This is a genomic window from Flavobacterium sp. 1355 (assembly GCF_017833415.1).
Taxonomy (GTDB): domain Bacteria; phylum Bacteroidota; class Bacteroidia; order Flavobacteriales; family Flavobacteriaceae; genus Flavobacterium.
The window spans coordinates 115,343-173,013 of sequence record NZ_JAFICC010000011.1; the positions used below are offsets into that span (position 1 = coordinate 115,343).

A 57,671-nucleotide genomic window follows, 5' to 3' on the forward strand; every position below is an offset into this window, starting at 1 on the left:
AAGCATCGGGATTAAAATTCCAAATTCCAAAAAATGACAACTATTTGGAATTTGGAATTTAATTTTTACAAACTATAATTTTGGATTTTAAACATTATGGATTTTAAAGATCAACTAAAAAATTTATTTCCGGATCACGTCGAATCAAATGAGCCTGAAGAAGTTCAGGAGCAAGATCATGTGCTTTACGTTCAGAAAGAACCAATGATTTGCAAATTCGAAAAACGAAAAGGAAAAGCAACTACTATAATCGAAGGTTATGAAGGATCTGATGAAGACTTTAAGATTCTTGCCAAAGAAATTAAGACCAAACTGAGCGTTGGCGGCACTTTTAAAGATGATTCTATAATAATTCAGGGTGATTATCGTGATAAAATTATGGCAATTTTAAAAGAAAAAGGCTTTAAAACAAAACGAGTGGGCGGATAATAAAAATTCCCATTTTTATCCCAAAGCTTCGGGACCAAATTCCAATGTTTGACCGTGAAAATTTAACCGCAAAGTTCGCAAGGAATATTTCTAATCTTTGTAAAAGGCAAAGATCGTAAAGCTTTATCTTTTAGCATGATCAATTAGAATTTAGAAAAAAACCTTAGAACCTTAGCCACTCAGAACCTTAGCACCTAAAAAAAAAATGATACAAGCATCAGAATTAATACTTAACCCTGACGGAAGCGTTTATCACTTAAACCTTCGTCCGGAACACATTGCCAACGATATTATTTTTGTTGGAGACCAAAACAGGGTAGAAAAAATCACTCAGTTTTTTGACTCAATTGAATTTTCTACTCAAAAAAGAGAATTTAAAACCCAAACGGGAACTTACAAGGGAAAAAGAATTACTGTAATGTCAACGGGAATTGGCCCCGATAATATTGATATTGTATTAAATGAGTTAGATGCTTTGGTAAATATCGATTTAAAAACCCGTCTGCCCAAAGAAAACCTGACCTCTTTAAATATTATCAGAATTGGTACTTCGGGATCTTTGCATGCAGATATTCCTGTAGATAGTTTTGTAATGTCAAAATTTGGTCTGGGATTAGATAACATGCTTCGCTCCTATTTAATTGATGAAGTTTCGAATGCAGCAATTGAAGATGCATTTGTTACTCATACAAACTGGGATATCAAAAAAGGAAAACCTTACGCTATTGCCTGTTCAGAAAAATTAGAAAAAATAATAGAATCTGATAAAATATTTAAAGGGATTACAGCTACTGCCGGAGGTTTTTACGGACCACAAGGCCGTGTCTTGCGTTTAAATATTCAGGATCAGGAACTAAATAATAAGATGGATAATTTTACTTTTAACGACAATAAAATTACTAATCTTGAAATGGAAACAGCTGCAATTTATGGTCTTTCGGCACTTTTAGGACATAATGCATTATCTTTAAATGCTATTATTGCCAATCGTGCTTCAGGAACTTTTAGTGAAGATCCATATAAAGCTGTTGATCAGCTTATTTCTTATACGTTGAATAAACTGGCTCAAAAATAATTAGATAAGCAGTCAATTTGAAAATTAGATATTTATGCAAGATACTATTCTTAAATTTGAGAGGTTACTGAATGAAAACGCCGGTTATTTTCCAACAATTGATTCTTCTGTTTTAGAAGAAAGAAAGGCAGGAAAATGGTCTAAAAAAGAAGTTATTGGGCATTTGGTTGATTCAGCTATTCATAATTTAGTTCGTTTTACAGAAATCAATTATTTGGAAAAACCGTATCAACACAGGCCTTATAACCAAACTGATTTAGTAAGTTTAAATCAGTATCAGACAAAGGATATTGATGAATTGACACAATTGTGGTTTTCATTAAATCAACAAATCATACGAATTATGAAATCTGTTAGTGAAGAAGCCTTGGATTATAAAATTATTTTAAGTGATAATTCTGTTATTGATTTAAGGTTTATGATGACAGATTACGTAGCACATTTGGAACATCATATTAATCAAATTAGATCATAAAACTATGTTTTTAAGAGTAGCGCGACATACAGATAATCTTGAAAAAATTGAGAATTTTTATGTCAATATTTTGGGTTTTGAGCAGTTGGGCGGTTTTGAGAACCATAATAATTATGATGGCATTTTTATCGGAAAACCTGGCCTGGACTGGCATTTTGAGTTTACTCAATCTCATGAAAAAGCAGAACACCATTTTGATCAGGATGATGTTATAGTACTTTATCCAAAATCGATAGAAGATTATAACAGATTAATAAGTAGTCTCTTAAAGAATAATATATCAAGTATAACTGCAAATAATCCTTTTTGGAATGAGAATGGTAAAATGTTTTTGGACCCTGATGGCTACCGAATCGTTATATCACCTCTAAAAGCAGAAATAAGCGAAATTGATTAAAGAAAAAACAAATAATTATATAAATTTTCAATTAGATAATTTATTAGTAATAATTATAAAAAAGTAATGACAGATACACATACAAAAATCCTGTTCAAGTATTATAGCGATTATCTGGATGAAGTTGTTTCTGAAACGATGTGGGCAGAAATTATTGATGAAGAAAAAGGCCTTTATAAACTGGATAACATTCCATTTTTTGGACCTTTGATCGCTACGGATGATATTTTTTATGCCGAATATGATGAAACAGAACAAAAACTAATGCACAGAAAAACGATACAAAATTCTGGAAATTCTATTGTGCAGGTTGCTGTTTTGGAGAAAGGTTTTGATAAAGAGATAATTCGCGAAAAACTAAAATCTATAAACTGTATATCTGAAGAACTGAATGATACTTTTTTTGCTGCTGAGATTAGTAAGGATGTGGATTATTCTTTGGTAAGGAGTATATTGACTGAATATGACTCTCAGGAGATTATAGAATATGCAGAACCCTGCCTTTCTGAAAAACACAGAACTGATTTATTAAAAAGCTAAAATATATTTAGAATACCGCATGCCAAACTTAACTTAAACTTAAACTATAATGAAAACCGTAAAAATTGTGGGTGTTCCTGAACACTTCAATCTGCCATGGCAATTATGCATTGAAAATGGTGAATTTGAAGCGGAAAATATTGATTTGCAATGGAAAGACATTCCCGAAGGTACAGGTAAAATGTGCCAGATGCTTCGTGATGGAGAAGCTGATATGGCTGTAATCCTGACAGAAGGAATTGTTAAAGATATTGTTGCCGGAAATCCAAGTAAAATTGTTCAGATTTATGTGCAGTCTCCTTTGATCTGGGGAATTCATGTGGCGGCAAAATCAGAGTATCAAACAATAAAAGACCTGCAAAACAAAAAAGTAGCTATTTCAAGAATTGGCTCTGGTTCGCAGCTTATGGCTTATGTAAATGCAAATGAACAGGGCTGGGAAACCGATGATCTGGAGTTTGAAATTATAAATACGATTGATGGCGCTGTTGAAGCCCTGACAGATGGAACTGCAGATTATTTTATGTGGGAACATTTTATGACCAAACCGCTTGTAGACAAAGGGATTTTCAGACGTGTTGGTGACTGCCCTACTCCATGGCCATCTTTTGTTATTACCGTACGCGATGAGTTCTTAAAAAAGAATCCAAAAACGGTAGAAAAGATCCTCGAAATCATAAACAAGACAACTCACGATTTTGCTCAGATTCCTAACATTGATAAAACGCTGGCAGAATTATTTAACCAAAAACCAGAAGATATTCAGGAATGGTTAAAACTGACACAATGGTCTCAAAAACATTTAAGTGAAAAAGCTTTTATTAAAATCCAAAATCAATTATTTGAACTCGGAATTATTGATAAAAAAAGTACTTTTGTAGAAACGGTAAAAGCACTATAGAAACTGCTTTTTATTCTTATGATAAAATTCCCTAAAATCGACTTTCCGCAATTACAATCCAGATTACAGGTCAAATCGCCCTGGGACAGGATTATTATTATGCTGTTGAGTCTTTTAATAACAATTCCGATTTTTATCATACTGCACCAGAACCTTATTGACTTAAAATGGCCATTTAATTTAGACAGGGTTTTTATTTTTATAGCTGTTTTTGCTGGTATTTTCTTTCTGTTAATGTATCTCAGAACCATAATTTTGGTTTGTGTAGCCATTTATTTATTGATTTTGGTTTACGGTTCTGTTATTGGCAACTATGGCTTTACAGAAATATCAGAAGATTACAATTCGATGATTTACACCATGTCCGATAATCCGTATCCACAGGACATTATCGTGGCAAAACTGCTGCCATTTCCGAACAAATCACAAATTATCAGTGCAATAGAATATCAGAACCCAAAAGTGCGAAACTTTGCAATTATGGCTACTACAAAGCATTTTAAAAAGATAAAAGGCTATTCTGATTACAGGACAACGATTCAGTGTTTTGCTGTTTTTAAGGAAATAAACAGCCGTTGGAATTATGTAAATGATCCAAAAGAAGGCGATTATATTGCAACGGCAAGTGAATCTCTGCAATATTTTTCAGGAGATTGTGATGACCATTCTATATTAATGGCAGCAGCCATACGTTCTATTGGAGGAACCCCAAGGCTCATTCATACAAAAGGGCATATTTATCCTGAAATGTTAATTGGATCACTTATCGATCTGGAGAAAGTAAATTATCTGGTCAAAAATGTACTTTTCTTAAAGGAAAGCTACAAACAGAAATTACATTATCATATTGATGAACGTGGTCAGGTATGGCTAAACATGGATTATACGGCCAAATATCCGGGAGGGCCATTCATGTATGAGGAGATTTTAGGAGCATTGACGCTTAACTAACCCGTAAAAACTTGCTGATTTTTTTGTTTTTATTTGAAAACGATGATAATCTTCAAATTTAATAACCTAAAACTTATCTTACATTTGTCTTTGATTAAATAGTTGATTACAAGTAATTTGAATTTCTTTTTTTTGTAAATTAGTTCCTGTATAACTTTTTAATCTAACATCATGAAAAAATCTAAATTATTAATTTTTGGGATTACCCTGCTGGCAGTGGTAATGATTTCTTGTTCTGACCGGAACAAATTAGTAAACTCCTGGAAAATTACTGCCGTTGAAGCTAAAATTCCTCTCTCTGATTCAGCGAAAGCTGTAATTCTTCAAGAAGGAAATTTGACCTTTACAAAAGACGGACATGTTACCGGATATTTACAAAGAGAAATAACAGATGGGACATATGCCTTGACAAAAGGAGGAAAAAGTCTGGTGATTAAAGACGAAACCGGCACACCTTACCCTTGTGTAAGTACTATTACAAATGATGAGCTGATATTAGACAGCAAAGAAATGAAGTTGACACTCAAAAAAATATAAGTTTTAAAAAAAATGCAATACCACAAAGAATAAAAACTTCTTAATTTTTAAGGAGTTTTTTTATGCCTTAAAAGTATGTTAGTTGCTTTTTAATATTTTAAAAACATATTCTTTGTAGCTCGCGCCGATTGGGATTTCTATATTTCCAAATTCGACATCATAAGCTGTAAATGCAGTAATATTTTTTAAATTGATTATAAAAGAACGATGAATCCTCAGGAAACCTTTATCCTGCAATTCTACTTCGATATCGCTGATTTTGTATTTGGCTGTAAATTTTACCCCTTCTTTTTTGTGTACAACTATATAGTCCTTTACGCTCTCAATATATAATATAGATTGGATGTCTATTTTATTAAACTTAGGGCCGTTTTTTATATAAATGAAATCTTCTTGTGCCGGCGTAATTATTTTATCGTTTACAGGACCGCTAATCCTCATGTACCGGTCGACAGCCTTAAAAAAACGATCGAAAGTGATAGGCTTTAAAAGATAATCTATAATATCAAGCTCATAACTTTCTAATGCATATTCACGATAGGCGGTTGTAAAAATAACAGCAGGAGGATTTTTTAATGTTTTTAAAAAATCAATTCCGGTAATCTGTGGCATTTTAATATCCAAAAACAAAAGGTCGACAGCTGTAGTTCTTAGCATTTCTGCGGCCTTTAAGGCATTTGGACAAGTTCCTGCCACTTCAAAATAATCTAATTTACTGATATGATTTTGCATGAGGCTTATGGCCAGAGGCTCATCATCTACTAATAAACATTTAATTTTCATTTTAGGCTAGATTATTTGCAAGATTTATTTTTAGTGAGGCCGTAAAATCCTTCTCTGTTTTAACAACATTAAAAGTATAATTTTCAGGATAAATTTTATCAAGCTGCTGAATAATATTATTCAGTCCTATTTTTCCACTCTCAGCTTCAGAATCAATATTATTAATGGTGTTTTTTACCGTAAATTCAAAGCAATTATTGAGAAGTTTCAGATCTATTTGTATAGTGGGTGCACTTCCTATATCCTCTCCTGCTCCATGTTTAAAAGCATTTTCAACCAGTGAAAGTAAAATTAAAGGAGCTATAGAACCATTTTGATCTAAGGAATGGTTGAAAATAACACTAAGACGTTCATCATAACGCAGTTTTTCCAGCGTGATATAATTGTCCAGCAGCGTTATTTCTTGTGAAATTGGCACATACGTAGTGCTGCATCGGTACAATATACAATCTAAAATTTCTGATAAAACAGCAATTGATTTTGATGTAATAGGTGAATTTACAAGAGAAAGTGAATAAATATTATTGAGCGTATTAAACAGAAAATGCGGGTTTAATTGTGCTTTTAATATTTTTAATTCCGTTTCGGCTTTTTGTTTTTCCAGCAATAATGCCTTTTTGTGAATGATATACTGATCCTTGATTAGTTTTATGAACACAAAAAATATGGATAAAGAAAAAGTATGCAAAAAATAGGATTTAAACAACTTGGGAAGATCTGTTAGAATTTCTAAAACAGGTTCCTGTTCAAATGGCGGTGTGCGGACCAAAGGCTCATAAACGTGAACAACAAAAAGTCTTTCTGCAGCACAAAGAATGTAACATCCGATAAAAAATTCGATCCAGATACTGGTGTATTTTTTTGCAACCATTAATTTGGGCAATATTCTATAAGCAATAAAATAAGCCAGAAGAATAGAAAAAATTTCGTCTAATGCTATTTCCAGCATATCAGACTTTATTTCCATCGGATTTCCGGCAAACACACTTTTGTTCGTAAACATGATATATATACATGTCCAGAAAAAGATGTGCGTAGCCACTCTGTGGGCTGTGGTATAATTGATAAGTTTCTCGAATGCTGTCATACAGGACCAAAGTTACTATTTATTTATAAAGACAAATACTGCGTCGACAAATAGATAAAAAAAAGGCATCAACGAGCAAAAAACGGATACGAATTGGTTTTATAGCAAATTTTCTATTGTTTGTCTTGTATAATGGTCTCTATAGCATGTCCTCAATTTTTGCGGGTAATTAATTTGGAGTTTTGGTAAAAATTATAAAACCAATCAAAAAATGAAGTTAATTACATCAATCATCTTATTCTTCGGAGTGGCCTGTATGGCACAAAAACCAGCCGAATTTATTCTTAAAGGAAAAATAGCAGATTCAAAAACGAAACAGCCAATTGCTTATGCTACAATATTGTTAGTGTCGGCCTCTCAGGAAAAAAAAGCAGTTACATCAGACTCAGACGGGACTTTTATCATTAAAAATACGGCAGGAAATTATCAGTTAAAAATTGAATTCTTATCTTATAAAACAGTTACAATTGATTATCTTCAATTGAATAAAGATATTGTGATGAATGATATTTTACTTGATGAAGACATTAATCAGTTAAATGAAGTAAATGTTGTTTCAGAAAAATCTACCGTAGATCTAAAACTGGACAAAAAAGTATTCAACGTCGGAAAAGACATTCTTTCTAAAGGAGGTTCAGCAAATGATATTCTGAACAATGTTCCTTCTGTAAATGTTGATGTTGCCGGTGTTATAAGTCTTAGGGGAAATAATGCCGTAACAGTTTTGATAAACGGAAAACCATCCATGTTAACAGTAAATAACGGCTTGTCTCAAATCGCCGCTGCCAATATTGAAAAAATCGAGGTAATAACAAATCCCTCTGCAGCGTATGAAGCACAAGGCGGTGGTGGAATAATTAATATCGTTCTTAAAAAGAACAGTATGCAGGGATTTAACGGTTCGCTTCAGGCCGGAATTGCCAATCCTGCCAGAAATACCCTGAATGCCAATGTGAGTTACAAAACAGAAAAAATAAATCTTTTTTCAAATATTGGGTACCGTTATTTTGATATTAATGCATCAAACAAGCAGTTTCAGATAAATAAAAATGATGGAGAAACGACATTTTTAAATCAATACAGTGAAATTAACCGTAATAATAAAACGTATAATATATATGTTGGGGGTGATTATTATATTAACGAAAAAAATACACTGACCGGAAGTTATTACAGAAGTAAAAATACAAACAGCTATAAAACCCCAACTACTTATAATTATACCAATGCAGCGCATGCAACAGACAGCATTATCTCACGATTTGAAAATTATAAAGAACCTCAATATTATAATGCCTTAGAACTGAATTATGTAAAAACCTTTGATAAAAAAGACAAAAAATGGACAACCAGCCTGCAATATGATTTCTGGAATGATGATGAAAATCAATACATCAGCCAACAAAAGACTTACCCTGCCAATACTGGAATTTCAAATTTATATTCCAGAGACATCGAAAGCAGTAACGATATCTTTATCAAATCAGATTATGTAAACCCGATTAACGAAAATTCAAGGATTGAAATGGGTGTCAGAAGTGATTTGCGTGCGCTTAGAAGTGATTACTACACGACTATAGATGATGTTCTGGAGGAACAATATACCAATAAATTGAAATACGATGAGAATTTATACAGTGCCTATTTTCAGTTTGGAAGTAAAATTAAAAAGTTTAATTATTTAATTGGCTTACGATCAGAGTTATCAGATATACAGATTGCCGATACAAAAGGCACTTTTAACAAAAGTAAAAACTATATCAATTTGTTTCCTACGCTGCATTTTGTTTACAATTTAACCAGTAAAACAGATTTACAGCTGAGTTACAGCAAAAGAATTAACAGACCGCGATTTTGGCAGTTAAATCCGTTTTCGGGACTTTCGGATCTAAGAAACCTAACAGTCGGAAATCCTGATTTAAACCCGATGTTTATCAATTCTTATGAGCTTACTCTTTTGGCAAAACCCGGAAAATTCAGCATCAATCCATCTGTTTATTACAAACACACAAAAGACTTTTTTGAATATATCGTAGAACGTACAGATGAAAATTATTTTGTAAATACACCCGTAAATCTGGGCACAGAAGACCGTTTTGGGACAGAAGTTTCTACCACTTATAATCCTGCCCAATGGCTGCGATTGTCATTTGACTTTAACTACTATAAATTCAGACAAAAAGGGGTTTACAAAGATGTGGTTTATAACGTTGAAAATCAGACCTGGTTTGCAAACTTCCGTTCGGTTGTTAAGTTTCCTAAAATCATTTCGGGAGATTTTAGTTTTAGATATAGTGGAAAAAATCAGGGAGTTCAAACACTCACAGAGCCACAATACAGTGCAAATATTGGTGTTAGCAAAGATTTATTAGAAGATAAAATGTCTCTTACACTAAATGTAAACAATTTGTTTAATTCACAAATAACAAGAGAAAAAACGGCGACAGCTTCTTATTATATCGATTCTGAATACAAATCTCAGGGACGTTATATAAACCTGACTGTTACCTATCGTTTTAACCGCAAAAAAAATGAAGCAGACCGTTTACCAGACGGAATGTAATCTCACTTAACAGAAATCGCAACAGTATCGTGCTGTTGCGATTTTATTATTTTTAATCACTTTAAATTATTAAATGTATTTATAAATTTACTGTTGACATACAGTTGTCATGCAACCTGTTTACATTTGTAAAATAAATTTAAAAATAACTATATTTACAATTGATTATCATATAGTTATAATTACAACCAAATCGTAGAAATATGCAGGATATCGAAACTTTTTACCCAAAAAGCAAGCAGGATTGGAGAAAATGGCTAAAAAATAATCATCAAAAAAAACAATCTATTTGGCTTATTTGTTATAAAAAGCAAGCAAACATACCCACTATTACGTGGAGTGAGGCCGTAGACGAAGCACTCTGTTTTGGATGGATTGACAGCACAAGGAAATCTATTGATTCAGAAAAATTCATACAATTCTTTACCAAACGTAAACCACGCAGTGCCTGGTCCAAAATAAATAAAGAAAAAATAGAACGATTGATGAGTGAAAATCTAATGAGCCAGGCAGGTTTGGAAAGCGTTGAAATTGCCAAACAAAATGGTTCATGGACACTTTTGGATCAGGTCGAAGAACTTTATATTCCTGAGGATCTCGAACTGGCTTTTGAAGCCAATCCCGGCTCAAAAGATTATTTTTTAAGTTTAAGCAAATCTGTAAAAAAGATTATTCTGCATTGGGTCACCGTTGCCAAACGCCCGGAAACAAGACAAAGCAGAATCAACGAAACTGCTGTACTGGCTTCTCAAAAACTTAAACCCAAACAATTTAGATAGTTTCAAATATTAATTTCAAAAAATATTTATCTATTAAATAACTTTAGATAAGTTTGATTAAGATGCTATATACTAACTATTTATAATAATTTGTTAACGCATTTTAATTATTTTGCACTATAAAAAAAGCCAAAAAAAATATTGCGCAGTCAAATGACTTCATTATATTTGCAGTCAAATAACTGCACAATGGAAATTAGAAGAGATGTTTTTCAGGCAATTGCCGACCCTACCCGCAGAGCGATCCTTAGCTTGGTTGCGTTGCAGGCAATGACTCCGGGTACGATAGCAGAAAATTTTGATTCGTCAAGACAAACGATCTCAAAACATATTCAGATATTAAATGAATGTGAATTGCTGCATCAGACACAAAACGGAAGGGAAATTTATTATCAATTAAATCCTCAGAAAATGAAAGAAATAGACAACTTCATTGAACCTTTCAGAAAAATGTGGGACGATCGTTTCAACAAGCTTGAAGCCATCATGAAAAATTATAAAAAATAAACAGCATGGAAAGAAAAACGAAACTTAATGCCGAAGAAAATCAACACGATATCTTAATTACAAGAGAATTTGAACTGCCTTTGGAATTGCTTTTTAAAGCTTATGAAGAACCGGAAATCGTTGCACAATGGATGGGCACAAAAGTCCTGAAACTGGAAAATAAAAAGCACGGTGGCTGGCAATTTGAAACCAGTGATCCAAACGGAAACGTGGTATTCCGGGCAAATGGCGTAATTCATGATTTCGTCTCAAACGAAAAAATTACCCGAACTTTTGAAATGGAGAACAGCCCCTTCCCTGCCCAGCTTGAGTTTTTGGAATTTGAAAAAATTACTGAGGACACCAGCAGACTGAAAATGCATATTGTGTATAAATCTGTCGAATTGAGAAATGAGATGTTAAAACTGCCTTTTGCTCAGGGTATTAATATGGCTCACAACAGATTAGAAGAAATTGTAAAAAACTTAAAATAGGAAATAATGACAAAACGAAATAAAATTATCTATTGGATCGCTACTCTGTGGCTGGCACTTGGAATGACAGCTACCGGAATTGTACAGTTACTGCAAATAAAAGAAGAAGTAGATATGATGAGCCATTTGGGTTATCCGCTTTATTTTCTGCCCTTGCTTGGTATCTGGAAACTTTTGGGAGTTATTGCAATACTTATTCCTAAATTTGGTTTACTAAAAGAATGGGCATACGCGGGATTTTTCTTTGCGATGTCAGGAGCCATTATTTCTCACCTGGCTCGTGGAGAATACGGAATAGAATTGTTTGGGCCAGCTCTACTATTGGTTTTAACCATTATTTCCTGGTATTTTAGGCCGGCAGATAGAAAAGTGATTTCTTAGTTAACTTAAATCAATAAGTATGAATCCTAAAGTTGATTTTTATTTTGATGAAGCCAAAAAATGGCAGAAAGAAATGGCGCAATTAAGGTCAATTGCTCTCGATTGCCAATTAACCGAAGAACTAAAATGGGGTGTTCCCTGCTATATGTATGGCGATAGCAATATTGTTTTAATCCATTCCTTTAAGGATTATTGTGCGTTTTTGTTTTTTAAAGGAGTGTTATTAAAAGATACAAACGATATTTTAATCCAACAAACAGAAAATGTTCAGGCCGCTAGACAAATCCGGTTTAGAAGTGTCGACGAGATAGTGGAAATAAAAGCGGTTTTGAAGGCGTATATTTATGAGGCTATAGAAATAGAAAAAGCCGGTTTGCAGGTAAGTTTTAAAAAGACTTCAGATTTTGAAGTTACAGAAGAATTTCAGGCAGAACTGCAAAAGTCTCCAAAACTAAAAACCGCTTTTGAAGCTTTGACTCCCGGCAGACAGAAAGCTTATCTGTTGCATTTCTCTCAGCCCAAACAGGCTAAAACAAGAGAATCAAGAATAGAAAAGGCAATTCCGCAGATTTTAAACGGAAAAGGATTAAATGATTAAAACTAAAAATTAGAATTATAAAAAATAAGATATGGCTAATGCAAAATTATCAGCAGACCAGCAGGATGCATTATTAAAAGTATTACAAATACGTTTTGAAAAAAATATGCAGCGACATGAAGGTCTTGACTGGAATAAAATTCAAAGTAAATTGGAAGCAAATCCCGAAAAACTTTGGTCTCTGGATGAAATGGAGCGTACGGAAGGCGAACCGGACGTAATTGGTTTTGATAAAAAGACTAATGAATATCTTTTTGCGGACTGTTCTGCAGAAAGCCCAAAAGGACGCAGAAGTGTTTGCTACGATCATGAAGCTTTGGAAAAAAGGAAAGAGCACAAACCTCAAAACAGTGCCATAAATATGGCCGAAGAAATGGGAATTGAAATTCTGAACGAAGAACAATATCGTCAATTGCAGCAATTAGGTAAGTTTGATGCCAAAACATCAAGCTGGATCAAAACGCCTTCTGAAATAAGAAAACTGGGCGGAGCTGTTTTTTGTGATTTCCGTTATAATACTGTTTTTCTGTATCATAATGGTGCCGATTCTTATTATGCTGCAAGAGGGTTTAGGGGATTACTGAGATTATAATATAAAACATAAAGACCTGTAAATGTTTAGAGGTCTTTTTTATTTTTGTTTAAATTTTATACGTTCAATATCTTTAATTTAATTTTAATCATTAGTTTGATATCAATTAAATGACTGTCTAAATTCTAATGGAGAAACACTCGATTTAGTTTTAAAAAATTTACTAAATGATTGCGGATGCTCAAAACCAAGCTGATAAGCCACTTCAGAGATTGTTAAACTGGTTGTAGATAATAATTCTTTTGCTTTTTCGATTAGTTTAGTATGAATATGCTGTTGTGCATTTTGGCCCGTAAGCGAACGCAGCATATCACTCAAATAACCCGGTGATAAATTTAAAAGTTCGGCAAGATACTGTACCGTTGGAATTCCGTGAGTTAGTGATTTTTCATTCTTGAAATAATCCTCCAGAATTTCTTCTAACTTTTGCAGTAAGTCATTATTTGCACCTTTGCGTGTTATAAACTGTCTTTTGTAAAAACGGTTGCTGTAATTGAGTAATAACTCGATTTGAGAAACAATTACATCCTGACTAAAATCATCGATTCTGTCTTCTAATTCTTCCTTGATAATTTTAAAAACAGAAACAACGGTTGTCTTTTCTTTATCTGATAAAAAGAGGGCTTCATTGGCAGCATAAGAAAAGAAGCCAAACTGTTTGATATTTTTAGCCAAAGGATAAGTAAGAAATAAATCGGGATGAATGAGCAGTAAAAATCCCGTAGCGCCATTTTCAGGAGGAGTTTCAAAGATCTGATTTGGTGCTGAAAAAACCAGGCCTCCTTCGCCAAAATCATAATAATGCTGTCCATATTTTGCTTTACCGCAAACCGTTGATTTTAGGGCAATTTTATAAAAATCAAGAATAAATGAGCTTCCTAATTCATTTGGGACAATATTGATATCTTTCATATCTATAAAACTTATCATTGGGTGCAAAGGCTTTGGCAGCCCGAACACCCAATGAAAGTCAGATAAAGATTCAAATTTTCGAGGTAAATTCTCTTCCTTTTTCATTTTGTAAAGTTAAATTATTTAGCCGGTTTTACCATGGACATTCACCCGATTCCGGATTATGCTCTTCGCTGATAAATTTTCCTGTTGGCCCTTCCTCTCCTATCAGAACATATTTAGAAATACGTTTGCCTGCTTCCTGAGCCGTTCCTGTCCCGCGATGATTATTAAAATCTGTTGCCACAAAACCGGGACAAACAGCATTAACTTTAAATTTTGTATCACGTAATTCATAAGCCAAATCTATAGTATACATGTTCATAGCCGCTTTAGACGCGGGATAAACCGCTGCTTTGTGTGTGTAATATTTCCATGAAGGATCACTGTGAAGCGTAAGGGAACAGCCGCTCGATGAAACATTTACAATACGTGGCTGTTCTGATTTCTCCAAAAGATCAAAAAAAGCCTGAGTCACTCTTGCAACACCATAGACATTGGTTTCAAAAACCTCTTTAAATTGTTCCATAGTTGCGTTTAAAGCAGATTGTGGCATTCCGCCATTAATTCCCGCATTATTTACAAGCGCATCCAGAACTTCAGTTTTATTACCAATCATAATGCGGGCTTCTTTTACCGATTCAGAATTGCTTACATCTATTTGTATGGCTTCAACATTATTAAATCCTTCACCCTTAAGTTTTGCTGCTGCTGCTTCTCCTTTTTGTAAGTCGCGGCTTCCCAGATACACATAATATCCTTTCTCTAAAAGCAGACGTGCGGTTTCAAAACCAATGCTTTTATTTGCTCCTGTAATGAGTACTTTTTTCATTTTTTTAGTTTTGACTGTTATAAAATAAAGCGAATTCCTTAGCAAAATCTTCCAATTTTACTTTGCCAAAAGTCGGTTTATGGAGATAAAAATCTTCATATAATTCTCCCGTACCCTGCGCGGCCTGCATTTCGACAAAGCCTTTTGCAATTTGAGCATTCATCCCGATAGAAAGCATGTTGTTTAATAATTCTTCATCTGAGATGGCTACCCATTTTAACGGACTCCCGATAGCTTCTCCAATAATTTTTGCAATTTCATTTGGAGAAACTTCGTCGCTTGCTATATAATGTATTTCCCTTCCATCAAAGGTTTTTTCCATTTCTTCGGCAATTTTATCCGCAATGTCCAAAGGAGAAACCCACGGTTCTTTTTTATCTCCGCCATAATTAGAAATAATTTTCCCCTGCAATTTTATGGTTTGCAGTGACCTGAATATATTGGTAAAGAAACCGGGAGGACGCATAAATTTGATATGTACATCTTCGGGAAGTTCTTTTAGAATATTTTCAACATTATAATGCATCACAAGACTGCCATTTCCTTTATTGGTGTGAGCACCAATACTACTAAGAAGTACAACACGCTTAACTCCTGAATTTTCTATAGCTTGTTTGTAGTTAGTTCCAATTGCTGCGATATCGGCTAAAATATCAATATCAGGATCAAAAAATGTGCTGTGATCAAGCGTTTCCATAAGATAGACAGCATCTGCGCCTTCAAAGGTTTTGGAGAGAAAATTAACATCCTGCATCGTGCCGATAGCCGCTTTTGCTCCCAATGCTTCAATTGCTGGTTTTCTTTCTGGCTTACTGCTTATTACAGTGACATCATGCCCATGCTGAATTAAATTTTTGGTTAACGGTTTACCGATGTTTCCCAACGAACCTGTTACTATAATCTTCATTTCTAATAGTTTTAAAATTATAAGACAAAGGTCATCAGATGGTCTTGCCGGTACGTAGCCTAAATGAGGAAATCCGTAGTCAAAATGAGAAAAAACAAAGTTGTTGAGCTTTATATATTTATATTTTAATGATTTGGTTTTGATTGACAGCATTTTGTCTAACCAGTCTGCATGCATTCAGTTTATATGTTTAGCGTTGGAGTATTAGAATTTAATAAACAAAAACCTCCGTAAACACAATGTTTGGGAGGTTTTTGTTTTAATAAAAGCTTTTAATTACCAAGGACTTTCTTCGCTTTCGTCTTCAATATCATTGCTAAAGAATTTTCCTGTAGGTCCGTTTTGGTCAATGTACGTATGTTTAATGATAAAACTGGCTGCACTTTCTACACTTCCCGGTCCGTTAAAATGATTGAAATCTGTTGCAGTATAACCCGGATCTATTGCATTTACTGTAAAAGGCAAATCTTTTAATTCATAAGCCAATGTAACGGTAAAAGCATTTAAAGCTGCTTTTGAAGAAACATACGAAACCGCTTTTACTGCATAATATTTCCAGGTTGGGTCGCTGTGCAAGGCAAGTGAGCCAAGGCCTGAAGTGATATTGCTGATTCTTGGGCTATCAGATTTTTTTAATAAATCAAGGAATGCCTGAGTAACCCTGATAACACCAAAAAAGTTGGTATCAAATGTTTTTTGAATATTCTCCACAGAAGTGGTTGACGAATCTTGTGGTACATCTCCCAAGACCCCCGCATTGTTTATTAGGATATCTAATTTACCCTGCTCCTTTTCTACAATGTTTTTTGCTGCTAAAACACTTTCAGGATTTGTAACGTCAATCTGGATCGCCTTAATATTACTATACCCGTTCTGAGCTAAATCTTTTACGACTTCTTCTCCTTTTTGAAGGTCACGGGTTCCTAAATAAACAAACAATCCTTTTTTTGAAAGTTGTTTTGCTGTTTCTAAACCAATGCTTCTATTTGCTCCTGTAATTAATACTGTTTTCATTTTTTATCTTTTTAAATTTGTTGATACAAAGTTGCTTCTATAAAAAATGAAAACATTTGCCATTTGGCAAAAAGCGATTTTAACGGATGTTTTTTCTAATCCTGCTCAAAGACGATTGTGTGATTCCAAGATAAGATGCCAGATAAGAAAGCGGAATTCGATTGAGTATTTTAGGATATTTTTCCATAAAAGATAAATAACGCGTTGTAGCATCTTCTGAAACCAACGGGCTTCTTCGGTCTATTTTCTGCATTAAAGCTCTTGCAATAATTTTATGGACAATGGCATCCCAGCCCACAATAGTATGGAGAAGTTCTTCCCAGTCGGGTTTAGAAAACACGATAAGTTTGCAATCTGTAACAGCCTGTACATAAGCAGATGAACAAATACTGTTTTGAAAGCTTTCCAGATCTACTACAAGATTATTTTCATCAATAAAATATTTGGTTATTTCCTCGCCTTTATTGTCGTAATAACATACTCTCATAACGCCGTCCAGAACAAAACCTACCTGCGTAGAGATTTTACCTGCTTCAGAAAAATATTCGTCTTTACGAAGTTCTAATTCAGTCGCTTTTCCTGTAATTAACTCGATTTGCTGTTGGTTCAGATTGCCATACTGCAAAATAAAATTTACTAATTCTTTCATGCACGAAAGTTAGGAATAACTTTTTATTAAGGATTTGTCAAATGGCAAAAAAGTATCTTGCTGTTAAATTCAAAATAGTTATATATTAGCTTTAAGAAGAGCTGATTTCAGAAGAAAAAAATGGACAAAATGAGCAGAGAAGTTTATGTGTTTACGGTATGCCCCGAAAAAGCAAAGAAGAATCTAATTAAAGAAATTCAAAATGACACAAAGTATCAAACTCCTTTTAAAGATTATGTAGCAAAACATAATTTTGGATTGCCTGAGTTTGAAAAATCAAATTATGAAAGCATTACAAATAAGGTTGTTAATGATTTTAATGCAATCAATCGTTACGAATTAGAGGCAATTTTCTATTGGTTTTTTAATGATTTTAATACAAATCTAAATGGCTCAGAAAAAAGTTATTCTGAAAGAGAAATTGATTTTTATAATATGCTAAAAACACTTGGTATTGAACTTGTTTGTGAATTGGATCAAAAAGATAAATGCTGGGTTTTTATGTATCAGCTGGGGGAATATGAAGCTCTAAATAAACTGGGATTGTATTCTGATGATGATAATTGGAAAGATTATGAAATAAGTAACGAACAATTTAAAGAATATCTGGATTATCTTTTATTGCTTTTATGCAAGATTGAAATTGAGCAGGACCCTCAAAATATAGAAGTTCAAAATCTTCTTGATGAATTTAAGACTAATGATAAATTACATAAACTGGCAGATTATTCATTGATTGAAATCAGAGAAGAAAACGAAGCCGAAAATATTCTTGAAAACGAAAACCCGGATCATAGACGTTCTTATCAGCGTACGTATTATGGAGTTGCCGAGATGATGATTTATTTTGTAAAAGAACTTCAGGGAAAAATAAAAGATTATAACGGAAAAATTCTAATAATTGATAGTCAGTAAAACCTCAGGATCAAATTGTTCAAAAGGTTATACTATTTATAAAATTACTCCAGTTCAAGACATTCAAATTTATATTCATTCATAAAATCAATAACCTGCTTTGCTGTTACTTCCCTGCTCTCCACTCTTAAAATTCTGTCACAATCTTCAAGATCAAAATTCCATTTTGAGTTTGGAATAAATGCATTGAGTTTAGCAGTTAATTTTTTAACTGCTTTTTGTGACATTACCGAGGTTTTAAATACATAAATCATAACACCTTGTTTTTAGAAATAATAATTATTACAATCCTTTTTTCCCTTTTAGCCAATAGCCGTGAGATATTATTTTTGCTGCGGAATTATTTTTTATAGCTTTTCGAAACGTTTGCACTGATTTTGCATTTCCGGTCAAAATAAAGACAGCATCCTTCCACTTTTCTTCTTGGATAACCGGTAAATTCTGAATCCATTTTTCGTTTCCAAAAGATCCGTCTTTTGCAAATACAGTATAATTTTCCAGCTGTAGTAATTGAGGAACATTTTTGTTTTCTTCATCTAATTCAAAGTAAAACTGAAATTCATCGTTATTTTTCTTAAAAACAGAAAATATCGAACACGCAAGCGCCAACGAAGTTTCATCGCCAAAAATAACATACTTTTTAGACGATTCATTATAACATTTATGTGGTTTTAAAATACTCGTACTAATTTTATCGCCCACATTTAGTTTTTTCATATAATCACTTCCCGGATGCGCGCCGTGCAAATGAACGATGAAATCCATAATTCCGTTTTTTGCATCCGAAAAAGCGGCAGAATATCGTCTCACTTCTGTATCGCTGACACGAATATCCATGTAAGAACCAGGTTTGAAATTTAGTTTTTTAAAATCTCCGTAAAATCGAATTCGCTTTACAGAAGGTGATAAAAGTGCTGTTTCGGCAACTTTCATCAAAGGTAGTTTTGGGATTAGTATTTTTTCTACAACATCTAATACCCATTTTGGTGCATTTGGCATAATCTTAATATTTATGCTGCAAAGGAACGTGATGAAGTTGATTAAGGAACTGAATGAAAAAGGTGATAATTGGACTATTCACGGAATTTGTTTCGAAACGAAAGCGGTGTTTCTCCCGAAATCTTTTTGAACAATCTGGAGAAATACGTATGATCTTCAAAACCCAAATCAAACGAAATCTCCTTTACATCATTATCTGTATAATAAAGTTGGCGTTTTGCTTCGGTTATCATTTTATTTTGAATCCAGTACGTTACCGAATTGCCTGTTGTCTCTTTTACACAATCATTGAGGTGAGATGTTGTAATGTTTAATTTTTCAGCAAAATACGAAGCAGATTCAAGCATAGAATCTGACGTAATCATTCTTTGAAATTTCGCTGTTATTAATTGTGACTGATTCAGCTTTCCTTTTATTTTTTTTTCAGAATCAGCAAAGAGATTGGAGATTCTGTAAACAAAAGACATAAAAAGCCCATTGATTATTTGCTGTTTATTTGGCAATTGCTGACCAAATGTCTGATAAAGAAGAAATGCAGTATCTATGATTTCTTTGTGATACTCATTTGAAATTTTAAGAACTTGCTCTGAAGCATGCAGATTTTGAAAAATTTCATTGCACGTATTCGGAATCAGAAACGGATTGACAGTTATAAAATAACCTTCGGATTTTGGGTCAAATTTCTTTGCAGAATGCACCTGATACGGCTTGAGAACCATCAGTGACATTTTACTCAAAGCAATATCTTCCATATCACAAACAAAATTCACATATCCTTTTGTCAATAATGCAAAAATATAATACTCATCCCGATGGGTTTCAAACGGACTTTCTGACTGATCAAATTCTGTACGTAATTGATGCGGATCTGTGAGCGGAAATTTTAAAAGATCAATTCCGCCAATGGCATTGCTATCTTGTGTGTGGGTATATATCCTGGCCTTTTTTTGCATTTTGTATTCGTCCTGAAATTCTTTTAATTCCAAATTCCATTCATCTCGGTCAAAATAACAGGCTTTCCTTCCGTAACCACAATTGTATGTTCATGCTGTGCCATAAAGCCGCCTTTGTTTCCAACCATTGTCCAGCCATCCTGCAAAGTTTCAGCATAAGTTGAATTGGTTGAAATAAATGTTTCAATAGCAACCACAGCATTTTTTTTAAATCGGGTAAGATTAAATTTATCTCTGTAATTGACTATTTCGTGTGGTGCTTCATGAAGGCTTCTTCCTATTCCGTGTCCTGTAAGATTTTTGATTACTTTAAAACCTCTTTTTTTTGCCTCGGTTTCCATTATATGCCCAATATCAGAAATACGGACTCCGCCTTTTATATTGTAGATTGCTTTTTTTAAAATTTCCTTAGAGGCCTCAATAAGTTTTTGATGCTGGTTGATATCCTCTCCAATCACAAATGAACCGCCATTGTCTGACCAAAAACCATCTAATTCAGCAGAAACGTCGATGTTAATTAAATCCCCTTCATTCAGAATTCTTTTTTCAGAAGGGATTCCGTGACAAAATTCATTATTTACGCTAATACAAGTCCAGCCGGGAAAGCCATAGGTTTCATACGGAGCAGATTTAGCGCCCATATCCTTTAGGATTTTCCCGCCATAATTGTCCAATTCTTTAGTAGTCATCCCCGGTTTGGCAAAATTTCTCATTTCTTTTAAAGCAAACGCAACGGCTTCACTCGCTTTTTGCATTCCAATTAATTCTGATTCGGTTGTAATTGACATAATTTTTGTTTTTACGGAAATAGTTGTGGTATTCTTAAGGTAGATTTAAGCACAATAATACCACTTTTTTTAATCTGCTAAAATACTTTTTTGATTTAAAACTTGTATTTGGCCAGACAGCCGACTCAATTATATTATAAATCAGGATATTTCTTTATCTTAGCTATAAAGAGTTAAAAATTTAAACATTCATTAAATGGCAGAAACAGCAAATCAATTCGAAGAAACGATACGCAGGGCATATAATGCTTTTAACGAAAGAAATATTGACAACGCCTTGTCAACAATGCAGCCAGATATAAAATGGTCGAGAGCCTGGGAAGGCGGTTACATAAGCGGACACGACGAAATTAAAAAATACTGGACAAGACAATGGACAGAAATAAATCCGAAGGTTGACCCTATTGGTTTTAATGAAAGGGAAAACGGAACTTTAGAGGTTACTGTACATCAGGTTGTAAAAGATTTACATGATAATTTAATCTTTGACGGATTGGTTAAACATATTTATACTTTTACAGATGGCTTAATACAAACTATGGATATTGAGCTGGTTGAAGAATAATTGTAAATTTAAATTCTAACCAAATTTAGCCGCGCTTATTTAGTACTAAGCTGAAAATATTCCAGGAAATATTTTGCTGAAAAAATTAAAAGTTTCTTTAGCAAAAAAACTGTTTTTATTTTACTCAACAAATGCAAAAAAAAGAAGGTGTCTCATTGGAAACAGCTTCTTTTTTTTGCTATCGAATTATTTTTACATAAGCACTATAGGCATCGTCTTTTATAGAGGTTCGCAGATAAACTTCGTTTTCATCTTTTGTTTTTAAGTCAAATTGAATTAAAGCAGCATCAGAATAATAAAATAAGGAATCATCAACCGGAAATTCAAAATTTGAAATAGGCTGGGTTGTTAATTTTGTTTCTGTCGCTATTTCACCATTCGCTAAATCTATTTGAAAAAGTTTTGCCTTACGGGTATATCCCCAAATATTATCACTTTCTTCGGTAATGTATTCGATAGTATCATCTTTAAAATCTGTTTTCCAAATTTGAGCTCCCGTTTTTGAATCGACAGCGTATAGAGAAGAAACTTCTGGACCTTGCGATGCAAAGTATATTTTTTTGTCTTTGCACAATATACGTTCCTTTACATTTTGTTGGTTTTCATCAAATTTAAATTGCCATAAAATATCGGGTTTATTTGGACTTAAGGCAAAAAGCTCATTTTTTTCATTGGTTATAAACACATTTTCTCCATCTGTTACAGGTTTTCCGTGTATTGGTACCTCAAAAGTTTTTTGATAAACAAGTTTTCCTGTATTTGCTTCAAAACTATAGAAAGAGGTTCCGCTTTGAGTAAAAACTTTGTTGTCAAAAAAGAGAACCGGAATATCATTATTTGGAGAATCTAATTTGTAGTTCCAGAGTAAACTTCCGTCTTTTGTATTGAGAGCGTAAAGGTTGCCATTTTGACTTGTTATATAAAGTTTTCCTTCATTTATAACCGGAATTTGATCTTTTAGAACAATTTGATCAGGACTATTCCCTATCCTTGATTTCCAAAAAACAGCACCGGTTTGGTTATCAATTGCGAATATTTCGCCATTAATAAACGGTACATACAGAACTCCATCATGCAGTGTTACCTTATTCGCGCACATTTCGGTATGAGAATCTGTAGCTTTTACAGTCCAGGCAATGGTTTCAGATTCTAAATCAAATGTAAAAAGGATACCATCATAATCATAAATCAGGATTAAAGCTTCGTCTAATGGAACTTTTTTAAGAGGACTTATGGATTTATGAGTTAGATTATCAGCAATAGCGGAAACTTTATTACTAGTATCATTAGTTTCGATGGGGTTTGACATATTTGGCGTTTGCCCAGCCATCTTTATAACAGTGAATGCAAATAAAAGAGTTATAAGGTTTCTTTTCATTTTTAAAATTTGGGATTTGACAAAGATTGATTAATTTTAAATTAATTGATTGATATTCAGTGTTTTTTAATCTAAAAACGAATCAATCTCCTTGTCAAATATAGTAAAAAATTATTATAGCGTTTTTAGAAATTTAGTCTTGTGAGTAGTAGATTAAAGTTCAAAGCCTGCATTTACAACCATTAACCAGCATTACAAAATATATATTATTCACTATTGAAGCTTTTAGCAATTTTATAAAAATATTTAATACTGCTTTCTTGTAACAAATAAAAACCTCCAGAATCATTTGATATTGGAGGTTTTAATCTGGAGCATCATGGACTACAATCGAACACTTTTATCCATTCTGAAGTTTTCGAAAATATAAAATGAAATATTTGTATCTATAAATTTATCACTAACAACCGCCTTTGCGAGCGACACGTTTATAGATTACCTTACTATCTCGCTCTACATAATCGCCCGATACTATTGGATAAGAATACTTGGGCGCGTACGATACACTATGGCTTTTTAAAATTATTTTGTCGTTAACCTTCAGGCTATGTAATTGCTGCAGTTGAGACTTTTCCGGTTCAAATCTAAGAATATAATCGTCACCATTTATCCTCACCATCACTCCGAAACCTAATCTTGATCCTGGCGGAAGCGAAAGAGAGGTTATAACGGCCTCCATATTGGTAAATGTACTTATATCATTCCTTATTTTAGCAGCACTGGCAAGCACTTTTTTACCTCGGGGTGACACCTTCCATTTTTTGTGCTTTATACCATCTGGGGTTGATTCCCATTTTTTCAATTCGGCTTTCCTTTCAGTAACTGAGAGTGTTTTTGGGATTGACTTTTTAGGACTTTCGTTTTTAATTTCGCAATTTGCAAACAATAGTCCACTTACCACAGCAAGTGATAAGAGCAGCGCATAAATGATTTTTTTCATATTTTTATTGGTTTAATTAAAATAGATCTATCTCCTGATAAATCTGCTCATGTAAAGCATTCTTTTTTATTGTACATCAAAATTACCTTGATATTTTTCGGTTCGATAGATTTGATTTGTAAATAAAAATGTAAACTTTGTAAATAAAAACCTGACACTATGCATAATAGTCAAAATCTCCTGTCTGGCAAAGGCAAGTACCGCTTTGGATTGATACTGTTTTTGTTTGTATCTGTAATCTGCGCAGCTTTTAGTATGACCGATAGTAATGACTTTGATATCGCAAGAAGGGAAATTTTGCTCCGCAGAATCGGACATGAACTTCTTTTACAGTCGGGAGATAGTACATCAAGGGTTCTTCCCCTAAAAAAGATTGCCGAAAATGAGTATCAGATCAGTTTTGAGAATGAGCTTACTTTTCAAACCGATTCTTTGGTGAATACTACTCAGCGTTTATTAGCCAAAGATCCGCTCACAAATGATTATGTTGTTAATGTCATGAACTGTGGCAATACCAATATAGCTTATGGATATGCTATGTCAAAGAATACGAAAAATGATATTGTATCATGCATAGGAAGAAAGCAACCCAAAGCATGTTACATGATTAATATTAAATTTAAAGCCACTGGAATAAATACCACAAAAAACGGATACCTTTTGGGGAGTTTCTCTTTTTTAGCATTTGTTGGATTTATCTTTTTTAGATCTGCTAAGCCAAAAGCAGCTTTACCTGATGGTAATCATGCAAATTTGTTCACTTTAGGTTCGGTAGTATTCGATGCGAAGAATAGGAAGCTCATCATGTATGAAAATACAATAGACCTGACCGGAACGGAAACCCGTGTATTGCTCATTTTCGCAATGTCTCCCAACGAGATCATAGAAAGAAGCCGACTGCAAAAAGAGATTTGGGAAGATGAAGGTGTTATTGTGGGGCGCAGTCTGGATATGTTCATATCAAAACTTAGAAAAAAACTGGAATGTGATCCGAATATCAAAATTGTCGTTATACGTGGCAAAGGATATAAGCTTAACATTATCTCTTAGTCTTATAAGTGTTGCTTTTGATGACGAATAAATAATGGTCAGGCCGAAGTGTAATTTGGAAAAAGCTAGCTTTATACAGTTTCTCTACTGATTTGCAAGATACAAAATATAAAAAAACTCCTTAATTTCTTAAGGAGTTTCTTGGTGGGCGATGAGGGGTTCGAACCCCCGACCCCCTCGGTGTAAACGAGGTGCTCTGAACCAGCTGAGCTAATCGCCCTATTTACTAGGTTGCTATCGTTTGTGATTGCGAGTGCAAATATACAGCTAGAATTCATAATAACAAGTATTTTAGAAAAAAAATCGAATAATTTTTTTAGAAGATAATTTAGAAAGCTATTTTTCAATTAATTAAAAACAAATAAAAATTTTCATTTCTTAATTCTTAGTTAAAAAAACAGACTTAAAAACTAATTGAGAATATTCTTTTTTGTATTCATTTGCTATATCATACCTTTGTGTACCTTAATTGTAAATAAACATGCCAAGATATCAAGAAAATGATTTGCCAAAAGCTAAATTAGACTCCAATTCACTTCAAAAAGCCCTACGAATTTTTAAATACGGGAAAAATCACAAATGGAAATTTTTTCTGGGCTTAATTTTCCTCCTATTAACTAGTGCCACTGCCCTTGCCTTTCCTAAATTAATGGGAATGTTAGTTGATTGTGTTACCAATAAAAACCTCAATCGAGCAAATGAAATAGCCGTTGCCCTGATCGTAATATTAATGCTGCAGGCAATTTTCTCTTTTTTCAGAATCTCACTTTTTGTAAACTTTACTGAAAACTCATTATCAAATATTCGTTTTGCCTTATACGAAAATCTGGTTAAACTGCCAATGTCGTTCTATTCACAAAAGCGTGTCGGAGAACTAAATAGTCGAATAAGTGCCGATATTTCTCAATTACAGGACACCTTTACAACCACTATAGCAGAATTTTTACGCCAGTTAATCTTAATCATAGGAGGTTTTATCATTTTGGGAAATATCAGCCCAAAATTAACTTTGATGATGTTGGCGATTGTTCCAATTGTGGCTGTTGCAGCAGTAATATTTGGAAGATTTATTCGCAAATATGGAAAAAAGACACAAGATAAAGTTGCGGAAAGCCAGGTTATTGTTGAAGAAACTTTGCAGGGAATAAGTAATGTAAAAGCCTTTGCAAATGAATGGTACGAAATCCAGCGTTACAAAAACAAAATCAAAGAAATTGTAAAGATCGCGATAAAAGGAGGCCAATACAGAGGTTATTTTGCTTCATTTATTATTTTATGCCTTTTTGGTTGCGTCGTAGCGGTAGTCTGGTACGGAATAACCCTAACTATAAAAGGAGAAGTTGAAGGGGTCGGAGATTTAATCTCTTTTGTTCTTTATACTACTTTTATTGGGGCTTCTTTTGGCGGAATAGCCGAGATGTATGCACAAATTCAAAAAGCCGTTGGTGCAACAGAACGAGTTTTTGAATTATTAGAAGAAACTCCGGAAGACATTAAAGGAAATGAAAAAACAGCGGCAATAGAAAAAATAAAAGGAAACGTTTCTTTTAAAAATGTTGCCTTTAGTTACCCTTCAAGAAAAGAAATTCAGGTGTTGAAAAATGTAAATTTCACAGCAGAATTTGGGCAGAAAATTGCAATTGTCGGGCCAAGTGGTGCGGGAAAATCTACTATTTCATCCTTGTTATTGCGTTTCTATGATATAAACTCCGGAGAGATCAATGTTGATGGAAAAAATATTTATGATTACGATTTAGAAAGCCTTCGAGGCAACATGAGTATTGTTCCGCAGGATGTAATCTTATTTGGCGGAACGATCAGAGAGAATATTGCTTACGGGAAACCAAATGCAACAAACGAAGAAATTTTAGAGGCTGCAAAACAAGCAAATGCATTTAATTTTGTAGATGGTTTTCCTGAAAAATTTGAAACATTAGTAGGAGAACGAGGCGTAAAATTATCAGGCGGGCAGCGTCAGCGTATTGCAATTGCCAGAGCATTGCTTAAAAACCCAAGTATTCTTATATTAGATGAAGCAACTTCATCACTAGACAGTGAAAGCGAAAAACTGGTTCAGGAAGCATTAGAAGTATTAATGGAAGGAAGAACAAGTATCATTATTGCGCACCGTCTTTCTACTATTAGAAATGCTGATAAAATCCTGGTGTTAGATAACGGAGAAATAACCGAAGAAGGAACACATCAGGAATTAATAAACCTTGAAAATGGTATTTATAAAAACCTAAGCAACTTACAATTTAGTAATTCTTAAAAAGAAATTCCAAATTCCAAAAAAAATCCATTTGCATCGCAAATGGATTTTTTTGTAAATCTAAAATCTAAAATCTAAAATCTAAAATCTAAAATCTAAAATCTAAAATCTAAAATCTAAAATCTAAAATCTAAAATCCTCGATTATTTTCCTTTTCTTCTCTTGCGTTCAGCCTTAATCATCGATAATTCGCGGCTTGTCTGACCTGCAACAGAGGTATTTTCTTCAGCACGGCGAATCAGGTAAGGCATAACATCTTTTACTGGTCCAAATGGCAAATATTTGGCAACATTATAACCATTTTCGGCTAAGTTATAGCTGATGTTATCACTCATACCGTATAATTGTCCAAACCAGATTTTGTTATCATTTTTAGCGATACCTTTTTCCTGCATCATTTCCATCAATTTATAAGAACTTAATTCGTTGTGAGTTCCTGCAAAAATTGACATCATATCCAGATGGTCTAACATATAATGTACAGCATTATCATAATTTATATCAGTAGCTTCTTTAGAAACACAAATTGGGGAAACATAGCCTTTTTCTTCCGCTCTTTTATTTTCCTTTTCCATGTAGGCACCACGAACAAGCTTCATTCCGATAAAAAATCCTTCTGCTTTGGCAACTTCATGAAGTTTTTTCAAATAATCCAAACGATCCCAACGGTACATTTGTAAGGTATTAAAAACAATTGCTTTTTCCTTATTGTATTTGCGCATCATTTCGGTAACTAAATCATCAGCAGCATCCTGCATCCAGCTTTCTTCACCATCAATTAATAAGGCAACGTCTTTTTTATGTGCTTCACTGCAAATTTTATCAAAACGGGCCACTACTCTATTCCACTCCTCCTGCTCTGCCGGAGATAAGGTTTGTTTTTCTCCAAGCTTTTCATATAATTCAAAACGTCCCAAACCTGTTGGTTTAAAAACTGCAAAAGGTATTGCCAGGCGTTCTTTGGCAAATTCTACCGTTTTTAATGTCATTTCCAAAGCAGCATCAAACTGTTCTTCTTCTTCTTTTCCTTCTACCGAATAATCCAATACAGACGAAACACCTTTGGTAAACATTTTATCTACAACAGTAATACAGTCGTCTTCATTTACACCACCACAAAAGTGGTCAAAAACAGTAGCACGAATTAATCCTTCTACCGGTAAATGAGCTTTAAGTGCAAAATTAGTTACTGCAGTTCCAATCTTAACCAGAGGCTCACTATCAATCATTTTAAAAAGAAAATAAGCTCTGTCAAGTTCTGTATCACTCTTTAGCGAAAATGCAACTTGAGTGTTATCGAATATTTTTTCCATTTTAGGTTGTTTTTTGTGCAAATATAACGAGTGTTTTGAACATTATTCACCAAATGATATCATAATTTTTTATATCTTTAATGGCCCTAAAAATACTTTTGATTGCAAAAGTAAGATTTTGCTTATATTTTATTTACTTTTGCAAAAAAATATAATTCAAAATGAATAGTAAAGTAGATCATATTATTAATGAATTAAAAGGAAAGCAATCTATACCAAATTTTGTTGTCCTGTTGTTTATTATTTTACTGCTGGTAATAGACTTTATGCCTTATTTTGAGAGTATGGAAATCATAAATCCTCAATTTTTATACTTGGCGGTATTAAATCTTATTATAGGTGTATACTTCTTTTTCAATCCAAATCTTATTTCAAATCAAATCGTTCCCATAATACAAAAGTGTTATGTCTTCAGGATTTACCTCGCTTTCCTTTTTTTCTGTGGAATCACTATTTTTTCTGCAAAAAATACTTCGCTTGTTTTAACAAAGTTTACAGAAATAGCCATTGTATTCTGTCTATTCCTAAATCTTTGTATTTTATTAAAAAATAAGCTGGATCTTATTTATAAAATCATCTTTATAATTTGCTTAAGTGCTTTTTTACAATCCTGGCAGCAGCTTTGTAATTTTATTATTATACCACGGCATGCTTCTATTATGAGTCTTCTGGGAGCCATGAAAGGAAATACAGGAAATATCAATATATTAGCTGCGAGCCTTACGATCAAAGTCCCATTTTTATTACTTGGTATTAGTAATTTTAAGACCTATAAAAAATGGTTTTCAATCGTAGCATTGTTTTCAGTTACGGCAGTAATTTTTTTAACGGGCGCCAGAACTCCTTTAATCAGTTTATTTTTAATTTTTTCTGTCTATATAATTTACATAATTAGAGAAAATTCATTTACTCGCTTAGCTTTTACAAATATTTTATATTTGATCATTCCGGTATTAATTGCTGTTTTATTTTCAAACACAATTTTTACTAAATCAACGGATAAAAACAGATACGATTCTATTGGAAATAAAGTTGAAAAATTCAATGCCGAAGATGGTTCTTCAAAATTAAGGCTGATATACTGGGGAAATGCTATAAAAATAAGTGAAAAAAATCCTGTTCTGGGTATTGGTTTGGGCAACTATCAGGTAGAATCTATTCCGTATGAAAAAACAGCAGCAGATGGTTTCATAGTATCATTGCATACTCATAATGATTTTCTTGAGATCATGGCAGAAACGGGAGTACTAAACGGTCTGATTTATCTCTCTCTTTTTGTTTTTATTATTGTTGCCAATTCAAAAAAAATACTAAAATCAAAAGATAACAATGTCAGAGCAATTGCAGTATTGACACTAATGCTTGTTATCGCTTATGGAATTGACTCATCGCTTAATTTCCCAATGTACAGGCCAACTATGCAGCTATTTTTTGCTCTTATGTTAGCCTTAACCGTGGCAAATAACTCAAAGTTAAGTATTGAATATAAATCTCAAAAGCAATTTGCAGTGAGAATTACATGCTCAATTTTAATAATTGCAGCCATAATTACGAGTTATTCTGCTTATTTGATTTATAAAGCTTCGCATCTGGAATACTTAATCGCTGGTGATAATATAAATTTGAACGAAAAAGGAGCTTTAAGCGGAGATAAAGTTGTAGCTCTAATCCCAAAATATCCAAATGTATTAAGCAGCTCAGAAGCATTTTATGAATATGCAGCGATTTACTACATTCGAGAAAAAAATTATGAAAAAGCTCTTAAATGCTTTTCAAAAGCATCAAAAATTAATCCATATAGCGGTCGAATAGACTTTTACAAACAATTGATAGCTATCAAGAGAGGAAAAATAGATAGTGCTTATATATATAGTAAACAGGCATTTAACCTGCGTCCTAGAAATTATGATCTGTACAAGGGAGTTACACATTACTCAATAATGAAAAAAGATACTCTCGAATTGATTAAAAATCATGCAATTTTTTCACGTTATAGCAATGTTCCTGAAACCTGGGTTACAGTGGCTAATGTATTGCAAAGTTCCGGTGCTGACTACAAAAGAATAATTCGTTTTGTAAATGAAGGATTAAAGAAAATGCCTAATGACAGTGTTTTATTAAAGAAAAAAAATCAACTTTTGATTACTTCCTATCTTCAGGGCGGTCAGAATTTTGAAACGCAGTCTGATTTAAGTAAAGCCCTGGAATCTTATGAAAAAGCTTTAAAAATTGACCCTAAAAATATTTATGTAACACAAAATATTGGATTCAATTATTTCAAACAGGGTCAAAACAAAAAAGCAATAAGCTCTTTACTGGATGCATTAAAATATCCGGGATTGAATGACGGAAAAACAGAGTTTTTCTTAGGTATTTGTTACTTAAAAGAAAACGACAAAACCAACGCCATGAAATATTTTACTATCTCAAAAGATAAAAAATATCCTCCGGCAAAACAGCTAATTTCTCAATTTAGTTCAATTCAAAGTGACCAGGCTGTATTAAAAAAACGAAAAAATGATCTTTTGATTGCAGATTATATTACAGAAGGCCAAAAATTCGAAGATCAAAAAAAATTAGGGGAAGCATTGACGTCTTATGAAAAAGCTTTAAAAATTGATCCTAAAAGTATCTATGCTCACCAAAATATTGGATTCTATTATTTAAAAACGGGACAAGCTAAAAAAGCAATAAATAATTTATTGAATGCATTAAAATATCCTGGACTAAACGATGGAAAAACAGAATATTTTTTAGCAATTTGTTATTTACAAGAAGGGAATAAAACCAATGCTTGCAAATATTTAAATATATCAAAAGACAAAAAATATTCTGATGCCCAGCAATTAATAGAAAAGATCTGTAAATAGATTCTGTTCTTTTGAAATGTTAATTTAGAATGATTAGTTTTAAAACAAATTAGAACCAAAGTTTGAATATTATTTGTTTTAAAATCCCTTATTTTGCGGTTTCATTTAAGCAAAGAATTATGAAATCCATTCAAGCCAATAATTACTTCGTACATTTTAACCACAATGCTTACGAGGCTTTAAATAAACATTTAAAAGAAAACAAATACTCAAATATTTTTATTATAGTTGATACACAGACAAATGAGTATTGTCTGCCAAAACTTCTGCCTGTTATTGAAACTGATTTGAATATCGAAATAATAGAATTTGAAGCAGGAGAAGCAAATAAAAATATAGAAACTTGTATTGAAATCTGGAAAGTATTGACAGAACTTGGTGCTGACAGAAAATCACTTATAATTAATCTCGGTGGCGGAGTTGTTACAGATTTAGGAGGATTTGTTGCATCTACTTTTAAGCGTGGTTTAAATTTTATAAATATACCTACTACCCTTTTATCTATGGTTGATGCTTCTGTAGGTGGAAAAACAGGTGTTGACTTAGGAAATCTAAAAAATCAGATTGGTGTTATTAATGTTCCTGAAATGGTATTGATTGATACACAGTATCTTGAAACTTTACCGCAAACAGAAATGCGCTCTGGCCTTGCCGAAATGCTAAAACATGGCCTGATCTACGATGCTTCATACTGGAAACAGTTTTTGGACTTGAAATCAATTGATTATGCAGATTTTGACGAACTTATTTATCGTTCTGTTGAAATTAAGAATGAAATTGTAATTCAGGATCCAACAGAAAAAAACATTCGAAAAGCACTAAATTTTGGACATACTCTGGGTCATGCCATTGAAAGTTACTTTTTGGAAAGTGAAACAAAGACAACATTATTACACGGTGAAGCTATCGCTGTTGGAATGATTCTGGAAGGTTACATTTCCTGGCAAAAAGGCTTGCTTACCGAAAGTGAGTATCTTGAAATTAAAACTGCCATAAAAAGCATTTATGATGATGTTGTATTCGAAGAAAACGACATCGAACCTATCCTCGAATTGCTTATTCATGACAAAAAAAATGAGTATGGTTTGATTCAATTTGCCTTAATTGAAGGAATAGGAAAGATAAAAATTAATCAATCCGTTGAAAATAAATTGATTCTGAGCGCGTTTCAAGATTATAAATCTTAAAGTTTTTTTAATCAAAACCGTTGCTTTTGGTATATTTTATTTTTTACATTTGCCACAATGAAAACAAACAGTAAACAAACACATTTTAGCTCTTACAGAAACCGGCTCAATAGCTCCTTGTTAAGGATGCTGAATCGTTTTTATAATAGCAGAAGCCCGTTTTGTTTTGATGTTTTTTTATGTTCAAAAGCAGAAAACGAAAAGCTGCAAATTATATTTGCCAATATTAGGGTTTGAATGTTAGATTTAGCAATAGATTCACTAAATTTAAATAACAAATTAAAATATTGAAAAATAAATGAATACAAAATATTCTGACCTTATAAATCAAACCTACTATTTTCCTCAGGAGGAATTTAAATTAAATAAAGACAACTTGCAATTTCACAATATTGATTTGATGAAATTGGTTGAACAATACGGTACCCCATTAAAATTTACATATTTACCCCAGATTTCAGAGAACATTAATAAGGCAAAAGCCTGGTTCAGAAAATCGATGGAGAAAAACAAGTACGAAGCAAAATATTATTATTGTTATTGTACAAAAAGCTCTCATTTTGAATATGTTATGAATGAGGCTTTTAAAAACAATATTCATGTTGAGACATCTTCAGCATTTGATATAAACATTGTTGAAAATTTACTTGAAAATGGCAAAATCAACAAAAGTACTTATGTGATTTGTAATGGTTTCAAAAGAGATGAATACATCAGTAATATTGCCCGACTAATCAATAACGGACATAAAAACACCATTCCGATTATTGACAATTATGAAGAACTTGATTTACTTCAGTCAGAAATAAAAGGAAAGTTTAAAATAGGAATTCGTATTGCTGCCGAAGAAGAGCCTAAGTTTGAGTTCTATACATCAAGATTAGGAATTGGATATAAAAACATAGTATCTTTTTATAAAAAACAAATTCAGGAAAATGATAAACTTGAGCTTAAAATGCTTCACTTTTTCATTAATACCGGAATAAATGATACAGCTTATTATTGGAATGAGTTGGTAAAATGTATTAAAGTATACATTGCCCTTAAAAAAGAATGTCCTACTCTTGACGGCTTAAACATTGGAGGCGGTTTTCCAATTAAAAACTCGCTTGCTTTTGAATACGATTATCAATACATGATTGATGAAATTATTAATCAGATTAAAATAGCCTGTGACGAAGCTGAAGTTGATGTGCCTAATATTTTTACAGAATTCGGATCGTTTACAGTAGGTGAAAGCGGAGGTGCTATCTATCAGATTTTGTATCAAAAACAACAAAATGATAGAGAGAAATGGAATATGATTGATTCTTCTTTCATTACTACTTTGCCTGATACCTGGGCTATAAATAAACGTTTTATTATGCTGGCAGTTAATCGTTGGAATGATACATACGAACGGGTGCTGCTAGGTGGACTAACATGTGATAGTGATGATTATTACAACTCTGAACAAAACATGAATGCCATTTACCTGCCAAAATACAGCAAGGAGAAACCGTTGTATATTGGTTTCTTTAATACAGGAGCCTATCAGGAAACAATTGGCGGATATGGTGGATTACACCACTGTCTGATTCCACAACCAAAGCACATTTTGATAGATCGTGATGAGAATGGAATTCTGGCAACAGAAGTTTTCTCAGATCAACAGACTTCAGATGATGTTTTGAAGATTTTGGGATACAAGAAAAAAATGTAAAAATAAAACTGCAAATTAAATGTTAATAAATTAAAAATTATTAATTTGCATACACAGTAAAAAGAGTAAAATCTTTTAATTCAAAAAAAAATAAAAAACAAAAACAAAATGAAAGGACCAATCAGTCAGTTTATTGAAAAACATTATTTACACTTTAATTCTGCATCTCTGGTTGATGCAGCCAAAGCATATGAAGAGCAATTGGCAAATGGTGCTAAAATGCTTGTAAGCATGGCTGGAGCAATGAGTACTGCTGAAATTGGTAAAATTTTCGCTGAAATAATTAGACAAGATAAAGTACAAATTATTTCATGTACTGGAGCCAATCTAGAAGAAGATATTATGAATTTGGTTGCTCATTCACATTATGAAAGAGTACCTAACTATCGTGATTTGACACCAGAAGACGAATGGGCTTTACTTGAAAGAGGCTTAAATCGTGTAACAGATACATGTATTCCTGAGCATGAAGCTTTTAGACGTTTGCAAAAACACATTTATAAAATTTGGAAAGATGCTGATGATAAAGGAGAACGTTATTTTCCACATGAGTTCATGTACAAAATGTTATTATCAGGTGTTTTAGAAGAATATTACGAAATTGACTTAAAAGACAGCTGGATGTATGCAGCAGCAGAAAAAAACCTGCCTATCATCGTTCCGGGTTGGGAAGACAGTACAATGGGTAATATTTTTGCTTCATACGTGATCAAAGGAGAATTAAAAGCATCTACAATGAAATCAGGTATTGAGTACATGACTTTCCTTGCTGACTGGTATTCAAAAAATAGCCAAAATGGAATTGGATTTTTCCAAATTGGTGGTGGTATTGCAGGAGATTTTCCAATTTGCGTTGTACCAATGTTATATCAGGATATGGAAATGCATGATGTTCCTTTCTGGAGCTATTTCTGCCAAATTTCAGATTCTACTACTAGTTACGGATCTTATTCCGGAGCAGTTCCAAATGAAAAAATCACATGGGGTAAATTAGATATCAAAACCCCTAAATTTATTATCGAGTCGGATGCCACAATTGTCGCACCTTTAATTTTTGCCTATTTATTAGATTTATAGTATATTTTTATGAAAAGAGTTATAGTAGACTACGCCAAATTAACTAACGAAATTTTAAACCTTTTGGTTGAAAAATTTCCTGATGGTTATGATGACTCGGATGTTATCCGTTTTAGAAACGCTAAAAACGAATTAGTAGAAGCTGTTGAAGTTCGTACTGAAGACACTATTTATTTAGTAAAAATTAGTACTAAACTTGCTGATAGAATTGAAAACTTTGATGAAGATGATGACATCGATCTTGATGTTGACACAATCGAACCAGTAAAAGGACTTGATCTGGAAGATGCTGATGATGACGATGATGACGATGACAATCTTGATAAACCAGATGTTGATGGCGGAGATGATGATGACGATGAAGACAAAGATGATATTGCTGATGACGATGATGAAGAAGACGATGAAGATTAATAAATCGCTTTTTATATAAAATTAAAGGAACTCTGATCGGGTTCCTTTTTTTATTATTAATAAAAGATATAAAAATAGGAAAAGTATTATATTTATAGTTTTCAGAAAATTTAAGTAAAATGAACTCAGCAGTGCTACACGCCAAATTAAAGGAAAATTTTGGATTTGAAAAATTCAGACCTAATCAGGAAACTATCATCAATACAATACTGTCAGGTCAGGATACATTGGCAATTATGCCAACAGGTGGCGGAAAATCAATCTGTTTTCAATTACCGGCGTTAATACTTCCAGGAATTACAATCGTTATTTCTCCATTAATTGCTTTGATGAAGGATCAGGTAGACAGCTTAAAAACAAATGGTATTTCTGCTTGTTATATCAACAGCAGTCAATCCTCTCAGGAACAGCAATTTTATATTGACAATTTAAAATCAAACACATTCAAGCTTGTTTACATTGCTCCTGAAAGTTTATCTTATCTGGATAATGTATTTAATGAATTAAATATTAGTTTAATTGCTATAGACGAAGCACATTGTATCTCGTCATGGGGTCATGACTTTCGTCCCGCATATACAAATCTGGGGTATTTAAAAAGCCGCTTCCCTTCTACTCCTGTCCTTGCTTTGACCGCCACAGCCGATAAAGCGACACGAACGGATATCACGAAACAATTAAATTTAAAGAATCCGAAAACATTTGTTGCTTCATTTGACAGGAAAAATTTGAGCCTTGAAGTTCGCCCTGCCTTAGACAGGGTAAAACAAATCATTGATTTTATAGGAGAAAGACCTAATGAATCTGGAATTATATATTGTCTGAGCAGAAAAAATACTGAGGAACTTGCAGGAAAACTTCAAAAAAATGGAATTTCTGCAAAAGCTTATCATGCTGGTTTAGAAAACAGTTTGCGCGCCAAAACGCAGGATGAATTCATAAATGATGATTGTCAGGTGGTTTGTGCTACGATAGCATTTGGTATGGGAATCGATAAATCGAATGTCCGTTGGGTCATTCATTATAATTTGCCCAAAAATATCGAAGGTTATTACCAGGAAATTGGTCGTGCCGGACGTGACGGATTACCATCTGAGACCATTTTATTTGAAAGCTATGCAGATGTGATTCAGTTACAGAAATTTGCCTCAGAAGGATTGAATTCGGATGTCCAGTTAGCCAAATTAGAAAGAATGAAACAATATGCAGATGCATTGAGTTGCCGAAGAAAAATTCTGCTTTCTTATTTTGGAGAATTAGTCACTGAAAATTGTGGCAATTGCGATATCTGTAAAAAGCCTCCTGTTTTTTTTGATGGAACAATTTTGGCACAGAAAGCATTGTCAGCGATCAGCCGTCTAAAAGAATCTGAGCCACTGGCTGTTATTGTAGATTTTTTGAGAGGCTCGAAAAACGCGTATATCTATGAAAAAAATTATCAAACGCTAAAAACGTATGGAATTGGGAGTGATATTTCATGGTATGACTGGAATCAATATCTCATACAGTTAATTAATTTAGGCTATTGCGAAATTGCTTTCCATCAACACAATAAAATTTTGCTTACGCCTTTTGCAAAAAAAGTTCTATTTGAAGGCGAAAAAGTTAAGCTTACTACTGTAGTTAAAAAAGTAATTGATAAGAACGAAATCAAAGAAGTAAAAACAAAAGCGATAAAAAATTCCCTTTTTGAAGTATTACGAAAATTACGTTACGAAATCGCTCAGGAAGAAGAAGTTCCTGCGTATGTAATTTTTAGCGATGCAGCTTTAAGACAAATGGAGATTTTGAGACCTGTGAGTGATGAAGAGTTTCTGGCAGTAGAAGGTGTTGGTAAAGTAAAACTAGAAAAATATGGTGCAGAATTTATTAACGCCATAATTCAGTTTGAGAGAAATAAATCTGTTGTAAAGAAGGAAAAAAAAGACAGCACGTACAAGAAAACTTTAGAGTTATTTGAAAATGGATTTTCTGTAGCAGAAATTGCCGGACAAAGAAATCTTGGAGAAACTACGATTGTTTCACATTTAGCAAAATTATATGTTGACGGTCATGATTTAGATTTAAGTCAGTTCATTTCTGATGAGGAAATTTTAGAAATAGAAAAAGCTCAGATAGTGCTAGAAAAACCAAATGCTTTGAAACCTTATTTTGATCATTTTGAAGAAAAAATATCTTACGATAAAATCAGGTTTGGTTTGGCATTTATCGAGCGAAAACATTAAAATATTTAAATTAAAAAAAGTCCTGTGAAGTTATTTCACAGGACTTTTGGCTTTTTTAATAATTATAAATAGCGTTCTTCAAAAATTTTCTGATGGTGTTTTTGATGCCCAATAATGACAAAACCTAACGCACGTACAGATATTGGATTATTAGAAGCTGTTCCAATAGCTTTAAGCTGTTCTTCAGATAAACTTTTGTAAAATAATAAAGTTGAATGTCTTACAGCAGAAAGTTCTGTTAGCAATTCCTGAATACTCCTTCCGTTTGAATTCGTATTGTTTGCATAATCATTTTCTTCAAAACTTGGTAATGGTGTTTTGTCAAATCTTGAAAAACGCAAAGCACGGTAGGCAAAAATTCGTTCTGTATCGATAATATGCTGAATGATATCTTTGATAGTCCATTTTCCTTCCGCATAGCGATAATCAAATTTATCCATCGGAATATTTTGCACAAACCTGATAAAATCGTGCAACGAAATTTCCAATTCTTCAATTAATTTCCCATCACCGGCTTCTTTGATATAGGTAACAAAGTGGCCGGAATATTCGTTTTCTAACAATTGACTTGCGTTCATTTTTTAAAATTAAAGTTTTAAATTTTAATTAAGCAGAATTTCTACTTGCATTTGTGTTTCCGAAAAGTGATCTTGTAACGATTTTTTCATAAACCTTAATTAACTCATCATTATTATCTCCTTCTTTATTCAATTCATTGATTCTTAATAATGCATACTGCTGTATAGTTAATAAAGGCATAACAATACGTTCTCTGATCTGAATTGAAGCTATACCATCAGGATAATTTTCCATCAGGGATTTATGATCGGCAATTTTAAGCAAGAGACGTTTTGTTTCCAGAAATTCATCATAAATAATCTGCCAGAATTCTCCAAATTCAGGATCTTTTCTCATGTAGGCAGTTAAAGGGAAAAATGATTTTGCCAGTGACATCATACTATTTTCAAGAAGTGTTCTGAAAAACAATGAATTATGATACAAGTCATACACTTTACCCCATTGATTTGTATCTTCAAAATATTTAAGAGCTGTCCCTACTCCAAAAAATCCCGGTACATTTTGTTTCAATTGACTCCACGATCCAACAAACGGAATGGCTCTTAAATCTGCAAAATCCAATTGATCAGATTTACTTCTTTTAGACGGACGGCTTCCGATATTGGTTTTCGAATAATACTTTAGAGTACTCATTTTTTCCAGGTAAGGAATAAATTTTGGATGATTCTTAAAACTCAAGTATTTATCATATCCTAAACCTGCCAATTGAGTTAAAATTGCAGTCTCCTCAGCACTCAATTCGTTTTTTTCCTTACCAAATACCTGATTGGTAACTCCTGCACTTAATAGATTTTCAATATTATAACGACAAGAATCTAATGTTCCAAAATTAGAACTAATTGTTTGCCCCTGTACTGTAATTTGTATTTCGTTATTTTCAATTTTAGGCCCTAGTGAAGCGTAAAACTTATGTGTTTTTCCACCACCACGCGCCGGAGGCCCACCACGTCCGTCAAAGAAAATAACTTTAATTCCGTATTTTCTGGAAATTTCTGTAAGCGCTATTTTAGCCTGGTAAATACTCCAGTTTGCCATCAAATACCCACCATCTTTTGTTCCGTCAGAGAAACCAAGCATAATAGTCTGTTTGTTTCCTCTTGCCTTCAAATGATTGGAATATTCAGGATTTGTATATAACTGCTCCATAATATGGTGCGCATTCTGCAAATCATCAACAGATTCAAAAAGGGGAATAATGTCAACTGTAGGGTTTTCCCAATTGTTCAGACGAATCATTGCGAAAGTTTCCATTACATTCAGAGCACTTTCATTATTACTGATAATGTAGCGATTAGCTCCAAACTCACCATTTGCTTTTTGAATAGTTTTTATAGCCTGAACAGATTCTAAAGTCGATACGGTAATCTCATCTTCAAAATCTTTTGGATTCAGGTCTCCTTTTACCTTAGATAAAACAATCAATTTTTCATCTTCAGATAAATCAAAATAATTTTTCGGAAATATATCAGAGCCAGAATTCAAATAATGATTTACAACATCTTTGAAAACTACATTATGAATCTTACTGTTCTGACGGATATCTAAAGTTGCAAAATGAAACCCAAATAAATTAATTTTCACCAAAAATGCCTCCAGTTCATCAAGATATAAGGACTGATGTTTTTCGATTATGATATCTCTAATTGTATTCAATTGTGTCAGTAATTCCTCTAATGTAATATAGATTTCACCTTTGGAATAAAAAACAGAACGGTAAAGTTTTTGTTCAAGCTCTGAAACCAAAGTATCTACACCTGAGAAAGTTAGCTTTCTTTTAAGATTTCTCATTTCAACATAATAGCACTTCAAAATAGACGTACGCAAACGGTCAGCTACTTTTAGAGTTATTTCTGTTGTAACAAACGGATTTCCATCTCTGTCACCGCCTGGCCAAAATCCAAGTTTTATTAATTGGTTTTGAATTGCATTTCCTTCAAGTATATTTTTTTGCAGGTAATGAACAATTTCACCCGAAGTTTGATAAAAAACATTTTCCAGATACCAAATTAAACTTACCGCTTCATCATACGGGTTTGGTTTTTCATTTTGAATAAAAGGAGTTTTTCCTAACTGCGCCAATAGTTGTTTGATTTTAAATAAATCATTTTGGCGTATAGCTTCAGTTAAATCATTTATAATTCCCAAAACCGGCCCGGGATAAAATTGTGTAGGATGTGCTGTTAAAACAGTTCTGACATTGAAATTCTCCAGAAATTCAATAAGTTCATCATCTTTTTCTCTTGCATCTGTTTTTTCTTTAATATCACGAAGTGATCCACGCCCTTCCATATTGTTTACTACCGGAAAAGCTGCATCTTCAATCGCATCAAAAAGAACAATCTGGCGTTCTATATATTGAATAAATCGAAACATTAAATCGATTTTTTCAGTTTCAGAAGCGTTGTTCAAAAATTTATTAGAAAAGAAATCAAAGATCTCTTTTGGTGTTTCCTGTTTTTTAAATCCCGTTTCGCAAGTCTCTGTAAATAAAGGCAATAAAACTCCTGTATTGTCTATAGAGTCAAAGGGTAATGTTATAAAAACACTATTATAAATGTGGTATTTTGAGAGAACGTCCTGATTAAAACGCTCAATTTTAGGTAACGTATACATAATTGTGTTGTAGTTGGTTGGTTAATAGGTCATAAAAAAACCCCAAGAATAAACTTGAGGTATATTTTAATATAGCATTCAAGAAAATATTACATATTTTTAAATATAGTATGCATCAAACGCTTCTTATCGTTTATACTTTCTTCCAATGAAATCATAGTTTCTGTTCTGTAAACACCTTCGATATCGTCGATCATGAAAATAACTTCCTTAGCGTGCTTGGTATCTTTTGCTCTAATTTTGCAAAAAATATTAAATTTTCCTGTAGTAACAGATGCAACAGTTACAAAAGGAATCTGATTGATTCGCTCTAATACAAATTTTGTCTGAGATGTATTATTAAGAAACACCCCTACATAAGCAATAAATGAATACCCTAATTTATCGTAATCTAAGGCTAAAGAAGACCCCATTATTATCCCTGCGTCCTCCATCTTTTTTACTCTAACATGCACTGTTCCAGCAGATATCAATAATTTTTTTGCAATGTCAGTAAACGGAACTCTCGTATTGTCTATTAACATATCTAAAATCTGGTGATCTACTTCATCTAAACGAAATTTACTCATAATTCTTTAATTAATATTACTAATTGCTATAACAAAGTATAAAAATATATATAAAAATAACAAATTCACATAAAAATTAACTTTTTATCAATCCGTTAACAAATTTAATATTTTTATTTAAATAAAAATCTGCTTTTTGATTCAAATTCGGAAAATTAGAATAATCATCAGAGTAACTTGCGCCTTCTCCATCATATTCAAAATGTCCGAAATAATTTTCTAATTCGCCTACTTCAGCTATGTAGGCATTGAAATGAATCTTATTTTCAATCAATTCTTCTTTGTATTGTGCGACAAAATTCGTAATAATTTCGATACCATCATAATTTATTTTGATATTTTTATACATAAAATCATAAAAAACGACTTTATTTTGTGAAATATTCAAATAATCATAAAATCTATTATCAACTAAATCGTTTTCGGAAAGTATTCTGAAAGCCGAAATAAGTGAGAAAAATATGAACTTTCTTGTTATTTCACGGCTATAATCACCTGAATAGTGCCCGGCTTCAAATAAAATTGTGGGAACACCCAAAAATTGAAATGTATCTCCTATACAATTAATATTAAAAGAATCGTCAAAACGCCCAACCTGTCCCGGAATGTATTCCTGCAATATATCATTGATGCCGGCAATTAAGTTTATAGCTTTTAATCTATTATCATTTACTTCTCTTTCTTCATTATAAGAAGGTGCCAAAAAAGAAACCGTAGCAGGTTTTCCGAAATCTCCGGCACCATAAATAGTACGCTGATCATGTAGGTTAAAGCAATAATGAGGCTTAAAATCCTCAAAAACCTTACGAAGCACATTACTTTCAGGCTGTGTCAGATTTTGAGAATCACGGTTAAGATCTATCTTATTGGCATTTTCACGGGTATATAATGCTGCGCCATCTGGATTTAAAATCGGAATACAATAAAAAGTAAATGTATCAAGCAGTTTTGCTGCAAGATCAGTTTTACTGTTTAATACATTAATAAAGTCAAAAAGTGCTTTTGTAGTTGTGCTTTCATTTCCATGCATCTGAGACCATAAATATATACGAGTATCTCCTGAGCCAACCTCATAACTATATATAGGTTTATCTAATACCGATTTGCCAATCAGTTTCACCTGGTTATTTGTATTTAGTTTATCTAATAGAGGCTGAATGTGTTCTAAAGTAAGGTAACGCCCTTGTATAGTCTGCTCTTTGTTTTCCTTAAATAATTCTTCTAAATTCATTGTGTTTTGATTAGTTTACAAAAGTAAACATCTTTATTTTTACAATTGTAAACTGATTTAAAAAGAAGAAATTTATAAATGTAAACTGATTTTGTACTGAAAAATGAAAGTTTGGGACATAAGCGGTTAACAATTGTTACTCGTGTTAATATAATGCATTATATTTCTATAAATCAAGTAGTTAAATACATTTACTTATAGTAAAAAAGCGTTATTTAATTACTTTAATTATCAATTTACAACTGTAAAATAGATTATATCATTACTTTTAATTACATTTGTAAACATGTTAAATAATTATAATATTTTACAATGGTAAACATCGATGATTTTGTAAAAAGGCTGGAAATTATCTTAGATTATTATGGTCTTAACGCCTCTGGTTTTGCCGATAAAATTGGTGTGCAGCGTTCTAGTATGTCTCACCTTCTTTCAGGCAGAAACAAACCAAGCTTAGATTTTGTTCTAAAAATACTGGATGTTTTTCCGGATGTAGACTTATACTGGATTTTGAATGGTAAAGGAAGTTTTCCAAAAAAACAGGAAGAACCTTCAAATAAAATAATATCCGAAACAGAAAGAGACTCTCCTATTCCGGTAAATGAAAATTTTAATAATGAGAATTTATTTTCGGACCTTAGTTATGATAAAAATATTTCAGACAAAAACGCAAATCCTCCAAAGGTTAAAGAAGCATCTTTTAACTTAGAGGAAGGTGAAATTGAAAAAATTGTGTTTTTTTATAAAAACGGAACATTTAAGGTCTACAATCCTTAATTAAAATTTAGAGCATATTTGGATATGGGTAAAGAAAATTTTGATTTACGCGATTCTCAGGCGGTTGAAAAGTTGTTCCAAATTTACAATTTGACACCGTTTTCAGGAATTTTTCCTAAAACACCTTTATAGTGCTCTTTTAAAATTTCCAAATCATTTTCATAATCTCCTGTTGGGTAAAATGGTTTTCCAAAATTTACTTCTTTTTTGCCCCAGTCAAAAGTTACAGGTACAATCGGCACATTCGCTTTAAGCGCAATATAATAAAAACCGCTTTTTATTTCAGAAACACCTTTTCTGGTTCCCTCTGGAGCAACTGCCAGGCGAAAAACTTCTTTTCTGTCAAAAATTGCTGCTATGGAATCTACTTTATTTAGACCGCCTGAACGATCAATTGGTTCGCCTCCTACATTTTTAAAATAATAACCAAATGGAAATTTAAATAATTCCTTTTTCCCAACCCAGTTCATTTGCAATCCTGAAATACCTCTTGTAAACAGACCAATATAAAAATCATGATTACTGGTATGCGGCATTACCATTAATATACATTTTTTTATCTCTGCATTTTCAATACCCACTATCTTCCAGCCCATTAGCTTAAAAAAGATAAACTTATATAGTTTCTTCTTCATTAAAATTTATATTTCAGGCAAAATAAAAGATTTAAAATGGTATTTTTGAGTAAAACGCGTACAAAATGATTCAAAAAATATTCAGCTATCTGATTCCAATAAAAATATTCAAAAAAAAATCTGCAAGAAGCAAAATGATTGAAGTGACATGGGCAAATGGTGAATTGGTTCTGGATTCTGAAAATACTAATTACTCTTATGGAAGCCTGCAGCGAATATTAAGGTATGGACTTCGAAATATTGGCTATGATAAGATTCTTGAAATGCAACACATTTTATTGTTGGGTGTTGCAGGCGGAAGCGTGATAAAAACTCTGGTTGACGAAATTGAATATAAAGGTAAGATTACGGGTGTTGAAATTGATCCTGATATTATCCAGATTGCAAATCAATATTTTAACCTTGACCAAATCAAGCCACTTGAGATTATTATAGATGATGCTTTTGAATTTGTTCTGAAAACAAAAGACAAATATGATTTGATTATTGTAGATATTTTTGAGGACATAAAAATGCCTAATTTTTTATTCGAAAAGTTTTTCAGTGAGCGCGTTTGTTCACTCTTAAAAGAAAAGGGCTTTGTACTTTTTAATACAATGATTTTAGATGAAGCACATAATGTAAGAAACAGGAAGTATATTTCAGAAATAAACCCTAAATTGTTTTCCTCAAAAATGCTGCCCCGAATAGAAGATCACAACGAATTAATAATCATCGAAAAAGTAGTTTAATTTACTATATGAAAACCCTTGTCTCCATTTTAAAAGCCTTACCGCCTACAAAAGTTATTGATACTAATATTGATTTTTCAAAATATGTTCCTTTAGATTTATCGGTTACAAACCAGGATCTGGCCAAAAGCATACCCGCAAATGCTACTGAATTTGAAGGTTTTATTTCAAAATATTTAGAAAAAAATAATGCCGAAATTGCTTTTGGAGGTTATATAGAAGGGCGTAACTTATATAAGAGAAGTACAATTTTTAAAGACGGATCCAATCCCGAGCGCAATATTCATATTGGTTTGGATTTGTGGGGAAAAGCGGGAACAAAAGTCCTGGCTCCGCTTGACGGAAAAATTCACAGCTTTAAAAATAATCTTGGTTTGGGAGATTACGGACCGACAATTATTTTGGAACATGAAATTGAAAATGAAAAATTTTATACTTTATACGGACATTTGTCGTTAGAAAGTATAGAAAACTTAACCGTTGGGGCTGTTTTTAAAAAAGGTGAAAGTTTAGCAACATTGGGAAATTCTGAAATAAATGGCGATTATGCGCCGCATTTACATTTTCAGATCATAAATAATATTGAAAATTATCTTGGTGATTATCCCGGAGTTTGCAACATAAATGACTTAAATTTTTATATAGAAAATTGCCCCGACCCTAACTTATTATTAAAAATAACATAAATAGTTATGAAGAAAGCAATATTGATTATATGTTTGTCCTTGTTAGCAGGATGTAAATCAAAAACCGTCAGTAGAGATACCGAAGATCTCAAAATTACAAAACTCGAAGCTTCGGATATAAATGCAAATCAGCAGAAAAAAGCTTACGATTTAGGAAAAAGGGTTTTAGAAACCTGCAACACATCTAAGTTCAAACCTTTTGATGAAACCGAAGTTACCAAATCTGTAATGGAAAATACGACAGAAGAACGTCTGACAAAAACATGTACCAGATTCAGGCAGTATTACGGAAATTTTATTGATTTGAAACTAGACGGGGTTTATAAAACCAAACAAGAAGTGATTTATCGTTACCATGCATTATACACAAAAAAAGTAGCCAATAAAGAACTTCGTGTTTTTGTAAATGAAGAAAACTTGGTTTCTGCCATAAAATCAATGGATTGGGAAGAAAGTTTTGAATCGAAATTAAAAGATTAAAAAAGATATACTATGAATATAAAATTGCCTCTTTTTGTTTTGCTCTTTATTTCAACTATAGCAACAGCACAGCAAACGATGATTGTAAATGGTTCCAAGCCTTTTCCGGCAACACAGGAATATACTTTTATCTGCGAAAAATATGCTTACACAGGAGAAACAAAAGTTCAGATTGCAAAAACAGAAAAAGGAGGAATTTTAAAATTATCAATTGCAGCCGCCAATGACAAAGCCAGAATTTCTGGCGGTGTTTATGTAGATCTGGCAAATGGAGATGTTATACCATGTGTAGATAAAAATGTAAAAGAATCTGCAGATGGTAAAACAACCTCCTATTATTACTTTACTCCCGCAGAAATGCTTAAACTCAAAAAGACCGATATTAAATCCATAAGATTTATAATTGCCGGAGGATCAAACACATTTGGCAACCAAACAGGTTATTTTACTACAGTAAACAAAATGGAGTATTTTTCTACTGCTTACGATACTTCAAAAAAATCATACGATACTGCCAAAGAAATTAGTACTTTATAAAGATTTTTGTTTGAAATAAATCTTATATTTATGTTCTAATTTCACAAAAATGAATTCAAACGAAAATTTAATTACCAAGTTCTATACCGCTTTTGGAAACGCTGATTACAAGACGATGAGCGAATGCTATCACCCAAAAGTTCACTTTATTGATCCCGCCTTCGGATTATTAAAAGAAGAACAGGTTTCTAAAATGTGGGAAATGCTGCTTTCCAGAAGCAAAGGCAACCTCAAAATTGAATTTTCTAATGTAAGGGCAGACGAATTTACCGGTTCTGCAAACTGGCAGGCGACTTACAATTTTAGCAAAACCAACAGAAAAGTTATCAATAAAATTGCTGCCGAATTCGTTTTTCAGGACGGATTAATCATTAAACACACTGATAATTTTGATGTTTGGAAATGGTCAAAACAAGCTTTCGGTTTAACCGGATACTTATTGGGCTGGACCGGATTTTTTCAGGGCAAAATACAAAAGCAGGCTTTGCTGTCTCTTAAAAAATTTGAGAAATCAAATAGTTAAAATAAATCCTTCAAATATACAGACAATTTTCAGGAGCAAAAATCTAAAACCTAAAAGACCTTTTGTCCGCTCCCGAAGCTTCGGGACGCTATATCTTTTCCTTTTTAAAGAAAAAAGAAAAAGGATATCGCTACTAATCGGGCTAGATTAGAAATATAAAATTCTTAAGAAACAAAAAACCCAACAGAATCTAGAAAACTGTCGGGTTTGTTATATATATTTTAATGCTTACGATTTAAACCAACCGGCAACTAATTCATCTTCAAATGAATTGGCATTTTTGTGAATAAACTCATTTGTTGTTTTATTATACGAATAATCCAAAGCCCAGTCTTGATGTTTCTCTGCCAGTTCCTTAATGCTATTGCAGACAAAAGCAATCTCTTCGTCTGTAGTAGTAGGATGAATAGACATTCTGATCCATCCAGGTTTTTTTATCAAATCGCCAATTGTAATTTCGTTTACCAGTTTATTTGAAGTTTCCTGATCTACGTGCAGCAAAAAATGTCCATACGTTCCGGCACAGCTGCATCCTCCCCTGGTTTGAATTCCAAAACGGTCATTCAGTATTTTTACACCTAAATTAAAATGAAGGTCTTCAATAAAAAAAGAGATAACACCCAGACGGTTTTTATGCTGTCCCGCCAAAATTTTAATATTGGCAACAGCATCCAATTTATTAAAAACATAATCAACGATTTCATGTTCACGCTGCAAAATGTTTTCAATTCCCATTTCTTCTTTGAGCTCAATTGCCAAAGCCGTTTTTATAACCTGAAGAAATCCCGGAGTTCCCCCATCTTCACGATCTTCAATATTATCTATATATTTATGTTCTCCCCATGGATTTGTCCAGCTGACAGTACCGCCGCCAGGACAATCGGGAATCATATTATTGTATAATTTTTTATTAAAAATCAAAACACCCGAAGTTCCCGGCCCGCCTAAAAATTTATGAGGCGAAAAGAAAATAGCATCCAGATAAGATTCCGGATCTTCGGGATGCATATCAATTTCTACATAAGGTCCCGAACAGGCAAAATCAACAAAACAAACACCATTATATTGATGCATCAGTTTTGCTGCCTCATGAAAAGGAGTTTTTAAACCGGTAACATTTGAACACGAAGTAATTGAAGCAATTTTTATTGTTCTGTCATTATATTTCTTCAATAATTCCTCCAGATTACCCAGGCAAAAAAGCCCTTTTTCGCAAGAAGGAATAATTTCTACATCTGCAATAGTCTCTAACCATGATGTCTGATTAGAATGATGTTCCATGTGAGAAATAAAAACTATTGGTCTCTTTTCTGCAGGAACAATTGTGCAATCCTTTAGGTTCTCAGGAATTTTCAAACCTAAAATACGTTGAAATTTATTGACAACACCTGTCATTCCCGTTCCATCGGTAATCAAAACATCGTCCTGACTCGCATTTGTATGACGCTTAATTATGTTTCGTGCATGATGGTATGCTTTTGTCATGGCAGTACCTGACACAGTAGTTTCAGTATGGGTATTGGCAACAAAAGGCCCAAATTCGTTCAGAAGTTTCTCTTCTATAGGACGATACAATCTCCCACTGGCAGTCCAGTCTGTATAAATGATCTGTTTTTTGCCATACGGAGACATAAATTCTTGATTTACACCGACAATATGCTGTCTGAATTCCTGAAAATATGTTTCCAGACTGATGGTACTATTTTTGCTGTTCATTAGTGTGCCTTGTATTTGATGCAAATATATTGCTTTTTTATAAAATTGAGAATTTATCAATTATAAACTTCAAACATTAGATAACCTTTTGGTATCTTTAAGTAAACAGCAATTTTTATAAAAATTTATCACAATATTCTATCGGATTAATAGGCAATTAAAATTTAAACAAACATTTATGGGAAATTTATCAGTTGCAACTTTTGGTGGCGGATGTTTCTGGTGTGTAGAAGCCGTCATTCAACGTTTAAAAGGAATTGGAACAATAAAATCCGGATTTTCAGACGGGTTTATTAAAAATCCACCTTACCGCGAAGTCTGCACCGGAAGAACCGGCCATGCAGAAGTTGTTCAGGTAACATTTGATCCTGACATAATTTCATACCATGACCTGATTACCATTTTTATGACAAGTCATGATCCGACAACATTAAATCGTCAGGGCGGTGATAATGGAACACAATATCGTTCGGTTATTCTCTATCATGATAATTCTCAAAAAGAAATTGCAGAACAGGTTTTTGAAGAAGTTCAGCCCATTTACGCTGATCCAATTGTGACACAATTAAAACCTTTTGAAAAATTTTACGACGCAGAAGATTATCATCAAAACTATTACAATCAAAACAAGGAAGCGGGTTATTGCCAGGTGGTAATTGATCCAAAAATTCAGAAACTAAAAAAAATGTATGCTGATAAACTGGCATAAATAATATAATGAAAAATTTAAAAATAAATAAACGATTTACTGCAGAATTGCCTGCAGATGTTAACGAAACCAATGAAATTCGTCAGGTTTCGAATGCGCTTTTTTCATACGTAAATCCTGTTAAACCTTCAAATCCGGTATTAATTCATGCATCAGAATCTGTGGCAGAATTAGTTGGGATTGATAAAGACGAAATTCAGTCAGAATCGTTTCTAAATGTTTTTTCCGGAAAAGAAATTCTTCCGGAAACCCGCCCCTTTGCAATGTGTTACGCCGGGCATCAATTTGGAAACTGGGCCGGGCAATTGGGAGATGGGCGTGCTATAAACTTAACCGAAGTGGAGCATGAAAATAAGTTTTTTATGCTTCAGTTAAAAGGCGCAGGAAAAACTCCATATTCCAGAACAGCAGATGGTTTGGCCGTTTTACGCTCTTCAATAAGAGAATATTTGTGTGCCGAGGCCATGCATTATCTGGGCGTTCCCACTACCCGATCACTTTCTTTGATTCAGTCTGGTGATGAAGTTTTGCGTGATATTCTATATAATGGAAATCCTGCATATGAGAAAGGTGCTATTGTTTGCCGTGTTGCTCCATCCTTTATTCGATTTGGAAGTTTCGAAATGCTAACTGCCAGAAATGAATTAAAAAATTTAAAGCAATTTACAGAATTTACAATCAGGAATTATTTTCCTGAAATTAAAGGTGAGCCAAAAGAACAATATATACAGTTCTTTAAAAAGGTAGCAGATACAACGCGTGAAATGATTTTACATTGGCAAAGGGTTGGATTTGTACACGGAGTTATGAATACCGATAACATGTCAATTCACGGAATCACGATTGACTACGGCCCATATGGATGGTTAGAAAATTATGACCCAAATTGGACACCCAATACAACAGACAGCCAACACAGAAGATATCGTTTCGGAAACCAGCCACAAGTTGCTCAATGGAATTTATATCAATTAGCAAATGCACTCTATCCTTTAATTAATGAGGCAAAACCTCTTGAAAATATTTTGGAGTCTTTCATGAATGATTTTAGTGAAGATTATAAAGTTATGTTTTTAAGTAAATTAGGAATCTTTACTTCTATTGAAACTGACAGTGAACTTATTGTTGATTTAGAGGAAAACCTTCAGTTATCGGAAACCGATATGACAATATTTTTTAGGAATTTAGGCAAAATAAAAAAAGAAGATTCTGCTGAAATAGCTTTAGAAAAGATTAAAGATGCATTTTACATTCCAGATGAAATTGCAAATAATGTGCTCGAAAATTGGAAAACCTGGTTTACTTTATACCTGCAACGATTAAATACAGAAGAACTTTCTGATGAGGATCGTCAGGCAAAAATGAACAAAATAAATCCAAAATATGTTTTGCGAAACTATATGGCGCAATTAAGTATTGATGCTGCAGATAAGGGTGATTTTTCTCTGGTTAGCGAATTGTATTTACTGCTTCAAAATCCATACGATGAACAGCCTGATATGGAAAAATGGTTTGCAAAAAGACCCGATTGGGCGAGATCTAAAGTGGGTTGTTCTATGCTTTCTTGTAGTTCTTAAAGTTTTTTTTTGCCACGAATTTCACGAATATTTTAAAACTAAATAATTCGTGAAATTCGTGGCAAACCTTTATTTAGTAATGCAATCAACAATCATATTGGCATGAATTCTTGAATTTTCAATAAACCATTTATGCGTCTGCATTCCGCCACAAACGACGCCGGCTAGAAACAAACCTTTCACATTCGTTTCCATTGTTTCAGGATTATACGTTGGGATTTTTAATTCATCATTAGAAAGTTCAATCCCCATATTTTCAAGAAACCTTAAGTCTGGCTTATAGCCGGTTAGGGCTAAAACAAAATCATTTTTTATGGTAATTTTTCCGTCTGGAGTGTTAATTTCGACTTCGCTCTCTCTTACTTCAGTAAGATTTGATTCAAAATAGGCCTTAATACTTCCTTCGGCAATTCTGTTTTCAATATCCGGTTTTACCCAATATTTTACACGATTATTGATTTCGTTTTTACGAATTACCATAGTGACGTTTGCTCCTTTTCTCCAGCATTCCAGTGCGGCATCAACAGAAGAATTATTTGCTCCTACAACCAAAACGTTTCTAAAAGCATATTCATGCGCTTCTTTATAATAATGACGAACTTTTGGCAGCTCCTCACCTTTTATATTCATGTTAATCGGAATATCATAAAATCCGGTTGCAATAATTACATTTTTACAGCTGTATATATTTTTATCTGTTACAATTTTAAAAGATTTATCTTCCTGTTTTTTAACTTCAGAAACTTTTTCAAATAAATTAATATTGAAATTAAAATAGCGATGAATATTTCGATAATATTCTAAAGCTTCCTGACGTCCGGGCTTAGGAGCCAGACAGTTAAACGGAATATCACCAATCTCAAGTCTTTCTGCCGTAGAGAAAAAAGTCATATACAATGGATAATTGAAAATGCTGTTTACAATTGCTCCTTTTTCTATAATGAGATAACGTAGATTTTTCTTTTGGGCTTCTATGGCGCAGGCCAGACCAATTGGACCGCCTCCGACAATAATTAAATCATATTCTGTCATAACGGTTTTATTTCCAGTCTTTAAAGGGATTTTTACTTAAATAGGAATTGTAATAACGTTCATCATTGGTAACCTCTTCTCCAAGCCATTCCGGTTTTTCAAAAGACTCCGTTTCAGATTTCAGTTCAATTTCAGCCATGATTAAGCCTTCGTTATCACCATAAAATTCATCAATTTCAAAAACATGATTTCCTGATCTTACTTCAAAACGCGTCTTTTCAATTTTTCCTTTTTCGCATAACTTAAGCAATTCCTCGGCTTCATCAACCGGAATTTCATTTTCCCATTCAAAACGGGTCATTCCGCCATGCTGCCCAATTCCCTTAATAGTAATAAATCCTTTCTGGCCTTTAATTCTAACGCGTACAGTTCTTTCAGGAATAGAGCTAAGATATCCCTGTGCTATTTTATTTTGAGTAAAAGCCTGTTCTTTAAAATCCTCTGATTTTACAAGAAACTTTCTTTCAATTTCAACCATTTTGATATGTAAATTTATTTTATGCAAGTTACTCATTTTTATTGAGTCGCTGTATTTGACATTTTCTAAACTTTCTTTATAAATCTAATATGTTTTAACGTTTGAATTTATTAAGTTAACTGATTGTTAACCAATTACATGTTTGTTTTTTACTACATTTGATATCTCCAAAATTTACTATTCAATTCAGAACTCACAACTTTTAGTGAAATATTAATCAAAATTATACAACGATGAATCTGCCATATTTTTTAGTACCCGCACTAGTTGGCTTAATCTGTGGAATTTTAGGTTACATACTAGGAAGAATGAATTCAAAAAATGATGATTCATTAACATCATCATTACAAGCTGAATTGGATGCCAGCAAGGCACACGTAAAAAATCTTACGACCAGAGTTATGGCTTTGGAAGGTGAATTAACGTATAAAGAAATAAGTAATACAATAGAGCCGCCTGTTGCCGCCGAACCTATTTTGTCATTTGATAGTTCTTTAGCGTCTCAAAGTTTAAGCAAGGAAGTAACAGAAAATGACTTTAAAATTATTGAAGGAATAGGACCAAAAATAGAGAAATTATTAAATGATGCTGAAATCAAAACCTGGCGTGATCTATCAGAAGCATCAATAGAGAAACTACAAGAAATCCTGGATACCGGAGGTGAAAATTATGGGATCCATAACCCGACTACGTGGTCAAAACAAGCTTTGTATGCTTATGAAGGTAAATGGCAGGAATTAAATGATTGGCAGGAAAATTTAAGAGGAGGAAAAGAATAATTATAAAGCTAAAAGTTATTTTATTTTTTTTAAAGGAAAGACGATTCCCATTTCTTCGATTTATTGTACCATAATTGTCCATCCAAAACTTCCAGCGGGCAATCAAAATTGTTAGTATAGAGTGCCCCTGTTCCTAATCCCTGCGGAATTTTAGCGTTTTGTAAAAAAGTCCATTGTGCAATTGCGTTTAGTCCAATATTGCTTTCTAGTGCAGATGTAATCCACCAGCCAATATTATATTGATTTGCAAGAGTTATCCATTCGTGAGTTCCTCTAAAACCTCCTATAAAACTTGGTTTGAGAATAATATATTGTGGCTTGATTTTTTGCAGTAGTTTTTCTTTTTCATCTGCAGAAAAAATACCTATCAATTCTTCATCCAAAGCAATAGGAAAAGGTGTCACTTTACACAAATCTGACATCTCTTTTATATAACCTTTTTTAATAGGTTGTTCGATGCTATGAAGTTGAAATTGATTAAGTTGATTAAGCTTATCTAAAGCTTCATCTAAACCAAATGCGCCATTTGCATCTACTCTGATTTCTATCTGCTCAGCAGAAAAGTGGCTTCGAATGGATTGGAGCAATTCAAGTTCTTTCTGAAAATCAATGGCGCCGATTTTTAGTTTTATGCAATTAAATCCGTGTGCTAGTTTTTCTTCTATTTGCTCTTTCATAAAAGAAGCTTCACCCATCCAGACCAAACCGTTAATTGTAATTGATTTAGAATTATTGGTAAAATCAGAAGGAAACAGCAGATAAGGATTTTCGCTTTTTAAGGATAAAAAAGCCATTTCGATACCGAATTGAATAGAGGGAAATTCAGGCAAAGCTTCCCAAAGTTTTTGGGCTCCCAAATGGATATTTTCGCAAACCCATTTTAATTTTTCTTCATAATCAGGACGATCATCAGCACTTAATCCTCTCAAAATACCACACTCGCCTATGCCCTTTTTACCGTTTTCTTCTAAAACAATAAACCATGTTTCTTTTTCGGTCATAACACCTCTCGACGTTCCTGACGGGCGCTTAAATTCGAGCATGTATTTGTGGTAATTCGCGAGCATTTTTGATTATAAATTAGAAAGATTTCTAGAAAAGTTTTAGCACTTTTTCATAATCTTTAGATTGTATTCCGGCTTTTTGAAAAACTGCAAAATCTAGTTTTGTTTTTTCTGTCCAGCTAAGGCTGTCCGTAACATTTTGATTTTGGTATTTCTTATAAATTGATTTTGCGGTACTGTAATCGTCGTTCAAAAGATATACGTGTGCCAGGTTTAGTTTTACCAATAGTTCTGTATCATCAAGCTTTTGTCCTTCGGTAAGCGCTTTTATTGCTTTTGCATATTGTTTGGTCAAAATGTAGCAGTATCCAATTGAACTGTAATCCAGTGCGGTAGCTTTTCCGTCATTAATGATGGTATTTAATTTTGGAATCGCTTCGTTATATTTTTGTTGTTTCATCAATGATGCTATCTGGGCACGAAGATCATTATAAACATTTTTAGAAATATCGGCATCATTATAACAGGCGTTCCCAAAATCCTTATAAACTTTATTTTTTTCGATTGGCAATAATTTCTGAAATTCAGAATAACGATATTGTTTTATTATCTTGTTTAAGATGCAAACACAAAAATCATCCGAATTGGCCATTTTTTGAGCCATCGTTGATGTCTTGCACAAACTTATAATTTCATTTTTATTATCCTGATTCCAGCCTCTGTTTAGTTTCGAATCGACCCACGGCACAACTTCTAAAACTATTTTTTGGCTCAAAATCCAGTTTTTGCTTTCAAAACCAAACCAGATTGTTGTCGTATTTTGTTTTAGGCATGAGGATTTATCCAGTGACAATCTTTTGGCATCTTTGCTTACAGGCTCAGACTGAACAAAACAAGCGACATCTGTTTTTCCTTCTGCAACATATTTTTTTGCATCTTCATTTGTAGTAAAAATAGAATACGTGCACTTGTCATCTCCGGAAATCTTTGACATCAAAAAAACAGCTCCTGCAGATCCCTGACCAATTCCGTAAGGATCCGGAATGGCTTTTAGTACAGAAACCAGGCTACTTGTCATTTCCTGATTTTTATCTAAAAGTGTTATTCGATAAACAATTTCTGTGGTTCCGACAGGTAAATCCTCTGTGTTTATGGCAACGCGGTCTCCTGCAGAAACCAAAAATTCTTTTGTAGTAGCACGTTCTTTGTCCCAATAACCGTCTTTTTGTGCATAAGTGCCATAAAAAGAAATAACTGATAGGAATAAAAATATTTTTTTGAAAGTCATATTCATTAATTTTTAGCAGTAGTATTAATCATATTTTCAATTCGCTTTTCAGCCTCGGCTTTTGAATTCCATTATAAAAATCTTTAACAAATATATAATGAATCATCATTCCATATATCAATTGGTTGATTTATTGTTGGCTGATATGACTAGCCCTGATGGAAGCGGTATCCTTTTGGGGTGGGGTTCACCCCAAAAGATATAGCGGACAGCAGGAAACAGCTCCTGAAAAAAATTATAATTCTATTGATTCTCCAATTCCAAGAAGCATTAAATCTTTTCCTTTATCAAAAAATTTACGAATAGATTCTTCGTGGTTAATCTCGATATATCCGAAAGTATCATAATGATAGCCAAGAATTTTATCACATTCTACAAAATCTGATGCGATGATAGCATCTTCTACATCCATTGTAAAATTACTTCCGATTGGCAGGATTGCTAAATCCAGTTTTGTTCTCAACGGAATAAGTTTCATGTCGTATGTGAGTGCTGTGTCTCCGGCAATATAAATATTTTTATGTTCTCCTTCGATTACGAAACCTCCCGGATTTCCTCCATAACTTCCGTCTGGGAAAGAACTGGAATGAATTGCATTTACATATTTTACTGTTCCAAAATCAAATTTCCAGGTACCGCCATGATTCATTGGGTGCGCATTGAAACCCAATTTTGCGTAATGGCTTGTTATTTCGGCATTAGAAACAATAACTGCATTTGTTCTTGCAGCAATAGCTTCTACATCTAAAACGTGGTCGCCATGTGCATGCGTAAGTAAAATATAATCTGCTTTTAAAGTATGTATGTCGATTGCCGAAGCTTGTGGATTTCCGGTTATAAAAGGATCTACAATAATATGTTTCCCTCCAACTTCTATCCCTAAAGATGCGTGTCCGTAAAAAGTAATTTTCATTTTGAAAGATTTTATAGTTGAACTTATGTTATCTTCCGCCTAAGAAGAGATTTACAATAATATCTGATATCAATGATATCATACAGATTGTTAACAGCAATGAAAGTAGAAATGTACTCAAAGCCACTTTTTTTAATTCAGGATCTAATAATTTAGGTTCCTTATTTTTAGAAACAGTAATTAAATGTTTGGTTAAAGGGATATAGGCCAATAAAAATAAATACTGATCAAAACGGTAATCGCTTAAAATAGCAAATACAACAACAAGAACCATTGCAGTAATGATTAAGGCAAAATGGTATATTTTAGCTTTTTTGCCGCCAATTTGTACCACAATTGTATTTTTGCCTGATTTTTTGTCTGATTCTTCATCTCGCATATTGTTCAGGTTTAAAACGGCAACACTTAACAAACCAATTGCAACTGCAGGTAAAATTAAAACCGGATCAACTTCTTTTGAATATAAAAAGTTAACACCCAAAGTACTTACCAGTCCGAAGAATACGAACACAAATATATCTCCGTATCCTCTATAGCCATAGGCCGAATTTCCTACTGTATAACGAATTGCCGAAGCTATTGCTGCAATTCCTAATAAAAGAAAAAAGATAGAATATCCGAAATTTGATTGCCCAAAAGCAAAATAAATTAAGGTTACAGCTGATAATAGTGTCAACAATGAAGTAATGATGATTGCTTTTTTCATGGCCTGTGGTGTAATTACACCACTCTGAATTGCTCTTTT

60 protein-coding genes and 1 tRNA gene (1 of these 61 cut by a window edge) are annotated in these 57,671 nt (G+C 33.1%); 34 read left to right on the forward strand and 27 right to left on the reverse strand.

The window, feature by feature from the left end:
- Window positions 1-96: 96 nt before the first annotated feature.
- The 8 genes from JOD96_RS15190 (at window position 97) to JOD96_RS15225 (ending at window position 5,305) form a co-directional block, all read left to right on the forward strand.
- Complete coding sequence (locus JOD96_RS15190) at window positions 97-429, forward strand: translation initiation factor (protein ID WP_209565082.1); 333 nt, start codon at window positions 97-99, stop codon at window positions 427-429.
- Between the two features lie 205 nt (window positions 430-634).
- Complete coding sequence (locus JOD96_RS15195) at window positions 635-1,504, forward strand: nucleoside phosphorylase (RefSeq protein WP_209565083.1); 870 nt, start codon at window positions 635-637, stop codon at window positions 1,502-1,504.
- A gap of 34 nt (window positions 1,505-1,538) precedes the next feature.
- The gene (locus tag JOD96_RS15200) at window positions 1,539-1,979 is read left to right on the forward strand and encodes a DinB family protein (protein ID WP_209565084.1); all 441 of its coding nucleotides are present in this window, start codon (window positions 1,539-1,541) and stop codon (window positions 1,977-1,979) included.
- A 4-nt stretch (window positions 1,980-1,983) separates the two neighbouring features.
- Complete coding sequence (locus tag JOD96_RS15205) at window positions 1,984-2,376, forward strand: VOC family protein (RefSeq protein WP_209565085.1); 393 nt, start codon at window positions 1,984-1,986, stop codon at window positions 2,374-2,376.
- A gap of 66 nt (window positions 2,377-2,442) precedes the next feature.
- Window positions 2,443-2,916, forward strand: a complete 474-nt coding sequence (locus tag JOD96_RS15210) for a DUF4265 domain-containing protein (RefSeq protein WP_209565086.1) — start codon at window positions 2,443-2,445, stop codon at window positions 2,914-2,916.
- A gap of 49 nt (window positions 2,917-2,965) precedes the next feature.
- Window positions 2,966-3,817, forward strand: a complete 852-nt coding sequence (locus JOD96_RS15215) for a substrate-binding domain-containing protein (RefSeq protein ID WP_209565087.1) — start codon at window positions 2,966-2,968, stop codon at window positions 3,815-3,817.
- Window positions 3,818-3,835: 18 nt separating this feature from the next.
- The gene (locus JOD96_RS15220; RefSeq protein WP_209565088.1) at window positions 3,836-4,768 is read left to right on the forward strand and encodes a transglutaminase; all 933 of its coding nucleotides are present in this window, start codon (window positions 3,836-3,838) and stop codon (window positions 4,766-4,768) included.
- A 171-nt stretch (window positions 4,769-4,939) separates the two neighbouring features.
- On the forward strand, window positions 4,940-5,305 hold the full coding sequence (locus JOD96_RS15225; RefSeq protein WP_209565089.1) for a hypothetical protein: 366 nt from the start codon (window positions 4,940-4,942) through the stop codon (window positions 5,303-5,305).
- Window positions 5,306-5,383: 78 nt separating this feature from the next.
- Here the strand turns inward: JOD96_RS15225 and JOD96_RS15230 are convergent, their stop codons facing one another.
- On the reverse strand, window positions 5,384-6,088 hold the full coding sequence (locus tag JOD96_RS15230; RefSeq protein ID WP_209565090.1) for a LytR/AlgR family response regulator transcription factor: 705 nt from the start codon (window positions 6,086-6,088) through the stop codon (window positions 5,384-5,386).
- Between the two features lies 1 nt (window position 6,089).
- Window positions 6,090-7,175 carry a sensor histidine kinase gene (locus JOD96_RS15235; protein ID WP_209565091.1) on the reverse strand — a complete coding sequence of 362 codons (1,086 nt, stop codon included), beginning with the start codon at window positions 7,173-7,175 and terminating at the stop codon, window positions 6,090-6,092.
- Between the two features lie 211 nt (window positions 7,176-7,386).
- On the opposite strand from JOD96_RS15235, the gene JOD96_RS15240 reads away from it, so the two are divergent.
- The 7 genes from JOD96_RS15240 (at window position 7,387) to JOD96_RS15270 (ending at window position 13,068) form a co-directional block, all read left to right on the forward strand.
- The gene (locus JOD96_RS15240) at window positions 7,387-9,738 is read left to right on the forward strand and encodes a TonB-dependent receptor domain-containing protein (protein ID WP_209565092.1); all 2,352 of its coding nucleotides are present in this window, start codon (window positions 7,387-7,389) and stop codon (window positions 9,736-9,738) included.
- A gap of 203 nt (window positions 9,739-9,941) precedes the next feature.
- Window positions 9,942-10,517, forward strand: a complete 576-nt coding sequence (locus JOD96_RS15245) for a YdeI/OmpD-associated family protein (protein WP_209565093.1) — start codon at window positions 9,942-9,944, stop codon at window positions 10,515-10,517.
- 189 nt (window positions 10,518-10,706) lie between these two features.
- On the forward strand, window positions 10,707-11,024 hold the full coding sequence (locus JOD96_RS15250) for an ArsR/SmtB family transcription factor (RefSeq protein WP_209565094.1): 318 nt from the start codon (window positions 10,707-10,709) through the stop codon (window positions 11,022-11,024).
- 5 nt (window positions 11,025-11,029) lie between these two features.
- Window positions 11,030-11,497 (forward strand): SRPBCC domain-containing protein, encoded by a 468-nt coding sequence (locus JOD96_RS15255; RefSeq protein WP_209565095.1) that lies wholly within the window; start codon window positions 11,030-11,032, stop codon window positions 11,495-11,497.
- A 6-nt stretch (window positions 11,498-11,503) separates the two neighbouring features.
- On the forward strand, window positions 11,504-11,878 hold the full coding sequence (locus tag JOD96_RS15260) for a DoxX family protein (protein WP_209565096.1): 375 nt from the start codon (window positions 11,504-11,506) through the stop codon (window positions 11,876-11,878).
- 19 nt (window positions 11,879-11,897) lie between these two features.
- Window positions 11,898-12,476: a YdeI/OmpD-associated family protein gene (locus tag JOD96_RS15265; protein ID WP_209565097.1), complete on the forward strand. Its 579-nt coding sequence runs from the start codon at window positions 11,898-11,900 to the stop codon at window positions 12,474-12,476.
- Window positions 12,477-12,507: 31 nt separating this feature from the next.
- A complete protein-coding gene (locus JOD96_RS15270) occupies window positions 12,508-13,068 on the forward strand; it encodes a DUF4256 domain-containing protein (RefSeq protein WP_209565098.1) in 561 nt (186 codons plus the stop codon).
- A 102-nt stretch (window positions 13,069-13,170) separates the two neighbouring features.
- On the opposite strand, the gene JOD96_RS15275 is transcribed toward JOD96_RS15270, so the two are convergent.
- The 5 genes from JOD96_RS15275 to JOD96_RS15295 all read right to left on the reverse strand — a co-directional run bounded on the left by JOD96_RS15275 (window position 13,171) and on the right by JOD96_RS15295 (window position 17,421).
- Window positions 13,171-14,085 (reverse strand): helix-turn-helix domain-containing protein, encoded by a 915-nt coding sequence (locus JOD96_RS15275; protein WP_209565099.1) that lies wholly within the window; start codon window positions 14,083-14,085, stop codon window positions 13,171-13,173.
- A gap of 28 nt (window positions 14,086-14,113) precedes the next feature.
- On the reverse strand, window positions 14,114-14,851 hold the full coding sequence (locus tag JOD96_RS15280) for an SDR family oxidoreductase (RefSeq protein ID WP_209565100.1): 738 nt from the start codon (window positions 14,849-14,851) through the stop codon (window positions 14,114-14,116).
- 4 nt (window positions 14,852-14,855) lie between these two features.
- A complete protein-coding gene (locus JOD96_RS15285) occupies window positions 14,856-15,935 on the reverse strand; it encodes an NAD(P)H-binding protein (RefSeq protein WP_245188420.1) in 1,080 nt (359 codons plus the stop codon).
- Between the two features lie 99 nt (window positions 15,936-16,034).
- Window positions 16,035-16,772, reverse strand: a complete 738-nt coding sequence (locus JOD96_RS15290) for an SDR family NAD(P)-dependent oxidoreductase (RefSeq protein ID WP_209565101.1) — start codon at window positions 16,770-16,772, stop codon at window positions 16,035-16,037.
- A 79-nt stretch (window positions 16,773-16,851) separates the two neighbouring features.
- Window positions 16,852-17,421, reverse strand: coding sequence for a Crp/Fnr family transcriptional regulator (locus JOD96_RS15295; RefSeq protein ID WP_209565102.1), 570 nt, complete (start codon window positions 17,419-17,421; stop codon window positions 16,852-16,854).
- Window positions 17,422-17,550: 129 nt separating this feature from the next.
- Between JOD96_RS15295 and JOD96_RS15300 the strand changes: the two genes are divergently transcribed.
- A complete protein-coding gene (locus JOD96_RS15300; RefSeq protein ID WP_209565103.1) occupies window positions 17,551-18,336 on the forward strand; it encodes a hypothetical protein in 786 nt (261 codons plus the stop codon).
- A gap of 44 nt (window positions 18,337-18,380) precedes the next feature.
- Here JOD96_RS15300 and JOD96_RS15305 read toward each other — a convergent pair whose 3' ends face one another.
- The 4 genes from JOD96_RS15305 to map form a co-directional block, all read right to left on the reverse strand.
- Complete coding sequence (locus JOD96_RS15305) at window positions 18,381-18,563, reverse strand: hypothetical protein (RefSeq protein ID WP_245188421.1); 183 nt, start codon at window positions 18,561-18,563, stop codon at window positions 18,381-18,383.
- Between the two features lie 55 nt (window positions 18,564-18,618).
- A complete protein-coding gene (locus JOD96_RS15310) occupies window positions 18,619-19,335 on the reverse strand; it encodes an FAD-binding oxidoreductase (RefSeq protein WP_209565105.1) in 717 nt (238 codons plus the stop codon).
- Window positions 19,336-19,409: 74 nt separating this feature from the next.
- On the reverse strand, window positions 19,410-20,321 hold the full coding sequence (locus tag JOD96_RS15315; protein WP_209565106.1) for a helix-turn-helix domain-containing protein: 912 nt from the start codon (window positions 20,319-20,321) through the stop codon (window positions 19,410-19,412).
- Window positions 20,312-21,076, reverse strand: a complete 765-nt coding sequence (gene map, locus JOD96_RS15320) for a type I methionyl aminopeptidase (protein ID WP_209565107.1) — start codon at window positions 21,074-21,076, stop codon at window positions 20,312-20,314. The genes JOD96_RS15315 and map overlap by 10 nt, the downstream gene beginning before the upstream one ends.
- A gap of 196 nt (window positions 21,077-21,272) precedes the next feature.
- Between map and JOD96_RS15325 the strand changes: the two genes are divergently transcribed.
- Window positions 21,273-21,641, forward strand: coding sequence for a nuclear transport factor 2 family protein (locus JOD96_RS15325; RefSeq protein WP_209565108.1), 369 nt, complete (start codon window positions 21,273-21,275; stop codon window positions 21,639-21,641).
- A 178-nt stretch (window positions 21,642-21,819) separates the two neighbouring features.
- Here JOD96_RS15325 and JOD96_RS15330 read toward each other — a convergent pair whose 3' ends face one another.
- Entirely contained in the window at window positions 21,820-22,950 is a 1,131-nt protein-coding gene (locus JOD96_RS15330) for a PQQ-binding-like beta-propeller repeat protein (RefSeq protein ID WP_245188422.1), read from the reverse strand.
- A 469-nt stretch (window positions 22,951-23,419) separates the two neighbouring features.
- Entirely contained in the window at window positions 23,420-23,959 is a 540-nt protein-coding gene (locus JOD96_RS15335) for a hypothetical protein (RefSeq protein WP_209565110.1), read from the reverse strand.
- A 297-nt stretch (window positions 23,960-24,256) separates the two neighbouring features.
- On the opposite strand from JOD96_RS15335, the gene JOD96_RS15340 reads away from it, so the two are divergent.
- Window positions 24,257-25,009: a winged helix family transcriptional regulator gene (locus JOD96_RS15340; RefSeq protein WP_245188423.1), complete on the forward strand. Its 753-nt coding sequence runs from the start codon at window positions 24,257-24,259 to the stop codon at window positions 25,007-25,009.
- A 142-nt stretch (window positions 25,010-25,151) separates the two neighbouring features.
- Here the strand turns inward: JOD96_RS15340 and JOD96_RS15345 are convergent.
- Window positions 25,152-25,229, reverse strand: a tRNA-Val gene (locus tag JOD96_RS15345).
- A 261-nt stretch (window positions 25,230-25,490) separates the two neighbouring features.
- On the opposite strand from JOD96_RS15345, the gene JOD96_RS15350 reads away from it, so the two are divergent.
- Window positions 25,491-27,281 (forward strand): ABC transporter ATP-binding protein, encoded by a 1,791-nt coding sequence (locus tag JOD96_RS15350; RefSeq protein WP_209565112.1) that lies wholly within the window; start codon window positions 25,491-25,493, stop codon window positions 27,279-27,281.
- Window positions 27,282-27,424: 143 nt separating this feature from the next.
- Here the strand turns inward: JOD96_RS15350 and JOD96_RS15355 are convergent, their stop codons facing one another.
- Window positions 27,425-28,594 (reverse strand): proline dehydrogenase family protein, encoded by a 1,170-nt coding sequence (locus JOD96_RS15355; protein WP_209565113.1) that lies wholly within the window; start codon window positions 28,592-28,594, stop codon window positions 27,425-27,427.
- 161 nt (window positions 28,595-28,755) lie between these two features.
- Here JOD96_RS15355 and JOD96_RS15360 point away from each other — a divergent pair, with 161 nt between their 5' ends.
- The 6 genes from JOD96_RS15360 (at window position 28,756) to recQ (ending at window position 38,069) form a co-directional block, all read left to right on the forward strand.
- Entirely contained in the window at window positions 28,756-31,464 is a 2,709-nt protein-coding gene (locus JOD96_RS15360) for an O-antigen ligase family protein (protein WP_209565114.1), read from the forward strand.
- A 119-nt stretch (window positions 31,465-31,583) separates the two neighbouring features.
- Complete coding sequence (gene aroB, locus JOD96_RS15365) at window positions 31,584-32,651, forward strand: 3-dehydroquinate synthase (protein WP_209565115.1); 1,068 nt, start codon at window positions 31,584-31,586, stop codon at window positions 32,649-32,651.
- A gap of 298 nt (window positions 32,652-32,949) precedes the next feature.
- Window positions 32,950-34,353, forward strand: coding sequence for an arginine decarboxylase (locus JOD96_RS15370; RefSeq protein ID WP_209565116.1), 1,404 nt, complete (start codon window positions 32,950-32,952; stop codon window positions 34,351-34,353).
- 108 nt (window positions 34,354-34,461) lie between these two features.
- On the forward strand, window positions 34,462-35,430 hold the full coding sequence (locus tag JOD96_RS15375; RefSeq protein ID WP_209565117.1) for a deoxyhypusine synthase family protein: 969 nt from the start codon (window positions 34,462-34,464) through the stop codon (window positions 35,428-35,430).
- A gap of 9 nt (window positions 35,431-35,439) precedes the next feature.
- Window positions 35,440-35,844: a DNA primase gene (locus tag JOD96_RS15380; protein WP_209565118.1), complete on the forward strand. Its 405-nt coding sequence runs from the start codon at window positions 35,440-35,442 to the stop codon at window positions 35,842-35,844.
- Window positions 35,845-35,963: 119 nt separating this feature from the next.
- Entirely contained in the window at window positions 35,964-38,069 is a 2,106-nt protein-coding gene (gene recQ / locus JOD96_RS15385; RefSeq protein ID WP_209565119.1) for a DNA helicase RecQ, read from the forward strand.
- A 62-nt stretch (window positions 38,070-38,131) separates the two neighbouring features.
- On the opposite strand, the gene JOD96_RS15390 is transcribed toward recQ, so the two are convergent.
- The 4 genes from JOD96_RS15390 to JOD96_RS15405 form a co-directional block, all read right to left on the reverse strand.
- Window positions 38,132-38,647, reverse strand: coding sequence for a DinB family protein (locus JOD96_RS15390; RefSeq protein WP_209565120.1), 516 nt, complete (start codon window positions 38,645-38,647; stop codon window positions 38,132-38,134).
- Between the two features lie 28 nt (window positions 38,648-38,675).
- On the reverse strand, window positions 38,676-41,261 hold the full coding sequence (locus JOD96_RS15395; protein ID WP_209565121.1) for a phosphoenolpyruvate carboxylase: 2,586 nt from the start codon (window positions 41,259-41,261) through the stop codon (window positions 38,676-38,678).
- Between the two features lie 89 nt (window positions 41,262-41,350).
- On the reverse strand, window positions 41,351-41,830 hold the full coding sequence (locus JOD96_RS15400; protein WP_007805990.1) for an Lrp/AsnC family transcriptional regulator: 480 nt from the start codon (window positions 41,828-41,830) through the stop codon (window positions 41,351-41,353).
- Window positions 41,831-41,906: 76 nt separating this feature from the next.
- Window positions 41,907-43,061: a M14 metallopeptidase family protein gene (locus JOD96_RS15405; RefSeq protein WP_209565122.1), complete on the reverse strand. Its 1,155-nt coding sequence runs from the start codon at window positions 43,059-43,061 to the stop codon at window positions 41,907-41,909.
- A 312-nt stretch (window positions 43,062-43,373) separates the two neighbouring features.
- Between JOD96_RS15405 and JOD96_RS15410 the strand changes: the two genes are divergently transcribed.
- Entirely contained in the window at window positions 43,374-43,838 is a 465-nt protein-coding gene (locus tag JOD96_RS15410; protein WP_209565123.1) for a helix-turn-helix transcriptional regulator, read from the forward strand.
- An 83-nt stretch (window positions 43,839-43,921) separates the two neighbouring features.
- Here the strand turns inward: JOD96_RS15410 and JOD96_RS15415 are convergent, their stop codons facing one another.
- Window positions 43,922-44,473 carry a 1-acyl-sn-glycerol-3-phosphate acyltransferase gene (locus tag JOD96_RS15415; protein ID WP_209565124.1) on the reverse strand — a complete coding sequence of 184 codons (552 nt, stop codon included), beginning with the start codon at window positions 44,471-44,473 and terminating at the stop codon, window positions 43,922-43,924.
- A gap of 65 nt (window positions 44,474-44,538) precedes the next feature.
- Here JOD96_RS15415 and JOD96_RS15420 point away from each other — a divergent pair, with 65 nt between their 5' ends.
- Genes JOD96_RS15420 through JOD96_RS15440 form a run of 5 tightly spaced genes read left to right on the forward strand, consistent with a single transcriptional unit; the run spans window position 44,539 to window position 47,430 of the window.
- On the forward strand, window positions 44,539-45,204 hold the full coding sequence (locus tag JOD96_RS15420) for a spermidine synthase (protein ID WP_209565125.1): 666 nt from the start codon (window positions 44,539-44,541) through the stop codon (window positions 45,202-45,204).
- 8 nt (window positions 45,205-45,212) lie between these two features.
- A complete protein-coding gene (locus JOD96_RS15425; RefSeq protein ID WP_209565126.1) occupies window positions 45,213-45,890 on the forward strand; it encodes a peptidoglycan DD-metalloendopeptidase family protein in 678 nt (225 codons plus the stop codon).
- 6 nt (window positions 45,891-45,896) lie between these two features.
- Window positions 45,897-46,370, forward strand: coding sequence for a hypothetical protein (locus tag JOD96_RS15430; protein WP_209565127.1), 474 nt, complete (start codon window positions 45,897-45,899; stop codon window positions 46,368-46,370).
- Window positions 46,371-46,382: 12 nt separating this feature from the next.
- The gene (locus JOD96_RS15435) at window positions 46,383-46,907 is read left to right on the forward strand and encodes a hypothetical protein (RefSeq protein ID WP_209565128.1); all 525 of its coding nucleotides are present in this window, start codon (window positions 46,383-46,385) and stop codon (window positions 46,905-46,907) included.
- 49 nt (window positions 46,908-46,956) lie between these two features.
- Entirely contained in the window at window positions 46,957-47,430 is a 474-nt protein-coding gene (locus tag JOD96_RS15440; protein WP_209565129.1) for a nuclear transport factor 2 family protein, read from the forward strand.
- A gap of 228 nt (window positions 47,431-47,658) precedes the next feature.
- Here JOD96_RS15440 and JOD96_RS15445 read toward each other — a convergent pair whose 3' ends face one another.
- Entirely contained in the window at window positions 47,659-49,146 is a 1,488-nt protein-coding gene (locus tag JOD96_RS15445) for an aminotransferase class V-fold PLP-dependent enzyme (protein WP_209565130.1), read from the reverse strand.
- A 178-nt stretch (window positions 49,147-49,324) separates the two neighbouring features.
- Here JOD96_RS15445 and msrA point away from each other — a divergent pair, with 178 nt between their 5' ends.
- Window positions 49,325-49,855, forward strand: coding sequence for a peptide-methionine (S)-S-oxide reductase MsrA (gene msrA / locus JOD96_RS15450; RefSeq protein WP_209565131.1), 531 nt, complete (start codon window positions 49,325-49,327; stop codon window positions 49,853-49,855).
- A gap of 8 nt (window positions 49,856-49,863) precedes the next feature.
- Window positions 49,864-51,432 (forward strand): protein adenylyltransferase SelO, encoded by a 1,569-nt coding sequence (locus JOD96_RS15455; protein ID WP_209565132.1) that lies wholly within the window; start codon window positions 49,864-49,866, stop codon window positions 51,430-51,432.
- A 69-nt stretch (window positions 51,433-51,501) separates the two neighbouring features.
- On the opposite strand, the gene JOD96_RS15460 is transcribed toward JOD96_RS15455, so the two are convergent.
- Complete coding sequence (locus JOD96_RS15460; protein WP_209565133.1) at window positions 51,502-52,464, reverse strand: YpdA family putative bacillithiol disulfide reductase; 963 nt, start codon at window positions 52,462-52,464, stop codon at window positions 51,502-51,504.
- A gap of 7 nt (window positions 52,465-52,471) precedes the next feature.
- Window positions 52,472-52,942: a CYTH domain-containing protein gene (locus tag JOD96_RS15465; RefSeq protein ID WP_209565134.1), complete on the reverse strand. Its 471-nt coding sequence runs from the start codon at window positions 52,940-52,942 to the stop codon at window positions 52,472-52,474.
- A 233-nt stretch (window positions 52,943-53,175) separates the two neighbouring features.
- Between JOD96_RS15465 and JOD96_RS15470 the strand changes: the two genes are divergently transcribed.
- Window positions 53,176-53,721 (forward strand): helix-hairpin-helix domain-containing protein, encoded by a 546-nt coding sequence (locus JOD96_RS15470; RefSeq protein WP_209565135.1) that lies wholly within the window; start codon window positions 53,176-53,178, stop codon window positions 53,719-53,721.
- 29 nt (window positions 53,722-53,750) lie between these two features.
- Here JOD96_RS15470 and JOD96_RS15475 read toward each other — a convergent pair whose 3' ends face one another.
- The 4 genes from JOD96_RS15475 to menA all read right to left on the reverse strand — a co-directional run.
- Complete coding sequence (locus tag JOD96_RS15475; RefSeq protein ID WP_209565136.1) at window positions 53,751-54,788, reverse strand: o-succinylbenzoate synthase; 1,038 nt, start codon at window positions 54,786-54,788, stop codon at window positions 53,751-53,753.
- Window positions 54,789-54,813: 25 nt separating this feature from the next.
- Entirely contained in the window at window positions 54,814-56,013 is a 1,200-nt protein-coding gene (locus JOD96_RS15480) for a tetratricopeptide repeat protein (protein ID WP_209565137.1), read from the reverse strand.
- 235 nt (window positions 56,014-56,248) lie between these two features.
- Window positions 56,249-56,926: a metal-dependent hydrolase gene (locus JOD96_RS15485; protein WP_209565138.1), complete on the reverse strand. Its 678-nt coding sequence runs from the start codon at window positions 56,924-56,926 to the stop codon at window positions 56,249-56,251.
- 28 nt (window positions 56,927-56,954) lie between these two features.
- On the reverse strand, window positions 56,955-57,671 hold the 3' portion of the coding sequence (gene menA / locus JOD96_RS15490) for a 1,4-dihydroxy-2-naphthoate octaprenyltransferase (protein WP_209565139.1). It continues 246 nt past the right edge of the window; the window shows 717 of its 963 coding nt (coding positions 247-963); its start codon lies beyond the right edge, outside the window; its stop codon occupies window positions 56,955-56,957.

What these genes read in the sequence shown, in the direction of transcription:
- JOD96_RS15380 (WP_209565118.1), top strand. Translation starts at nt 35,440, where the DNA reads ATGAAAAGAGTTATAGTAGACTACGCCAAATTAACTAACGAAATTTTA.
- JOD96_RS15465 (WP_209565134.1), bottom strand. Translation starts at nt 52,942, where the DNA reads ATGGTTGAAATTGAAAGAAAGTTTCTTGTAAAATCAGAGGATTTTAAA.
- JOD96_RS15415 (WP_209565124.1), bottom strand. Translation starts at nt 44,473, where the DNA reads ATGAAGAAGAAACTATATAAGTTTATCTTTTTTAAGCTAATGGGCTGG.
- JOD96_RS15210 (WP_209565086.1), top strand. Translation starts at nt 2,443, where the DNA reads ATGACAGATACACATACAAAAATCCTGTTCAAGTATTATAGCGATTAT.
- JOD96_RS15240 (WP_209565092.1), top strand. Translation starts at nt 7,387, where the DNA reads ATGAAGTTAATTACATCAATCATCTTATTCTTCGGAGTGGCCTGTATG.
- JOD96_RS15485 (WP_209565138.1), bottom strand. Translation starts at nt 56,926, where the DNA reads ATGAAAATTACTTTTTACGGACACGCATCTTTAGGGATAGAAGTTGGA.
- JOD96_RS15455 (WP_209565132.1), top strand. Translation starts at nt 49,864, where the DNA reads ATGAAAAATTTAAAAATAAATAAACGATTTACTGCAGAATTGCCTGCA.
- JOD96_RS15330 (WP_245188422.1), bottom strand. Translation starts at nt 22,950, where the DNA reads ATGTCAAACCCCATCGAAACTAATGATACTAGTAATAAAGTTTCCGCT.
- JOD96_RS15310 (WP_209565105.1), bottom strand. Translation starts at nt 19,335, where the DNA reads ATGCCAAATGCACCAAAATGGGTATTAGATGTTGTAGAAAAAATACTA.
- JOD96_RS15480 (WP_209565137.1), bottom strand. Translation starts at nt 56,013, where the DNA reads ATGACTTTCAAAAAAATATTTTTATTCCTATCAGTTATTTCTTTTTAT.
- JOD96_RS15220 (WP_209565088.1), top strand. Translation starts at nt 3,836, where the DNA reads ATGATAAAATTCCCTAAAATCGACTTTCCGCAATTACAATCCAGATTA.
- JOD96_RS15350 (WP_209565112.1), top strand. Translation starts at nt 25,491, where the DNA reads ATGCCAAGATATCAAGAAAATGATTTGCCAAAAGCTAAATTAGACTCC.
- JOD96_RS15420 (WP_209565125.1), top strand. Translation starts at nt 44,539, where the DNA reads ATGATTCAAAAAATATTCAGCTATCTGATTCCAATAAAAATATTCAAA.
- JOD96_RS15435 (WP_209565128.1), top strand. Translation starts at nt 46,383, where the DNA reads ATGAATATAAAATTGCCTCTTTTTGTTTTGCTCTTTATTTCAACTATA.
- JOD96_RS15300 (WP_209565103.1), top strand. Translation starts at nt 17,551, where the DNA reads ATGAGCAGAGAAGTTTATGTGTTTACGGTATGCCCCGAAAAAGCAAAG.
- JOD96_RS15230 (WP_209565090.1), bottom strand. Translation starts at nt 6,088, where the DNA reads ATGAAAATTAAATGTTTATTAGTAGATGATGAGCCTCTGGCCATAAGC.
- JOD96_RS15370 (WP_209565116.1), top strand. Translation starts at nt 32,950, where the DNA reads ATGAATACAAAATATTCTGACCTTATAAATCAAACCTACTATTTTCCT.
- JOD96_RS15275 (WP_209565099.1), bottom strand. Translation starts at nt 14,085, where the DNA reads ATGAAAAAGGAAGAGAATTTACCTCGAAAATTTGAATCTTTATCTGAC.
- msrA (WP_209565131.1), top strand. Translation starts at nt 49,325, where the DNA reads ATGGGAAATTTATCAGTTGCAACTTTTGGTGGCGGATGTTTCTGGTGT.
- JOD96_RS15460 (WP_209565133.1), bottom strand. Translation starts at nt 52,464, where the DNA reads ATGACAGAATATGATTTAATTATTGTCGGAGGCGGTCCAATTGGTCTG.
- JOD96_RS15215 (WP_209565087.1), top strand. Translation starts at nt 2,966, where the DNA reads ATGAAAACCGTAAAAATTGTGGGTGTTCCTGAACACTTCAATCTGCCA.
- JOD96_RS15430 (WP_209565127.1), top strand. Translation starts at nt 45,897, where the DNA reads ATGAAGAAAGCAATATTGATTATATGTTTGTCCTTGTTAGCAGGATGT.
- JOD96_RS15250 (WP_209565094.1), top strand. Translation starts at nt 10,707, where the DNA reads ATGGAAATTAGAAGAGATGTTTTTCAGGCAATTGCCGACCCTACCCGC.
- JOD96_RS15475 (WP_209565136.1), bottom strand. Translation starts at nt 54,788, where the DNA reads ATGCTCGCGAATTACCACAAATACATGCTCGAATTTAAGCGCCCGTCA.
- JOD96_RS15245 (WP_209565093.1), top strand. Translation starts at nt 9,942, where the DNA reads ATGCAGGATATCGAAACTTTTTACCCAAAAAGCAAGCAGGATTGGAGA.
- JOD96_RS15470 (WP_209565135.1), top strand. Translation starts at nt 53,176, where the DNA reads ATGAATCTGCCATATTTTTTAGTACCCGCACTAGTTGGCTTAATCTGT.
- JOD96_RS15255 (WP_209565095.1), top strand. Translation starts at nt 11,030, where the DNA reads ATGGAAAGAAAAACGAAACTTAATGCCGAAGAAAATCAACACGATATC.
- JOD96_RS15375 (WP_209565117.1), top strand. Translation starts at nt 34,462, where the DNA reads ATGAAAGGACCAATCAGTCAGTTTATTGAAAAACATTATTTACACTTT.
- JOD96_RS15410 (WP_209565123.1), top strand. Translation starts at nt 43,374, where the DNA reads ATGGTAAACATCGATGATTTTGTAAAAAGGCTGGAAATTATCTTAGAT.
- JOD96_RS15225 (WP_209565089.1), top strand. Translation starts at nt 4,940, where the DNA reads ATGAAAAAATCTAAATTATTAATTTTTGGGATTACCCTGCTGGCAGTG.
- JOD96_RS15445 (WP_209565130.1), bottom strand. Translation starts at nt 49,146, where the DNA reads ATGAACAGCAAAAATAGTACCATCAGTCTGGAAACATATTTTCAGGAA.
- JOD96_RS15280 (WP_209565100.1), bottom strand. Translation starts at nt 14,851, where the DNA reads ATGAAAAAAGTACTCATTACAGGAGCAAATAAAAGCATTGGTTTTGAA.
- aroB (WP_209565115.1), top strand. Translation starts at nt 31,584, where the DNA reads ATGAAATCCATTCAAGCCAATAATTACTTCGTACATTTTAACCACAAT.
- JOD96_RS15400 (WP_007805990.1), bottom strand. Translation starts at nt 41,830, where the DNA reads ATGAGTAAATTTCGTTTAGATGAAGTAGATCACCAGATTTTAGATATG.
- JOD96_RS15325 (WP_209565108.1), top strand. Translation starts at nt 21,273, where the DNA reads ATGGCAGAAACAGCAAATCAATTCGAAGAAACGATACGCAGGGCATAT.
- JOD96_RS15305 (WP_245188421.1), bottom strand. Translation starts at nt 18,563, where the DNA reads ATGTCACAAAAAGCAGTTAAAAAATTAACTGCTAAACTCAATGCATTT.
- JOD96_RS15335 (WP_209565110.1), bottom strand. Translation starts at nt 23,959, where the DNA reads ATGAAAAAAATCATTTATGCGCTGCTCTTATCACTTGCTGTGGTAAGT.
- JOD96_RS15290 (WP_209565101.1), bottom strand. Translation starts at nt 16,772, where the DNA reads ATGAAAACAGTATTAATTACAGGAGCAAATAGAAGCATTGGTTTAGAA.
- JOD96_RS15200 (WP_209565084.1), top strand. Translation starts at nt 1,539, where the DNA reads ATGCAAGATACTATTCTTAAATTTGAGAGGTTACTGAATGAAAACGCC.
- JOD96_RS15235 (WP_209565091.1), bottom strand. Translation starts at nt 7,175, where the DNA reads ATGACAGCATTCGAGAAACTTATCAATTATACCACAGCCCACAGAGTG.
- JOD96_RS15440 (WP_209565129.1), top strand. Translation starts at nt 46,957, where the DNA reads ATGAATTCAAACGAAAATTTAATTACCAAGTTCTATACCGCTTTTGGA.
- map (WP_209565107.1), bottom strand. Translation starts at nt 21,076, where the DNA reads ATGTCAATTACAACCGAATCAGAATTAATTGGAATGCAAAAAGCGAGT.
- JOD96_RS15405 (WP_209565122.1), bottom strand. Translation starts at nt 43,061, where the DNA reads ATGAATTTAGAAGAATTATTTAAGGAAAACAAAGAGCAGACTATACAA.
- JOD96_RS15390 (WP_209565120.1), bottom strand. Translation starts at nt 38,647, where the DNA reads ATGAACGCAAGTCAATTGTTAGAAAACGAATATTCCGGCCACTTTGTT.
- JOD96_RS15360 (WP_209565114.1), top strand. Translation starts at nt 28,756, where the DNA reads ATGAATAGTAAAGTAGATCATATTATTAATGAATTAAAAGGAAAGCAA.
- JOD96_RS15355 (WP_209565113.1), bottom strand. Translation starts at nt 28,594, where the DNA reads ATGGAAAAAATATTCGATAACACTCAAGTTGCATTTTCGCTAAAGAGT.
- JOD96_RS15195 (WP_209565083.1), top strand. Translation starts at nt 635, where the DNA reads ATGATACAAGCATCAGAATTAATACTTAACCCTGACGGAAGCGTTTAT.
- JOD96_RS15395 (WP_209565121.1), bottom strand. Translation starts at nt 41,261, where the DNA reads ATGTATACGTTACCTAAAATTGAGCGTTTTAATCAGGACGTTCTCTCA.
- JOD96_RS15285 (WP_245188420.1), bottom strand. Translation starts at nt 15,935, where the DNA reads ATGCATGCAGACTGGTTAGACAAAATGCTGTCAATCAAAACCAAATCA.
- JOD96_RS15265 (WP_209565097.1), top strand. Translation starts at nt 11,898, where the DNA reads ATGAATCCTAAAGTTGATTTTTATTTTGATGAAGCCAAAAAATGGCAG.
- JOD96_RS15205 (WP_209565085.1), top strand. Translation starts at nt 1,984, where the DNA reads ATGTTTTTAAGAGTAGCGCGACATACAGATAATCTTGAAAAAATTGAG.
- recQ (WP_209565119.1), top strand. Translation starts at nt 35,964, where the DNA reads ATGAACTCAGCAGTGCTACACGCCAAATTAAAGGAAAATTTTGGATTT.
- JOD96_RS15260 (WP_209565096.1), top strand. Translation starts at nt 11,504, where the DNA reads ATGACAAAACGAAATAAAATTATCTATTGGATCGCTACTCTGTGGCTG.
- JOD96_RS15270 (WP_209565098.1), top strand. Translation starts at nt 12,508, where the DNA reads ATGGCTAATGCAAAATTATCAGCAGACCAGCAGGATGCATTATTAAAA.
- JOD96_RS15295 (WP_209565102.1), bottom strand. Translation starts at nt 17,421, where the DNA reads ATGAAAGAATTAGTAAATTTTATTTTGCAGTATGGCAATCTGAACCAA.
- JOD96_RS15190 (WP_209565082.1), top strand. Translation starts at nt 97, where the DNA reads ATGGATTTTAAAGATCAACTAAAAAATTTATTTCCGGATCACGTCGAA.
- JOD96_RS15425 (WP_209565126.1), top strand. Translation starts at nt 45,213, where the DNA reads ATGAAAACCCTTGTCTCCATTTTAAAAGCCTTACCGCCTACAAAAGTT.